The sequence below is a fragment of the Pseudomonas sp. MDT2-39-1 genome, from assembly GCF_054898085.1.
Genome location: NZ_CM142716.1, coordinates 5,128,924 through 5,184,601, shown reverse-complemented (window position 1 = coordinate 5,184,601; position 55,678 = coordinate 5,128,924). Strand labels below are relative to the sequence as shown.

Here is a 55,678-nt window from a genome sequence, read left to right as displayed (position 1 = left end):
CCGGGCGGATTCTGCTGGACTACTTGAAACTCAACACCGCGGTAGCCAAGCACTAAGTGGTTACAAGCAAGATGATGGCAATTTAATGCTGACGCTCTCCGGAGCGTCATCATACAGTCATCATTCTGTCGTGAAATACAGGACTGGGAGCCCTCTTGACCAAGAGTGTGCTCCCAGTCCTTTTTTTATCGCCAGAGATTGCCATGACCACGACAGAACAGCTGAGTGCCTTGAGTTCCATACTGGCTCAAAGCGGCTTGCACAGCCTGTTCCAGCCGATCATTTCCCTCTCCGAGCGACGTATTGTCGGCTACGAAGCGCTGACCCGCGGCCCCTCGAACAGTCCGCTGCACTCCCCCATCGCGCTGTTCGCGGTCGCCCGTCAGGCCGGTCGCTTGAGCGAGTTGGAAATCGCCTGTCGTGAAAGTGCTTGCCGGCGTTTCAACGAACAGCAGCTACCCGGCAAACTGTTCCTTAACGTCTCTCCGGAATCCCTGCTGGAAGCCGCCCACCAACCGGGGCGGACCCTGCAATTGCTGCAGGACTTCGGCATACCGCCGAGCCAGGTGGTGATCGAGCTCACCGAACAGACACCGACCGACGATTTCCAGTTACTGCAAAACGCCCTGCATCACTACCGGGCGATGGGGTTTTCCATTGCGCTGGATGATCTGGGCGCGGGTTATTCGAGTTTGCGGTTGTGGTCCGAACTGCGTCCGGACTACGTGAAAATCGACCGACATTTCATCGACGGCATTCACCAGGACGCGCTCAAGCGTGAGTTCGTCGGCTCGATCCTGCAAATCGCCAAGGCGTCGCGGGCGCAAGTGATCGCCGAAGGCATCGAGCTGCCGGAAGAGCTCGCGGTGCTGACGGAGATGGGCGTCGATCTGGTGCAAGGCTATTTGCTGTGCCGGCCTCAGGAGCATCCACCTCTCGAGGCACGATCCTTGATGCCCAAACACGACAGCACCGCCGTGGCGCTGAATGACGAAGGCAGCGACCTCAGCGCCTTGCTCAACGATCAACCGGCGGTGCACCGAGACACACCGACAGCCACGGTGCTGGAAGCCTTCCGCCGTCAAGCCAACCTGAACTCACTGGCGGTGCTCGACGAGCGAGGCCATCCTTGCGGCATCGTCCATCGGCATTCGCTCTCGGACGCACTGCTCAAGCCCTTCGCGACCGACCTGTTTGCCCGCAAGCCCATCAGCCGTTTGATGAACGACGATTTTCTTGCCGTGGAAATGAGCCAGTCACTGCAACAGGTCAGTCGCTTGATCACCAGTCGGGCGCGGCAGCGCATCGAGGAAGATTTCATCATCACCCTCAACGGCGGTTATCTGGGGTTGGGCCGGGTGATCGATGTGCTCAAGCTGATTACCGAACTGAAAATCCAGCAGGCCCGCTACGCCAACCCGCTGACCCTGTTACCGGGCAACGTGCCCATCCAGCAATGCCTGACGCGGCTGCTGCAACAGGAGCGGGAATCGGTGATCTGCTACGTCGACATCGACAGTTTCAAACCCTTCAACGACATCTACGGCTACGGCCGTGGGGATGAAGTCCTGCTGTGCCTGGCGCAATGTCTGAACGATCGCGTCGACCCGTCCCGCGACTTCGTCGGCCATATCGGCGGTGATGACTTTCTGCTGGTGCTCGGCCCGGAAGACTGGCGCAAACGTTTGAACCAGCTGCTGGACGACTTCCAGAGCCAGTGCCGACGCTTCTACCGCAGCGAACACCTGGAAGCCGGCTGCTTTATCGCGCCGAATCGCCAGGGTGTGCGCCAGGAGTTCCCGTTGCTGTCACTGTCGATCGGCGTGGTGCATTTGCATCCACAGGCCTGTGGACAACTCGATGCGAGCCAGTTGGCGGAGATGGCATCGCAGTCCAAACATCACGCGAAGAATGTGCCGGGGTATAGCGTGCATGTGATTGATAGCTTGACGGTGCCGGGGCGAGAGGATGAGTTGCTGTTGGGGCATCGCTGATTGTACTGACGCCTTCGCGGGCAAGCCTCGCTCCTACAGGGTTTTGTGTTGTTTGTGATGATTGTGAACGACACAGAACCCGTGTAGGAGCGAGGCTTGCCCGCGAAGAGGCCAGACCAGACAACCAAAATCTCTGGAATCAATCCGCCGCTGACCGCGCCCCCAACCGCCGCCCAACCACATCCAGCACATCACACCCATCGCGCAACGGAATCGCACAGAGCAACGCGAAGTCGCTGAGAATCATGGAATCGCACTCAATCGAACCGCGCATGGACAGGTTCTCCAGCACTTGGGTTACGGCTCGGATTCGATAGCGGGCGGCGTCGGTCAAAATATCGAGGGGCGCGTGGGTGTCGACGAACAAGGTGGGCATGTCGCTGCAGTTGCTGGTGAGCGCCATGAAGCGGTTTTTTGGGTGGGAACCGGTTTTTCGTAGGGTGGATCAGGATGAAGTGTTGGCATTTGAGACCTTCCGATGACAATGGGAGCTGCCAAAAGCCTTCCTACAGGCCTGGGTGGCAGCTATACGCGGGGTAGGAATACCGAGCATCGGAGACTCGACCACGCCGAAGCGTGCCCGCGCACAGCCGCCGCAACAGATCTTACGGACGCATATAGACGGCCGCAAATCAGGTTTCGACGCTAACGCAATACCGATGCTGAAAGGGTTCCTACACCCCACCACTGAGTTTTCAGTGACCATCAAAGGCTATCGGGTGAACTCAGTTCGCACCAGTTCATGAAAGCCGCCACAACTCGAAGGAAATCTCCGATGAATTTGCCAGGCTTTAAACGCGCTGCACTTTGCGGGTGATCAATCAGGAAAGAAGTCAGGAACGGACGATGTTGTCGTAGGGCAATTCTCTAATACGTCGCCACTAATAAACGAACCGTCAGAAACGCAAACGTGGCGGGAGGTTTCCCTCACGCCACGTTCATTTGTCGAACCGCTATGTCTTTATTTCGCCGAATCGCGAGACGCCATCTCTTTAAGCTTCATCTCAGCCAACGGATGCCCCGCCTTCGCCGCCATTCCCCAAAACCGCGCCGCTTCATCCGGATCCGGCGCCTTGCTCGGCGTCCCCGCCAAACTGATCACGCCCACTTGATACGCCGCTTTGCCATCCCCCGCCAACGCCGCCAGGCGCAGCAATCGCACGCCTTCCTCACGAGCCCCAAGGCCGACGCCGCGAAAGGTCAGGATGTGGCCATAGAAGCTTTGCGCGCCGACGTCACCCAGATTGGCCATGCGCGCAAACTGGCCTTCGAGCCAGCTCCAGCCACGGGGCTGTCGCACGAACCACGACCAGTGAAACAACCGGCGGGCCAGCCAGTAACCGGCCCGTGCCTTGAGCTTTAAAAACACTCAGGCCTCCGCCGATTCCGGGTACTCGTATTCGAACACACGCACCACTTCCGAGGCGTGCCACGAGGCGGCAGCAACGCCGTCGGACGGCCCGGAGAAACGCCCCAGACGTTCGACGCATTCGAAGAAACCGGTGCGTGGCAGGCGACTGGCGCCCTGGCTGATCACCAGCGAGCTGCGCAGCGGCTGCTCGGCCTTGGCGTCCAGCGCGGCCAGATGCTCCAACGCAGCGGTGAGGGTTTGCATGGCCGGCGTGGGCAACTGCAAGCGCTCCAGCAAGGCTCGATAAGTCAGCAGATGGCGCTGGCGGCGGGCCTGATCCAGCTCACCCAGCAACCCGTCCCAATGTTGACGACTGATGCGTACGCTCACGTTTCATCCCTCCACCCTGGCACCGTCAGCTCCCAGGCCAGGCTGCGGCGAATCGCAGCGTCGGGTAGACGCTCGCCACTTTCGATCAAGGCCAGATAAGACGGGCTGATGCCTACCGTGCGGGCGAGCGCCTCAATGGCGATGCCCTTCCCTTCGCGCAAACTGCGTAGTTGATCCAGACCTGGAAGAATCTGGTCTGGTGATGCTGCGTGACGCACCGGCGTGTCGGGTGCCGGTTGTTCGTTGATGCCTGCTGCTTTCAGTAGAGCCTGATACTGAGCCCACGGCAGAACCGCGTATTCGGGCTCGCCTTCGCGTGTGATTATCTGAATATCCATGACTTCCCCGTAGGACAACGACACTTAGCGAGTCGGCACTTTTCCCTAGAAGTGTAATCCTAACAGCGGCCACGGTCGCGGGGGGTATGAATATAAGGACGATCCTCAATCAAATCAGGTTTTTTTCGGTCCTTGAAGCTGAAGTTGCTCGGGGGTGTCGGGAAGGCGCTCGGCCACCGCGAGCTTCTCCGGCAACTGGCGATTGCGCCAGGCACGGAAGGCATTGAGTTCGTCATCGAGGACTTTCATCAACCAGGCCAGCACGGCGATGTCATCGAGCATGCCGAATACCGGGATGAAGTCGGGAATCGCATCCACCGGACTGAGAAAGTACATCAGGCCGGCAACCACCGAGAGCAACGCCTTCGGGCTGATAGCGCGGTACTCCCCGCGCCAGTAGGCCAGGCACAGTGCCTGCAACAGGCGCAAATCGTCCTTGAGTTTGCCCAATCGGTTGCCTTGGCTGGCACCTTTGCTGGCGACGGCGAACAGCAGAGTCGGTAATCGTCCACGGGCCAACAAGCGTCCGGCAAGTGGCAGGAAACGAGCGAAATTCCAGGGTGCTTTCATCATTCCTCCCTCTGAAATGTTATCCACACAAATTGTGGATAACCTTGTGAACAGAGCTATTTTTCACGGCTGAAAGCCCCGTTTCATAAGGGCTTAACTCAGATCGGGCGTTTTTTACTCACATAAAAAAACCCAAGATTTCATTGACTTGGCGCGCCAGCGCGGCTAGCACGGGCGTCTCAATGGCTATGACTGCAACGTACAGCATCCGTTCGCTTTGTTTACCCTCGCTGAACGCCAGATGCAACAACGCCCCGCATAAAGCGAGGCGTTGTTTTTAGAGCAGACGCTGATTACTTGGTGGCGTCTTCTTTTGCTGGATCCTTGATCGCCAGCAGTTCCAGGTCGAATACCAGCACCGAGTTGGCTGGAATCGCCGGGCTTGGGCTTTGGGCGCCGTAGGCCAGTTCGCTAGGGATGTACAGTTTGTACTTCTCGCCAACGTGCATCAGTTGCAGGCCTTCGACCCAACCCGGAATCACGCCGCTAACCGGCAGATCGATCGGGCTGCCACGATCGACGGAGCTGTCAAACGTAGTGCCGTTGGTCAGCTTGCCGGTGTAGTGAACAGTCACTACGTCGGTCGGCTTAGGCTGTGCGCCATCAGCTTTCTTGACCACTTCGTATTGCAGGCCCGAAGCAGTGGTGGTTACACCGGCTTTCTTGGCGTTTTCATCGAGGAATTTCTTGCCGGCGGATGCCGACTCTTCGCTCATTTTGGCCATACGCTCTTCAGCACGCTTCTGCAGTGCTGCGAAGGCTTCGACCAGTTCGTCATCCTTCAGCTTCTGTTCTTTCTTACCGACGGCATCTTCGATGCCTTGGGCTACGGCTTTGGAGTCCAGGTCATCCATGCCTTCCTGAGCCAGGCTCTTGCCCATGTTCAGGCCAATCCCGTAGGAAGCTTTTTGCGCCGGGGTTTTCAGCTCTACGCTGGTCTGCGAATCACAACCCGCAAGTACCAGGCTAACCAGGGCCACCGCCGCCGCCAACCGATGCTGTTTCATGCTATTTCCTTGTTCATGCGCCTAAAGGGCAATCGAGTAAAGCCGCGAGCTTATCAGGCGGCCACGACCAATGGCTACCGGCATGAGAGCAGGAAACTTCTGATAAGTTCAGGTGTTTTAACGCATTTCGGGATTGGAATGATGAAGCTTCTGACATCTTGTGCCCACAGAGACGGGTGCCGTATCCCACAGCTTCTGGCGTAATGGCCACTTGCCTCACCCCGAACACTGAGGCATAAGAGAGCTACAAATCGACAAGGACGTTTATCTTGCGCCTCTTATTACGCCTGCTGGTGCTGTTCGCTGTGCTGCTGGGGCTGGGCCTGGCCGTGGTTCTGTATTACGTCGCCAACCCGAAACTGCCGACCTGGTCACCCGCACAACAGGTGCATTACCTGGAGCAGTGGAGTGCTGCTGACCGCCAGGCTTACTACTTCACCCCTCAGGGCACTCAGGTCAAAGGCTTGCGCTATGACTGGTTCAAGGAACTCGAGCTGCCCTTCTCGGAACAACGATTCGCCGCCCCCGAGTATCTGGCACGCTTTGGATTTCTGATCGACTCCGAGCAGAAAACCACGCCGAACAGCAATCCCGACAACTTGCCTGTGGGTTTTGCCCGCCATCAAAATCCTGGCAGCCAGGACGAATACCTCGACATCACCTGTGCCGCCTGCCACACCGGTGAATTGCGTTTCAACGGCCAGGCAGTGCGCATCGACGGAGGTTCGGCGCAGCATGTCCTGCCTTCCAGTGTTCCTACACTGCGCGGCGGTAGTTTCGGACAGGCGCTGGTAGCCAGTCTGATCTCGACTTACTACAACCCGTGGAAATTCGAACGCTTCGCCCGCAACGTGCTCGGCGAGGACTACGACGCCCGGCGCCAACAACTGCGCGAAGACTTCAAAACCTCTCTGAACATCTTCGTGAAGGTGGCCTGGAACGATACCCATCGCGGGCTCTACCCGACCGAGGAAGGCCCCGGCCGTACCGATGCCTTCGGGCGTATCGCCAACGCCAGCTTCGGCGACGCGATTTCACCCGATAACTACCGCGTGGCGAATGCCCCGGTGGACTACCCGCAATTGTGGGACATGTGGACCTTTGACTGGGTGCAATGGAACGGTTCGGCGCAGCAACCGATGGCGCGCAACATCGGCGAGGCCCTTGGCGTCGGCGCGACCCTGAATTTCTTCGACGCCAACGGCCAACCGCTTAAAGGTGACGAGCGCTATCCGTCGAGTGTCCGATTGCGTGATTTGCACAAGATCGAACAAACCCTGCAGCGGCTCAAACCACCGGCCTGGCCGGAAGACGTGCTGGGCGCTGTCGACAAACCCCTGGCCGTCAAAGGTCGCGAATTGTTCAGCGAAAATTGCGCGGGTTGCCACGTGCCTCGATCGGTCCAAACCAACGGACGCTGGGTGCAACACCTGAAAATGCTGCCGGTGGAATACATCGGCACAGACCCGGGTGCGGCCAATAACATCGCCGACCATCGCTTCGACCTCAGCGCCTTGCAATGGGACCCGGCAGAACTGGCGAAACTGGATGTGCAATTGCAGCCACCGCCCGCCGAACCGCTGGACATGAGCAAGCTCTCGTCCGCCAAGGGCCTGGCCTACGTCACCGCGTTCGTAGGAAACCGCGCTTACCGCGAGGCGAAAATCCCCGAAGCCGAGCGCCCGGACATGGATGGCTTCGGCCTGCCGATTGGCGTGCGCGAACTGCGCGCCTACAAGGCCCGTCCGTTGGCCGGCGTCTGGGCGACGGCGCCGTTTCTGCACAACGGTTCGGTGCCGAGCATCTATCAACTGCTCTCGCCTCAGGATGAACGCGCAACGAACTTCTACAAAGGCACGTTCGAGTATGACCCCAGGCACCTGGGTTATCGCACCGAAGCCTTCACCAATGGCTTCAAGTTCGACACACGCATCACCGGCAATCACAACAGCGGCCACGAGTTCCGTGCCGGCAAGCGTGGCAACGGCGTCATCGGTCGCCTGCTGCAACCGGAGGAGCGCTGGGCGCTGCTGGAGTACCTGAAAGTGTTGGGCGGCCCGTTGGAGGCACAATTGCCATGAGCAGACTCTGGATCTTGTTTGGCGCGTTTCTCGGCAAAGTCCTGCTTTGCTTGTTTGGCTTGGGATTGCTGGGTTGGGCGCTGGCCACGGCATGGTTTGCCTGGCAACACCGGGGGCCGGTCTCGGCTGAAGAACTGATCCCGGACGGCGAAGCGGCGATGACTCAGGACATCATTCAGACCGCCGTGCGCATCGTCGATCAGCACCGTGAAAGTACCCGCTACCTGCGCGATGCGCATGCCAAGGCGCACGGTTGCGTGAAGGCCGAGGTTCAGGTGCTGGCGGATCTGGCGGATGAGCTGCGTCAGGGCGTGTTCAGCGAACCCGGCAAAACCTGGCAAGCGACGATGCGGCTGTCCAACGGCAATGCCTATCCACAGTTCGACAGTATCCGCGATGCCCGGGGCATGGCGATCAAGCTGCTCGACGTGCCCGGCAAACAACTGTTCGCCGATCAACAAAGCCGCGGCGAACAGGACTTCGTGATGTTCAGCCACCCGAATTTCTTCGTCAGCGATGTCGCCGAATACCGTCAGAATGTGGCCGCTCAGGCCGATGGCAAGAAGCTGACGGCGTTTTTCCCCGGCTGGGATCCGCGCACGTGGCAGATTCGTCATCTGTTTATTGCCTTGGCGACACTCTCCTCGGCCCCGGAAAGTCCGACAAAGACGACTTACTTTTCGGTTTCGCCCTACAAGTTTGGTGAAGCCAACGCCAAATTCCGGGTCATGCCGGACCCCGACAGCTGCCCGGCCTACACCTTGCCGGCGCAGAATCAGAAGCTGCCAAATTTTTTGCGCAACGCGCTAAATCAGCAATTGTCGACGGATCGGGTGCCCGCGTGCTTCGTGTTGCAGATCCAGCGCCAGTATCCGGGCAAGTACATGCCGATCGAGGACACGAGTATTGAGTGGAAGGAAAAGGATGCACCGTTCGAGACCGTGGCGCGGATCAAACTGCCTGCCCAGGATTTCGATACGCCAGCGCTGAACGTGCAATGCGACAACCAGTCGTTCAATCCGTGGTTCGGGCTAGAGGCCCATCGACCGATTGGCGGCATCAACCGCCTGCGCAAAGCAGTGTATGAAGCCGTGAGCGATTACCGCCACAGCCGCAACGCCGAGCAATAAAGCCAAATCCCGGACAGCAAAAAGCCCGCATTAAGCGGGCTTTCTGTGTGGTGACCTGGCGTTCAGCGTTCCAGGTTACCGAATATGGCGCAGCGGACGGGACTCGAACCCGCGACCCCCGGCGTGACAGGCCGGTATTCTAACCGACTGAACTACCGCTGCGCGTAGCGTTGAAAGTAAATGGTGGGTGATGACGGGATCGAACCGCCGACATTCTGCTTGTAAGGCAGACGCTCTCCCAGCTGAGCTAATCACCCTTTACCTTCGTTGCGGGGCGCATTGTGCCACAGATTTTCATAAAGTGTTGATTTTATTGAATAATTTTTCAAAAAAATCTGAAAATCGGTAGAACGACACGACCTGCAGGAACAACGTACAAACTTTGGACAGAAAAAAACCCGCGTGAGCGGGCTTTTCCGTGGTGACCTGGCGTTCAGCGCTCCAGGTTACCGAATATGGCGCAGCGGACGGGACTCGAACCCGCGACCCCCGGCGTGACAGGCCGGTATTCTAACCGACTGAACTACCGCTGCGCGTAACACTAAAGCGAATGGTGGGTGATGACGGGATCGAACCGCCGACATTCTGCTTGTAAGGCAGACGCTCTCCCAGCTGAGCTAATCACCCTTCACTTTCGGTGTGGCGCGCATTCTACGGAGCGACCCAACCTCTGGCAAGCACTTTTTACAATAATTTTTGCAGGCCTTCCAAAGGCTTAGAGAAGGGTTGGCCTATGGCTTCGCTAAGAGAATAATGCCCCCCTTTGTATAAAGGAGAGACTCGCCCCATGTGGTTCAAAAACCTGCTTATCTATCGCCTGACCCAAGATCTGCCTTTTGATGCCGAGGCGTTGGAAACTGCACTGGCCACCAAACTGGCGCGTCCATGTGCAAGCCAGGAGTTGACCACCTACGGTTTCGTCGCGCCCTTCGGCAAAGGCGAAGATGCACCCCTGGTGCACGTCAGCAGCGACTTCCTGCTGATCTCCGCCCGTAAAGAAGAGCGCATCTTGCCGGGCAGCGTCGTGCGTGACGCCGTGAAGGAAAAGGTCGAAGAGATCGAAGCCGAACAAATGCGCAAGGTCTACAAAAAGGAACGCGACCAGATCAAGGATGAAATCATCCAGGCGTTCCTGCCGCGTGCCTTTATTCGTCGTTCGTCGACCTTCGCTGCCATTGCGCCGAAACAGGGTCTGATCCTGGTCAACTCGGCCAGCCCGAAACGTGCCGAAGACCTGCTGTCCACCTTGCGTGAAGTGATCGGCACCCTGCCGGTACGTCCACTGACCGTTAAAATGTCGCCGACCGCAACCATGACTGAATGGGTCACCACCCAGAAAGCCGCGGACGACTTCTTTGTGCTGGACGAGTGCGAACTGCGCGACACCCACGAAGACGGCGGCATCGTGCGCTGCAAGCGTCAGGACCTGACCAGCGAAGAGATTCAGCTGCACTTGAGCACCGGCAAAGTGGTGACTCAGCTGTCGCTGGCCTGGCAAGACAAGCTGTCTTTCGTCCTCGACGACAAGATGGTAGTCAAGCGCCTGAAGTTCGAAGACCTGCTGCAAGACCAGGCGGAACAGGACGGTGGCGAAGAAGCCCTCGGCCAGCTGGACGCCAGCTTCACCCTGATGATGCTGACCTTCGGCGACTTCCTGCCAGCACTGGTTGAAGCGTTGGGGGGCGAAGAGCTTCCGCAGGGCATCTAAAGTCTTGTGATTACTACTGTGGGAGTGAGCCTTTGTGGTGAGGGAGTTTAGCGAAACGTCGCACCGCCCCGTTGGGTCGCGAAGCGGCCCCAAAAAATGGGACTGCTGCGCTGTCCAACGGGGGTAAACCCCCTCGCCACAAAGGCTCACTCCCACATTGGGTTTGTGGTGTTACTTAATAATAAGGATCAGGCCATGCGTGCTCTGGCTGCATTGAGTCGTTTTGTCGGCAACACCTTCGCTTACTGGGTCCTGATCTTCGCGGCCGTGGCGTTCCTTCAGCCGACGTGGTTCATCGGCCTGAAAGGCGCGATCGTGCCGCTGCTGGGCCTGGTGATGTTCGGCATGGGCCTGACCCTCAAACTCGAAGACTTCGCCGAAGTCGCTCGCCATCCGTGGCGCGTGGCGTTGGGCGTGGTTGCACATTTCGTGATCATGCCGGGCGTGGCGTGGTTGCTTTGCCAGGCGTTTCACCTGCCGCCGGAAATCGCCGTCGGCGTGATTCTGGTCGGTTGCTGCCCAAGCGGTACTTCGTCGAACGTGATGACCTGGCTGGCGCGCGGTGACCTAGCGCTGTCGGTGGCCATCGCCGCCGTCACTACCCTCCTCGCTCCGCTGCTGACACCCGCGCTGATCTGGCTACTGGCCTCGGCGTGGCTGCCGGTGTCGTTCATGGAGCTGTTCTGGTCGATCCTGCAAGTGGTGCTGTTGCCGATTGTATTGGGTGTGGTTGCCCAGCGGTTGCTCGGCAGCCGAGTGCGTCACGCGGTGGAAGTGTTGCCGCTGATTTCGGTAGTGAGCATCGTGATCATCGTCACCGCCGTGGTGGCCGCCAGCCAGGCGAAGATTGCCGAATCCGGCCTGCTGATCATGGCCGTGGTGATGCTGCACAACAGTTTCGGCTACTTGTTGGGCTACTTCACCGGACGCCTGTTCAAGTTGCCGCTGGCCCAGCGAAAATCCCTGGCACTGGAAGTCGGCATGCAGAACTCCGGCTTGGGTGCCGCGTTGGCCAGTGCGCACTTCTCGCCATTGGCGGCGGTGCCTAGCGCGTTGTTCAGTGTCTGGCACAACATTTCAGGAGCGTTGCTCTCGACGTATTTCCGCCGCATGAGCGAGAAACAAGACCGGAAAATCGCTGCTCAGCAAGCGACCGAGTAATCCGAAAACTTGATCCTCGGGTTAATGTTGGGCACTCTGTTGCGCAACGCGAGGACGACCTCGCGGCTCGATCGAGTCATTAATCTGGGGACGACCCCGTCAATCGATGGAGGTCTCTCATGTCCTGGATCATTCTGTTTTTCGCCGGCCTGTTCGAAGTGGGCTGGGCCGTCGGCCTGAAATACACCGACGGTTTCAGCCGCCCTCTCCCTACCGCATTGACCGTTGCCGCCATGGTCATCAGCCTTGGCTTGCTCGGCCTTGCCATGAAGGAATTGCCGCTGGGCACTGCCTATGCGATCTGGACGGGCGTGGGCGCCGTGGGCACGGTCATCGCCGGGATCATTCTGTTTGGTGAATCCATGGCGCTGTTCAGGCTGGCCAGTGTGGCGTTGATTATTGCCGGGTTGGTTGGCCTCAAGGTTAGCGCCTGACCTTACGATCGCCTTCGCGGGCAAGCCTCGCTCCTACAGGTGGTCGAGTACCTCTGTAGGAGCGAGGCTTGCCCGCGAAGAGGCCCTTACAGTCACCGACTACCTGACGACCCCACGCAAATCTCCTACCAACTGCTGCAACTTCAGGGGCTCCGCCACCTCAACCGCCACCGCCGGCCCCGCCACCAACGTCACCCGCGACCACAACCGACGAAACAACCCCTTGCCCGGATCGCGGCTGAAGAAACTCCCCCACAACCCTTGCAACGCCAGCGGAATCACCGGCACCGGTGTCTCTTCGAGAATCCGCACCAGCCCACCCTTGAACTCGCTCATCTCTCCGTCACCAGTCAACTTGCCTTCAGGGAAGATGCACACCAGCTCACCGTCCTTCAGATATTGAGCGATGCGCGTGAAGGCCTTTTCGTAGATTTGAATGTCTTCCTGGCGCCCCGCGATCGGAATCGTCCCGGCGGTACGGAAGATAAAGTTCAGCACCGGCAGGTTGTAGATTTTGTAGTACATGACAAAGCGAATCGGCCGACGCACTGCACCGCCAATCAGCAACGCGTCGACGAACGACACATGGTTGCAGACCAGCAATGCCGCGCCTTCATCCGGGATCAGATCGAGATTGCGATGCTCCACGCGGTACATGGAATGGCTGAGCAGCCAGATCATGAAGCGCATGGTGAACTCGGGGACGATGCTGAAGATGTAGGCGTTGACGCCAATGTTCAGCAGCGACACCACCAGAAACAGCTGCGGGATCGACAGCTCGACCATGCTCAGCAGAACGATCGAGACAATCGCCGACACCACCATAAACAGTGCGTTAAGAATGTTGTTGGCAGCAATCACCCGCGCCCGCTCGTTCTCGGGGGTGCGCGACTGAATCAGCGCGTACAGCGGCACGATATAGAAACCGCCGAAAATCCCCAGCCCCAGAATGTCGATCAGCACCAGCCAGGTGTGGCCAAAACCGAGGATTTCGATCCAGCCATGGCCGTCAACGCTGTCCGGAATACCGCCGGAATGCCACCACAGCAGCAAGCCAAACACCGTCAACCCGAACGAACCAAACGGCACCAGGCCGATCTCGACTTTGCGTCCGGAGAGTTTTTCGCAGAGCATCGAGCCCAGCGCGATACCCACCGAGAACACCGTCAGAATCAGCGTCACCACGGTTTCGTCGCCGTGCATCCATTCCTTGGCATAGGCCGGGATCTGCGTCAGATAAATCGCTCCGACAAACCAGAACCACGAATTGCCGACGATGGAACGCGACACCGCAGGCGTTTGCCCCAGGCCCAGTTTCAAGGTGGCCAAGGATTGGCTGAAGATGTTCCAGTTCAGGCGCATCTCCGGCGATGAGGCCGCCGCCCGGGGAATGCTGCGACTGGCCAGGTAACCGAGCACTGCGACACCGATGATCGCAGTGGAAACGATGGGCGCGTAATGACTGGACGACATCATGATCCCGGCGCCGATGGTCCCCGCGAGGATCGCCAGGAACGTGCCCATTTCCACCAGCCCGTTGCCACCCACCAGTTCTTCTTCACGCAGGGCTTGCGGCAGAATCGAGTACTTCACCGGCCCGAACAGCGCCGAGTGCGTGCCCATGGCGAACAGCGCCACCAACATCAGCAACAGGTGATCGAACAGGAAACCGACCGCGCCGACCGCCATGATGGCGATTTCCCCGAGCTTGATCAGCCGAATCAGCGCGTCCTTGGCGAACTTTTCCCCGAACTGGCCGGCCAGCGCCGAAAACAGAAAGAACGGCAGGATAAACAGCAGCGCGCACAGGTTGACCCAGATCGAACGGTCACCCTCGATGGTCAGCTTGTACAGAATGGCGAGAATCAACGACTGCTTGAAGATGTTGTCGTTGAACGCCCCGAGGGACTGCGTGACGAAGAACGGCAGGAAGCGCCGGGTGCGAAGCAAGGTGAACTGTGAGGGGTGGCTCATCTTCCATGTGTCCCTGATGTTGGGTAAAGAGTGGCGTGGCGATTGTTATTGGAATGTCGAGCGTCGATCCAGGCCACACATTACCTAATCTTTGCAGGTTATTTCTTTAATCCTGCAATGCACGGTGAGACAAACAACTCGCCCCGCCACGCGCCCTGCACCGTGCGTAGGGAGACGATCAGCCACATCACCGCCAGCATCGCCACCAGCACGCAGCCAAAGACACTGAAAAACGTCAGGTTCAAGGTGCTGCCCAGTTTCAACGTCGTCAGAGAATAGACGCCCAGCGGGAAGGTGAAGCCCCACCAGCCAAGGTTGAACGGGATACCGTCGCGCAGGTAACGCACGGTAATCAGCACCGCCATCAGCATCCACCAGAAGCCGAATCCCCACAGCGTGATCCCGGCCACCAGGCCCAACCCGGCGGCAATTTCACCTATGCCCGGCAGGCCGTTGGCCGCGAAGATCGCCGGCGCATCGGCGCCCAGCAGCAACATACCCAACGCTCCGGTGCCGATCGGCCCCAGCGCCAGCCAGCTGGAGGCGGCCATGTTTTCGTGAGGCAGTTTATGCAGCGCCATGCGCAACAACAGAATCGTCAGAATGCTGAACGCCACCGGCAGGGAAAAGGCCCAGAGTACGTAGCTGGTCGTCAGCACCACCAGTTGCGAATGGGCATCGGCCAGGTGCGGTGCCAGCAAACCACCGCTGGCGGCGGCCACTTCCGCCGCGACCACAGGCAACAGCCAGACCGCTGTCATCTGGTCGATGCTGTGTTCCTGGCGGGTGAACATCATGTAGGGAATCAGCACGCCGCAGGCCACAGACATGGCCACATCGAGCCACCACAGCACTTCGGCGACATGAATCACACCGTCGCCCCAGCGCGGCAAGCCGAACACCAGGAAACCGTTGATGATGGTCGCCAACCCCATGGGGATGGTGCCGAAAAACATCGAGACCGTGGAGTGGCCGAAAATCCGTCGCGCCTCATCAAAGAACAGCACCCAGCGTGCCGCGTACGCTGCGGTGAACAATACAAACAGGCAGATATTGAGCAGCCAGAGACCTTCGGCCACCGCGTGCAGGCCGGGTATGGATACGGGCAATTGCGCCAGCGCCAACGCCAGCACGCCCGTCCCCATGGTTGCGGCGAACCAGTTGGGGGTGAATTGGCGAATGGCCTCAAGCGGGTGCTGCAAATGGCTGAGCGGTTTTAAACCGAGGGTCGTGGTGTTGGGGCATGTCATGGTGAATTCCTCTTCCTCTTGTGAGGTGGAACTCATGGTAGATCTGAATCGAATATCTATATAACGGGTAATATCTCTAACTGTTATCTGTTTTGCAGATATAGCGTCAAACGCTGCCTTCCGTCTCGATCACCAGGATCCTCGCCGCGCCTAGCGGATGGGCGACGTGTTCGGTACCGATCGACGCATAGAAAATATCGCCCACGTCCAGCAGCGCTTCCTTTTCGACGCCTTCTTCGCGGTAGCGCATCTGCACCTGGCCATCGAGCACGACGAACACTTCCTGCCCATCGTTGACGTGCCATTTATACGGTTGGTCAGTCCAGTGCAAACGGGTGGTGATGCCGTTCATGTTGGCGATATCCAAGGCGCCCCAGGCACGGTCAGCGGTGAAGGATTTACTGCGGATAATCTTCATCGGGGCGGTCCGTCGAAATGAATGACGGGGCCAAGGCTAGCGGTCATCGAACATCGACGCCACAGACTTTGACAGGCTGCTGACACATCAGCGCGAGCAGAGCGCCGAGCGACAGGACAATCAGCACCGCGCCATAGCCATTGGTCGTGGTCACCAGACCAAAGGCTCGCGTCAGATTCCCCGCCAGCAACGACGGCAAGCAGAACGCCAGATAACTGAGTACATAAAACGCCGACATCAATCCTGCCCGTTCATGAGGCAGAGCCATTGGCACCACGCTGCGCAACGAGCCGAGGAAACTGGCGCCGAAACCGCAACCGGCGACCAGCGTCCCGATGAAAAACAGCGGCAGGCTGGCGCTGTGGACCGCCAGTAAAATCAGCGCCACCCCCACGGGCAGAATGCTCGCGCCGATCCGCAAGACTTTGTCCGCGGGGCGACTGCGCAAACTGTAGATCATCAACGCGCCGGTGACGGTCAGCACCGCCACTGTCGCCCCGCCAATCAGATTCGACGTCGATCCGGTAGCCGTCCGCACAAGCGACGGGGCGAGGGACGCGTAGAAACCACCGAGCGCCCACGCGGCGGAGTTGATCGGCAGCACCAGCCACAACGCACGCCGCGCCTGGATGGGCACATGCAGGGTCGGACGCAGCGATGCCAACGCACCACGTTGCGCACTGACGCTTTCCGGCAGACGCCAGACGTACAGCGCCTGCAACCCGAACAGCGCGAGCAGCACCCAAAAGGTCAATTGCAGCGGCAGCGGCGCGAACTCGGCCAACAAGCCGCAGCCCATGGCGCCAACCGCCATGCCGAGCAGCGGCGCGACACTATTGACCAGCGGACCTTGCTGGCGATCGGTGTCCAGCAACGCGGCACCCAGCGCAGCCGTGGCCATCCCGGTCGCAAAGCCCTGAAGCACCCGGGCGCTGATCAGCCACGCGACGCTGTCGGCATTGATAAACAGCAGCATGGCCAGCATGTTCAGCACCACCGCGGTGAAGATCACCGGTTTGCGTCCCAGGTAATCCGAGAGCGAACCGACCGTAAGCAGCGCCGCGAGCAGGCTGATGGCGTACACGCCGAAAATCAGGGTCAGGGTCGCTGCCGAGAATTGCAGGTGTTCCTGATAAAAGTGGTACAGAGGCGTCGGCGCAGTGGAAGCGGCGAGAAAACTCAGTAAAGTGATCGCCAGAAACCACAGGCTGGAACGGTTTGATATCGAGCTGGACATGCGCACACTCCGCAAAAGCTAATTTATTGCTTTTGCGGAGTGTGCTACCGGCCAGCGCTTAAAGCAAATTCTTTGTGTTAAGGTCCGCCGTATGGCTATTAAAGAAGGTTTACGCCCGGGCGGTCGAAGCGCCCGGGTGCAAGAGTCGATTCATTCTGCTGTCCGCGATCTGCTCGAAGAGCAGGAACGTTCGACCGTGACCGTGCCGCAAATCGCTACGCGCGCCGGGGTGACGCCGTCGACCATCTATCGACGCTGGGGCGATTTGTCGACGCTGCTGGCCGACGTCGCCCTCGCCCGCCTGCGCCCGGACAGCGAACCGGCCAACACCGGCAGCCTGAACAGTGATGTGCAGGCCTGGGCGGAGCAGTACCTGGACGAGATGAGCTCCGAACCCGGCCGCAACATGCTGCGCGACGTGCAATGCAGCACCACACCGGTCTATTGCGCGACAATCATCGGCGGGCAGTTGCAGACAATTCTGGATCGTTACCCGGATGAGCCGAAGCCGAGTGTCGACCGATTGATCAACCTGGTGGCGGCACCGACGGTGTTTCGTATCCTGTTTTCGGCGGCGCCGCTGGAGGTTGAGGAGTTGCATCGGTTGATCGAGATTGCGTTGCAGCAGTGAGACCGCTTTCGCGGGCAAGCCTTAATGCCAGTCAGTTAAGCCCTCCAGCCCTCTTTTTGGGGTATTTGACTGGTCTAGGCTTGACCACTCTTGGGTAACTTCGCTCTCGTCTGGCTGGCAGTATGAAGTGCTGAGCCTGGATTCTCAGTTCTGCCAGTCGTTTAGGGATCGTGCCTGGCGTTTCCAGCGGACAGAAGCGCAGCGCATTGCTGACCGCTTGAGACAACCAGAGAAAACTCAAGCGTTGCGGTACCACCTTTATTTCTTCAGCCATCAAGCGCATTTCCTGACGGATCAGGTTGTAGGCCAGCAGAGTTCCCCACAGTTCTTGACGCACCAGATCAGGTTGTTTACTGCGTAATTGCTCTCCTTTGAGCAGGTTTTGCTTGATCTCGCGGTAACCCAACTCGATTTCCCAGCGTTCGTTGTAGTGCCCCGCCACCTGATTGGCAGGGTAACGTTCGGCATCGATCAACGAGGTGAGATAGCGGCGGGGTTTGTCGTCTATCGAGTACTCAATCAGTCTTGCCTGCCAATGGCTAGGAAGGTCTGGACGTTGCTTGAGCGCATCTCTGGAAACCGTCAGTCGCACAAGCCAATCACCGGCGCCCAACTCTTCGATCACCTCGTACTTGAGCGGTTTGCGTGCCCGCATGAGCCAGTGCCGTTCGGTTCCACTGTGCTGCCAGTCGAGCAAGAGGGCCGCCGAGTAATAGGCGCGGTCAAAAATCGTCACCGAATGATCGCTTACCGCTTTCTCCAGACCTTTGGCATAGCGAAGTTCGCCGACAGCAAACTCGCCAAAACAGGCAGCCCGAATCAAGTGACTATAGGTATCCATCAGGCAAACACCGCGCACTTGTGGCCAGGCTCCGTCTCCCGAGTGAGTCCGCCCGCCACCAAAGGCTTGGCGGTTTTCTGGTGTGTCAGGGGTGGACCAAACCACGCCGTCTACCGCAAAGCTGCGTAACCCTAAAAAGCCAGCCGAAGCTGGCTGCTCAGCACCGCCCCATGACTCTGCCAATTGCTTAAACAGTGCGGCAAGGGGCTCTGCTCCCAGCCGTTGCCGGGCCTGGACTGCTGCGCTGGGCACAGGCACCTTTGCTTCGCCCAAAGCCAGTCCCAGCTGCTGCACGATGAGCCAAATCGGCTCGTTCTTGAACAAGGCCAACCCCACCACCAACCAGACAATACGCTCGGCCGGCAGGCGTCTACGGCGCAGAGAAACCGTTCCGGTCGAGGCCAGCGCTTGCTCGATCCACAGGGGATCGATCAGTTGCGCAAAGCGTTCGAAAGAGATCGGATTGAGTTTGGTAACTTCTTGAAGGGCGTTTTGTAGGGACATGAAGCGGGCTCATAAAAACATAAGCCCGTTTCTATTACTGCTGGGCGGGCAAGTCAATTTCTTAACTGACTGGCATTAGGGCAAGCCTCGCTCCTACAGGTTCTGTGTCGTACACATAATCGGTGAACAACACAAAACCTGTCGGAGCGAGGCTTGCCCGCGAAGAGGCCGGCCTGGACGCCATAGATCCAACAGACAAACACCCTGCGACACCCCACCACGCCACGACCTTGGTCGACACTGACTAACCCCTGCCATCGTGCGAGACTGTCTGACCGGGCGGGAGTCCCGGGTGTCTTTTGTCGGGAGTTCCCATGCCGTTGTCCAGCGGGCTGATCGCCGCCGTCGCCCTGGCCTATATGGCCATCATGTTCGCCATCGCCTTTTACGGCGACCGCCGCAGCACGCCGTTGCCGCCGCGAGTGCGCGCGTGGGTGTACAGCCTGTCGCTGGCGGTCTATTGCACCAGCTGGACCTTCTTTGGCGCAGTCGGCCAGGCCGCCGAACAACTCTGGTCTTTCCTGCCGATCTACCTCGGGCCGATCCTGCTGCTGATCTGCGCGCCGTGGGTCCTGCAAAAAATGGTGATGATCAGCAAACAGGAGAACATCACCTCCATCGCCGACTTCATCGCCGCCCGCTACGGCAAATCCCAGTCGCTGGCGGTGGTGGTGGCGCTGATCTGCCTGGTGGGCGTGTTGCCCTACATCGCGCTGCAACTCAAGGGCATCGTCCTCGGGGTGAACCTGCTGATCGGCGCCGGTGCCGACGCCATGGGCACCCGCGCTCAGGACACGGCGCTGATCGTGTCGCTGGTGTTGGCGCTGTTCACCATTGTTTTCGGTACCCGCAACCTAGACGCCACGGAACACCACCGCGGCATGGTGCTGGCGATTGCCTTCGAATCGCTGGTCAAGCTGTTCGCGTTTCTCGCGGTCGGCGCGTTCGTGACCTACGGCTTGTACGACGGATTCGAAGACCTGTTCGACCAGGCCATGCTCGCCCCGCGCCTGGAGGAGTACTGGAAGGAAACCATCAACTGGCCGTCGATGGTGGTGCAGACCGGCGTGGCGATGATGGCGATCATTTGCCTGCCCCGGCAGTACCACGTGACGGTGGTGGAAAATATCGACCCTCAGGATTTGCGCCTGGCGAAATGGGTGTTCCCTGCTTACCTGGCGTTGGCGGCGTTGTTTGTAGTACCGATCGCCCTCGCCGGTCAGATGCTGCTGCCCAGTTCAGTGCTGCCGGACTCTTTCGTCATCAGCCTGCCCCTGGCCCAAGCCCACCCGGCCCTGGCAATGCTGGCCTTTATCGGCGGTGCTTCGGCGGCGACCGGCATGGTGATCGTCGCCAGCGTCGCGCTGTCGACCATGGTCTCCAACGACATGTTGCTGCCGTGGTTGCTGCGCCGAAACAACGCTGAGCGGCCGTTCGAAGTGTTCCGCCAATGGATGCTGTCGGTGCGCCGGGTCAGCATCGTGGTGATTCTGTTGCTGGCTTACGTCAGTTATCGCCTGCTCGGCTCCACCGCGAGCCTGGCAACCATTGGCCAGATCGCCTTCGCCGCCGTGACCCAACTGGCCCCGGCCATGCTCGGCGCGCTGTACTGGAAACAGGCCAACCGCCGGGGCGTATTCGCGGGCCTCGCCGCCGGCACATTCCTCTGGTTCTACACCCTGATTCTGCCGATCGCGGCCCACAGCCTCGGGTTGTCCCTGAGCAGTTTTCCAGGGTTGGCGTGGCTGCACAGCAACCCGCTGAATCTGCCGCTTACCCCGCTGACACAAGGCGTGGTGTTGTCGCTGGCGGCCAACTTCACGCTGTTCGCCTGGGTGTCGGTGCTGTCACGCACGAGGGTTTCCGAGCACTGGCAGGCGGGTCGTTTCATCGGTCAGGAAATCAGTGCTCGCCCCAGCGCCCGCTCGATGCTGGCGGTGCAGATCGACGATTTGCTGCAACTGGCCGCCCGCTTCGTCGGTGAAGAACGGGCGCGGCAGAGCTTCATCCGATTTGCCTACCGCCAGGGCAAAGGCTTCAACCCGAACCAGAACGCCGACGGTGAATGGATCGCCCATACCGAACGCTTGCTGGCCGGTGTACTCGGCGCTTCGTCGACGCGCGCGGTGGTAAAAGCCGCCATCGAAGGTCGGGAAATGCAGCTGGAGGATGTAGTCCGTATCGCCGACGAAGCCTCGGAAGTGCTGCAGTTCAACCGCGCCCTGTTGCAAGGCGCTATCGAAAACATCACCCAGGGCATCAGCGTGGTCGACCAGTCGCTGAAACTGGTGGCCTGGAACCGGCGCTATCTGGAGCTGTTCAATTACCCGGATGGGCTGATCAGGCTTGGCCGACCGATTGCCGACATCATTCGCTACAACGCCGAGCGCGGTCTGTGCGGCCCCGGCGAAGCCGAAGTGCATGTCGCCCGCCGCTTGCACTGGATGCGTCAGGGGCGCGCCCATACCTCTGAAAGACTTTTCCCCAACGGACGTGTGATTGAGCTGATCGGCAACCCGATGCCCGGCGGCGGTTTCGTCATGAGTTTCACTGACATCACCGCGTTCCGCGAGGCCGAGCAGGCGCTGACCGAAGCGAACGAAGGCCTGGAGCAGCGGGTCACCGCACGGACCCACGAACTGTCACAACTCAACGTTGCCCTGACCGAAGCCAAGGGCACCGCCGAATCGGCCAACCAGTCGAAAACCCGCTTTCTGGCGGCGGTCAGCCATGACTTGATGCAACCACTGAATGCCGCACGCCTGTTCTCCGCTGCCCTCTCCCATCAAGACGATGGCCTGTCCAGCGAGGCGCAGAAACTGGTGCATCATCTGGACAGTTCACTGCGCTCGGCCGAGGACCTGATCAGCGACCTGCTGGACATTTCCCGCCTGGAAAACGGCAAGATCAACCCGGACCCCAAACCCTTTGTGCTTAACGAGCTGTTCAACGCGCTCGGTGCCGAATTCAAGGCACTGGCTCAGGAGCAAGGGCTGAAATTCCGAGTTCGGGGCAGCACGTTGCGGGTCGACAGTGACATCAAATTGCTGCGCCGGATCTTGCAGAATTTCCTGACCAACGCCTTCCGCTACGCCAAAGGGCCCGTGCTGCTCGGCGTCCGGCGGCGCAAGGGCGAGTTGTGCCTGGAGGTCTGGGACCGAGGACCGGGGATTCCTGAAGATAAACAGCAGGTGATTTTCGAAGAATTCAAACGCCTCGACAGCCACCAGACGCGCGCCGAGAAAGGCCTGGGCCTGGGGCTGGCGATTGCGGATGGGCTGTGTCGCGTGCTGGGTCACACCTTGCGCGTTCGGTCCTGGCCGGGGCGCGGTAGCGTGTTCAGTGTCAGCGTGCCGCTGGCGCGGGCACAGACTGTCGCGCCGGCCAAGGTCAGCGAGCTCAATGGCCATGTGTTGAGCGGCGCGCAGGTGCTGTGTATCGATAACGAAGACAGCATCCTGATCGGCATGAACAGCCTGCTGACACGCTGGGGTTGCCAGGTCTGGACCGCGCGCAACCGCGATGAATGTGCGGCGCTGTTGAACGACGGTGTACGTCCGCAGTTGGCGCTGGTGGATTACCACCTGGACCATGGCGAGACCGGGACCGAGTTGATGGCGTGGCTGCGCACCCAGCTTGGGGAGCCGGTGCCCGGGGTGGTGATCAGTGCCGATGGCCGGCCGGAAACGGTGGCCCAAGTGCATGCGGCGGGCCTGGAGTACCTGGCGAAACCGGTGAAACCGGCGGCGTTGCGGGCGTTGTTGAGTCGGCATTTGCCGTTGTGATGCGGCAGGTTTTAACACGGTAGTGTCTGGACTACCTATATCGCGAGCACGCTCGCTCCCACAGTGGGTCGGAGTGGTTGCACACATCGAGTGAACAACACAAAAACCCTGTGGGAGCAGGCTTGCTCCGGGCGGCGTCCCGACGAAGCTTTTGGCTTTTGACCTATTCAGGCAACTCAGCCAACCCATCGACATCGGTCATCGCCCGCTCCAGCAGATCAGCCGGCAAGCTCTTGCTGGCTCGGGCACCCAGCAACTTCAACTGTTCACTGCGGCTGACGAGGTTGCCGCGCCCTTCTGTCAGCTTGTTGCGCGCTGAGCTGTAGGCCTTGTCCAGTTGCTGCAAGCGATTGCCGACTTCGTCCAGATCCTGGATGAACAACACGAACTTGTCGTACAGCCATCCGGCGCGCTCGGCGATTTCCCGGGCGTTCTGGCTTTGGCGCTCTTGCTTCCACAAGCTGTCGATGACTCGCAGGGTCGCCAGCAGCGTGGTCGGGCTGACGATGACGATGTTGCGGTCGAACGCCTCTTGAAACAGTGTCGGTTCAGCCTGCAACGCCGCGGAAAAAGCCGCTTCGATCGGCACGAAGAGCAAGACGAAATCCAGGCTGTGCAAGCCGTCGAGTCGTTTGTAATCCTTGCCCGACAGGCCTTTGACGTGATTGCGCAGCGACAGCACGTGCTGCTTGATGGCGATCTGGCCGATGGCATCGTCCTCGGCCGCCACGTATTGCTGATAGGCTGTGAGACTGACTTTGGAGTCGACCACCACCTGCTTGTCACCCGGTAGATAAATGATCACGTCCGGCTGGAAACGCTCACCGTCCGGGCCCTTGAGGGTGACTTGGGTCTGGTATTCGCGGCCCTTCTCCAGCCCGGCGTGTTCAAGCACGCGCTCAAGAATCAGCTCGCCCCAGTTGCCTTGGGTTTTCTGCCCTTTCAACGCTCGAGTGAGGTTAGTGGCTTCGTCGCTCAAGCGCAGGTTCAGCTGCTGCAAACGCTCCAACTCTTTGGCCAGGGAAAACCGTTCGCGGGCTTCGGCCTGATAGCTTTCCTCGACGCGTTTTTCGAAAGACTGAATGCGTTCCTTCAAAGGATCGAGCAACTGGCCCAGACGCTGCTGGCTGGTTTCGGCGAAACGCTGCTCACGCTCGTCAAAGATCTTGCCCGCCAGTTCGGCGAACTGTGCTCGCAGCTCGTCTCGTGAGCCTTGCAGGTCGTTGAGGCGTTGCTGATGGCTGTCCTGCTGCTCGCGCAGTTCGGCGTTGAGCGAGGCCGCCTGGGCGTCGAGGCGCCGCAGCTCGACTTCTTTGCCGGCGCGTTCGATGTTCCAGGCGTGAGACGCGTCGCGGGCGTCGTCGCGCTCGATCTGCAGCAGTTCAATTTCACGGCGCATGGCCGCCATGTCTGCCTGCTTGGCGGCGTTGGCCTGGCCCAGATCACCGATTTCATCGCGGCAGGTTTCGAGCTGGGCGTTCAAGCCGTCCTGCGCCAGTTGCGACATGGCCAGACGCTCTTCCAGCATGGCCACCTCGGCTTGTCCCGCGCTCGCACGGCGCTGGATTTGCCAGGCCAGTACCAGCAATGGCAGTGCAGCGCCCGCCAGACCAAGCAAAATGCTGGTCAAGTCCATAGCCATAGCGACTCCTGCCGATGAGATAAAGCTTGAAGGTTAACCAAGGCGTCAAAACTTGGACAGCTCAGTCTTCGACTAAGCCCAGTTCCTGCAGGGCGCGCCGATCGCCCGCTCGCGCGGCCTGACGCAACAGGTCCTGGCCAATGCGGCGATCCCGGGCATTGCCGCATTCGCGGCACATCAGTTGGCCGAGACGACTTTGCGCGGCCACCACACCTTCACGAGCAGGCTGCTTGAGCAAGCGTCCGGCGAAGTGTTTAACGTTGGTGTTTTCACTCAGGCGCGGGCTGTCCAGCAACCACTCCGCCACGCGCATCGAAAAGCGCTTGGGAGGGGTAACACTGGGGGGGGTGGAGGTGGCAGAAACTGATACGGAGCGAAACTTCATAAAGCACTGTGGGGCAGATCGGAAGGCGCGCCACTCTACTCTTTTTTTCTTACAGGTAAAGCCTAAAAAACCCGGCACGCCCGTCCTAGAGCAAGCGCTCGGGACAATCCACAGAAGCTGTGGATAACTCAGTGGACAACCGTCCTTGAACTTACGCAAAGCCCTGTGGAATGGGGCTCGCAGTCAAACTGACGATTTTTTCACCAGTAAAAAAAAGCGATGTTTTTCATTGACTTAAATTTTCAATACAGGCACCCACTGTGGTCGGGGCGCAGATGACAGTCCGGTTACGGTCTGCGCAACTTATGTGCACAAGTACCTTCGTGGCAGTTATATCGATGCGCTTTTTCGGAGCGCTTTGGAGTGCGTTTCTGGGGATAACCTTGGCAAACCCTTGCCCCAGGCTTGTGCCGGACCGACGACCAGTGGTCGGAAATCGTCCCATTGCGGAGCAAGATTGCTCAGGTCTGAAATTATTTTGCTTTCGCGCTTCCCTTCACCCACTCGATCCGTTACTATCCGCGGCGTTAGTACCAAGCTGAAAGTCAATTCTGGTCGAACAAATCCTCCCGGTCAGCCTTCCCAAAGGAAGCCTCCACCGAACAAGCGGGATCGACCACCTCGATGGTTTCCAGGTAAACCTTGCGCCAACACAGCCTTTGAATCGAAAGCGAAGGGTGTTGCGAAGCTCACTTACTCTGACCGAACCAACCTGCAAATTGATCAGGATCTTCACCCCGGGCCCAGAACCTTTGCCCTTGATGTGTTGCCTGCCCTCCTAAGTACCTACCTGCCAGCCCAAGCGCGCCAATTATCAGCGCTTCAAACTGGCTGCTTTGTTCCAGTCGGGTTCTTCGTTCGACCAATGGTGGTCGTCGTCACTGGAACGTTTTAATTTTGCACGGTTCTTATCCGTGTCGCTTGTAGGAACACCCATTTAATGACTACTCAAATCCACACCCAAGATGCCATTCGCACCCTAACCAACGCTTTTGCACCAATGAATTGCCTGATCATGGCCGCTCGCAAAGGCTGCTTCAGCTTTACTCTGGTCAACGAACACGGCATCGCTCGTCACAGCGAACGCCTGTACCCCGATCAATACTCCAGCGCAGAACCGCTGCAGGCAGTGATCGAGCGTACCCGTCAGGCACTGGTTGCCTGATACGCCAGAACGACTGAAAACCTCAAAAGCCCTGCTCAAAAAGCGGGGCTTTTTATTGCCCGATATTTCTCATTGCGCAACATGCGGCTAAGCACTAACCGGTATAACGGTTATAACTCGAAGCCGGAAATATTTTAAAAACAGTCCTTTACAGCGCGAATATGACACTACACTTCAACTCAAGCGGATTGATCCGCTTCCGGCGAGCCTGATTCGATTCACCCGCTGCCAACGCTCCCTTCAGGTATCGCCGCCCACTTCATGTTTCGAGGGCTTTATGGGTATCGCTGCCAGCGAACTGTGCCGTTATGTGATCCGTCCGACATTGATTTACCTCGGACGCCATAGCGCGACTGCCGAAGCCCTGTTACTGGGCATCGCCGCCAGCCAGTCAGCCCTCGGCTCCGCCCTGCATGACCGCCGTGGACACGGCCTGTACCGAATCGCCGAACCCCGCCATCAGGCTCTCTGGGATCATTACCTGGCATTGGACCCGGAGCGCGCGAGCCTCGTGCGCGGCCTCGCCAGCCAGCATGCCTTTCTCAGCGGGCCGCATCTGGAATTGACCGTCAACCTGCGTTACGCCACTGCCATTGCCTGGCTGCTGGTAGAAGAACAGAACACTCCCCTCCCCGCCGCAGATGACTTGTTGGGTATGGCCCGAATCTGGCGCCAGACTTTTCAGCCTCAAGGACGCCTGCGCGACTTTACCTACGCCTGGCAAACCTGTGTTTCACCAATGAATCAGGTCGCCTGCTGACCCACCGGTTTCCAAAGATCCTGTAACGGGTCGCGAATTCGGTCGGATTGTCCTACAAAACCGCTCTAACTCAAGCCATACAGCCTATAGCGCTGGGACGAAAATGTTGGTAATTTTCGCCCCGGTGATCACCAGGAGTTCTAATAATGAAAAAAGTAATGCTCAAAACCACACTCAGCCTCGCTGTTACCTTGGCATCCACCCAGATTTTCGCAAGTGGCTTTGCCATCAACGAACAGAGCATCAGCGGGATGGGTACAGGTTTTGCCGGGCGATCTTCCTCTGCCGATGACGCAAGCACTATTTTTGGCAACCCTGCCGGCATGTCCCGCCTCAAGCGCGAACAAGTCACCGGTGGTGCTGCATTTCTCGACGCACACACTGACATCAGCCACGCCAGCTCCAGCCCGAACAGCGGCAGCAACGACGGCGACATGGTTCCGTTCATCGCCGTGCCGATGGGTTACTACGTCAAGCCAATCGACGACCACTGGGCATTCGGTATCGGCATGTACGCGCCGTTCGGCCTGGTGACCGATTACGAGAACAACTTTGCCGGCCGTTACTTCGGCAGCAAGAGCGAAGTTAAAATCGTCACCCTGCAACCGACAGTCAGCTACGCCTTCAACGACAAGGTGTCCATCGGCTTCGGTCCGACCATCAACCGTATTGACGGCACCCTGGAATCGAACCTCTCGATCACCCAGGCCGCGCCGGACGGCAAGGTCAAAATCAAGGGTGACGACACCGCACTGGGCTACAACATCGGTGTGCTGGTTCAAGCCACCGACAGCACTCGCGTCGGCCTGACCTACCACTCGAAAGTGAAGTACAAGCTCGAGGGTGACACCAAGGTCAACTACAACGTGCTTGGCCTGGTCGGTCAGAATCCAAGCCAGAAGTACGACGCCTCGCTGGACCTGACCACCCCTGAATCGGTGGACTTCTCGGTCACTCATCAGCTGGACGACCAGTGGACTCTGTACGCAGGCAGCACCTGGACTCGCTGGAGCCGCCTGAAAGAAATCACCGTCGATAACAAGGGTGTTCCTGCCATCCTGAACGGCCAGTTCGGTACCATCACCGAAGAACAGAACTGGCACGACACCTGGGCTCACGCCATCGGCGCGTCCTACCAGTTGAACAAGCAATGGGTACTGCGTACCGGCCTGTCCGTCGACCAGGCGCCGACCAATAACGTCGATCGCTCCCCACGCATCCCGACTGGCGATCGCAAGATTTTCAGCCTGGGCGCCGGCTGGAGCCCGACCGACGACCTGACCATCGACGTGGCGTACTCGTACCTGCGTGAAGAGTCAGTCAAGGTCAGCAACAGCAACAACCGTGGCCAGAGCTACGACGCCAAGTATGAAAACTCGGCGAACGGTTTCGGTGTTGGCGCGACCTACCGCTTCTGATGATTCACGGCGAGCCTGAAACGCTCGCCGACTGAATCTAAAAAGCCCTGCTCTCTTGTACAGAGGCGGGGCTTTTTAGTGGGCGTAAATCAGGGCTGGGAAGCCAGGGCTTTTTCCACCGCTGCAATGAACTCGGGATCATCGGGCTTGGTCAGGCTGGAGAAATTGGCAATCACCTTGCCCTTGCGGTCGACCACGTATTTGTAAAAATTCCACTTCGGCGCGCTGGTCTGTTTGGCGAGGACCTTGAACAAGTGAGTCGCGTCATCACCGCGGACTTTCTGCGGCTCAGTCATGGTGAACGTCACGCCGTAGTTCACGTAGCAGACCTTGGCAGTCTCTTCGCCATCCTTAGACTCTTGCTTGAAGTCATTGGACGGAACGCCGATCACCTCCAGCCCCTGATCCTTGTAGCGCTGGTTAAGCGCTTCAAGGCTTTTGAACTGCGGGGCAAAGCCACAGAAACTTGCGGTATTGACTACGACCAGCGGTTTACCCTCAAACCGTTGGCACAGGTCGATGGACTCCTTGGCGCGCAACTTGGGCAACGAGCCCTGCAACAGCTCCGGGCACTCAGCCGCTTGTGCCAATCCGGTAAACGCCACCAGCAACGCGGGGACTGCAATCCAGCGCATCAACATGTCGGTGCATCCTTGATCAATGGTCACAAACGAAGTTACTCGCCCACGCCTGTTCCTAGCAAGCACCCATACCCAACTGCATCAGCGCCAACCCGCCCTGATGCCAGCCCCACCAGGCCAACGCCAGCAGCAAGGCGCCGACAGCGACTACTGCAATCCGCGGCCAGAGACGGTTCATATCGCGCTCAACCGGGTTTGCAGGCGCGCTACCGGCTGCTCACGCACCGGCCAGTTCAGGGCTGCGGCCAACAGGCTCAAGAGAATCGCCACTTGCCAGATCAAGTCATAGCTCCCGGTTCGGTCATACACCACCCCACCCAACCAGCCACCGAGGAACGAACCGAGCTGGTGAAAGAGGAAAACAATCCCACCGAGCATGGACAGATTTCGCACACCGAACAAGGTCGCCACCGTGCCGTTGGTCAACGGCACCGTCGACAGCCACAGGAAACCCATGGCCATGCCGAACAGGTACGCGGTGGTCGTGGTGACCGGTGCCCACAGGAACAGCGTAATCACCACCGCCCGCAGCAGGTATAAACCGGTGAGCAAGCGCGGTTTGGACATGCGACCGCCGAGCCATCCTGCGGTGTACGTGCCGAAGATATTGAACAACCCGATCAACGCCAGCACCGTGGTGCCCACCGTGGCCGGAAGGTGCTGGTCCACTAGGTACGCCGGCAAATGCACGCCGATGAACACCACCTGGAAACCGCAGACAAAAAAGCCGAACGCCAACAGCCAGAACCCCGAATGGGAGCAGGCTTCGTGCAGCGCTTCGGAGAGGGTTTGTTCATGGCCGAGGACTGGCAGCGGTTTGTCCTTGAGCATGCTCACCAGCGGGATAATCAGCGCCACCAGCAGGCCCAGCACCAGCAGTGCCGCAGACCAGCCCAGCCAGCCGATCAACCCCAGCGTGCCGGGCAACATCGCGAACTGACCGAAAGAACCGGCGGCGCTGGCGATGCCCATGCCCATGCTGCGTTTCTCCGGCGGCACGGCACGGCCGACCACGCCGAGGATCACCGAGAACGAAGTGCCCGACAGACCGATGCCGATCAACAGGCCCGCACTCAGGGATAAGGTCACGGCAGAGTCGGACAGGCCCATGAACACCAGGCCCAATGCGTACAGAACACCACCGACCAACACCACTTTCGCCGCGCCGAAGCGATCAGCCAGCGCGCCGGTGAAGGGCTGCGCCAGGCCCCAGATCAGGTTCTGCAAGGCAATGGCAAACGCAAACGTCTCACGGCCCCAACCGAACTCGGCACTCATGGGTGCCAGAAACAAGCCGAAGCCGTGGCGCACGCCCAAAGACAATGCCAGGATCAGCGCACTCCCCACCAACACCCAACCGCACGTACGCCACATCGATGTCATTCTTATTCTCCGGTAGCGGGTATATACCCGCTTAAGATCGGAAAAACCGGCATCACGCCAGTTCGTCCAGCAATCGCAACAAGGTTTCGCGCTTCTCGGCGCCCAAACGATCGACCAACCGCTGCTGCGCCGCTTCCCACGCAGGCAAGGCCGCGGCCAGGCGATCGGCGCCCGCCTCGGTCAGCCGGACGATGCGATTACGCATGTCCTCGCCCTCGACCAGCGTGACCAGGCCCTCACCTTCCAGCACCCGAAGATTGCGCCCCAGGGTGCTGCGGTCCAGGCCCATGGCTTCGGCCAGGGTGGAAATACTCGGTTCATTCAGGCGCTGCAGATTGCACAGCAAAGAATACTGGGCAACGTTGATCCCGAAGCCGTCGAGAGCGCCGTCGTAATGCCTGCTGACGCCACGGGCGGCGCGACGCAGGTTGATGCATAAACATTGAGAGTCGAGCATGGTGCGTGTATATACCCGCGAGTGTGTTAAATCAAGTTACAGAAGGGTTTAATCAGCGATATAGAAATGTCTGGCAGACCGCTATCGCGAGCAGGCTCGCTCCCACAGTGGATCTTCAGTGGACGTTGAATTTATGTACGACGCCATCAATGTGGGAGCGAGCCCGCTCGCGATGAGGCCGGCACATCCAGCCCACAAACCATCAGACCAACGCCAATCCTACCAGCACCGCCATCTCCATCAACTCCAGCATCGCCCCAGCCGTATCGCCCGTCGTCCCGCCCAATCGCCGCAGCATCACCTGCCTCAACCAAACGAACATCACCCCCGCCAGCAAAAGCGCCCAGACACCGCTGACTCCAGCGATCAAAACACAAGCCAACGCACTGACCGCCAGCACCTGTTTACCCACAGAGCGCGGCAGATGATCGGCCAACGCCTGCCCCAACCCGCCGGCACGCACATACGGTGTGGTCAGGAACAATCCCAGCATCGCACTGCGACCAATCAGCGGAACGATGATCAGCACAACGCTGTGCTGCTGCTCGATCAACGCCAGCAACGCGGCGAATTTGAGCAGCAACACCAGCACCAGCGTCACCACCGCAATCGGCCCACTGCGCGGGTCTTTCATGATGGTCAGCGTGCGCTCACGGTCGCCAAAGCCACCGAGCCAGGCATCGGCGCTATCGGCCAGACCGTCCAGGTGCAACGCGCCGCTGAGCAATACCCAAACAGTCAGCAACAACGCGGCGTGAAGCAACAGAGGCGTGCCAAGCAACAGCCAGTTCAGCGCCCATAAAAGTGCGCCAAACAGCAGCCCGACCAGCGGATAAAACAGTAGCGACCGCCCCAGCTCCTGAGGTGCGGGCATGCCGGGCAGGCGAATCGGCAAACTGCTGAGAAATTGCAGGGCGATCCAAAAGGGCAACATGGTCAGATCGCTTCCTTGAGAATGACGCCTGACTCGACGCTCAACGAAAACAGCGAGCCATGGCCGACCTCGACATTCAGCAACTGCTCTCGCGGCAAACCCCGCGCCTGCGCCAGCAACAAGCGCATGACGCCACCATGGCTGATCAGCAAGATCCGTTCGCCCGCATACGCTGCGTGCAAGCGCTCCACCGCCGCCAGCACCCGCGTCGAAAATTCCTCGACCGGCTCACCCTCAGGCGGCGTAAAGGAATAAGGATCGGCCCAGAACAGACCCAACCCCTCGGCGTCAGTCTCCATCAATGCCGCCGCGCTCTGCCCTTCCCAGGCACCGAAGTGCAGTTCTTGCAGATCTTTGTCGAGGTGCACTGGCAGCCCCAGCTGCGCACCGAGCTCATGCGCAAACCGCGCACAACGTTGCAACGGTGAACTGATCAACCGATCCCACGGCCCTTGCTCGACCACCGCCGCGCGCATCTGCTCCCAGCCCTTGGCGGTCAGCGCATCGTCGAGGCTGCCGCGCAAACCGCCACCGAGTTCGGTTTCACCGTGGCGCAGAAGATCCAGACGCAACGTCATGCTGGACGATCCGCCACCGCTGCTTCGGCAAAGGTTGCCATCTGCCCGTGAAGATCGCAGGCCAGACGCAGCAACGGCACAGCCAACGCGGCGCCACTGCCCTCGCCCAGACGCAGGCCGAGGTCCAGCAGTGGCTCGGCATTGAGGGTTTCCAGCACATGACGATGGCCCGGCTCGGCACCGCGATGGCCGAATAACAACCACTCACGGCATTCAGGGTTCAAGCGCACCGCCACCAACGCGGCGACGCTGCAAATAAAGCCATCCACCAACACTGCAACGCCTTCCTGGGCGCACGCCAGATACGCACCGACCAACGCCGCAATCTCAAAACCGCCGAGGTTGAACAGCGTCTGCAACGCATCACCGCGCTGAGCGCCGTGCAATGCCAAGGCACGTTCGATGACCTGGGCTTTATGGCTGACCCCCGCCGCGTTCAAACCGGTGCCCGGCCCGGCCAGATGCACCACCGGGCAATCGAGCAAGGCACAGGCCAGCGCGCTGGCCGCGGTGGTGTTGCCGATGCCCATCTCGCCGCCGATAAACAACTGCGCACCGGCGGCGACCGCACGCTGCACGCTGTCGCGACCGGCCTGCAAGGCGAGTTCGCCCTGGGCCTGAGTCATGGCCGGACCTTCGACGAAATTGGCGGTACCCGCACCAATGTTGAGGTGACGCACGCCTGGCAGGCTCAACGATGGCGTCACCGTGCCGAGATCCACCACTTCCAGGGAAGCGCCGAGCTGGCGCGCCAACACGCTGATTGCCGCGCCACCGCTGACAAAGTTATGCAGCATCTGCCCGGTGACTTCCTGAGGAAATGCCGACACGCCCTCAGCCACAACGCCATGGTCACCGGCAAAAATGGCAATCCACAGTTGCTCAAGACTCGGTTTGACCTGCCCCTGCAGCCCCGCCAATTGCACGGCCACCGATTCAAGTTGGCCGAGAGAACCGGCGGGTTTGGTCAGTTGCTGTTGACGTGCCTGCGCCTGTTCGACGGCTTGAGCGTCGATCGGCTTGCATGGGTTCAGCCACCAGGATTGAGTCATAACGCGGTTCCTTTCAAAGTCAGGGGCAGACCGGCGACGGTCAGGACGACACGTTGGCAGCGCTCGGCCAGGGCTTGATGCAGCCAACCGGCTTCATCGACATAGCGGCGAGTCAATTCGCCCAGCGGCACGACACCCATTCCGGTCTCGTTGCTGACGAAAATGATTTCACCCGGCAAAGAAGCCAGGCAGTCCAGCAGGGCTTCGCGTTCTGCGTTGAGGCGTTCGTTGTCGTCGAGCATCAGCAGATTGGTCATCCACAGGGTCAGGCAATCCACCAGCAGGCAACGGTCGGCGCGGGCGCTTTCGCGCAAAACGCGGGCGAGTTCGACCGGTTCCTCGATCAACGCCCATTCGGCTGGACGACGGGCGCGGTGATGGGCAACCCGCTCGTTCATTTCACCGTCCAGCGGTTGGCTGGTGGCGATGTAGGTGACCTGAAGCTGGCTGTCTGTCGCGAGTTTTTCAGCGAGGCGACTTTTGCCGGAGCGGGCGCCGCCGATGATCAGTTGCAGCATGGTTACATCCTATAAATGTTCGGTGTAACTACTGGCCTCTTCGCGGGCAAGTCGGATCGCCGCACCGCTCGCTCCTACAGGTGGCAGCAGTGCTTTTGTAGGAGCGAGCGGTGCGGCGATCCGACTTGCCCGCGAAGGCGTCCTCTCATCCACCTCAAATCCCGCAGAGTTCACGCAGCAATCGGGTATCCAAATGCTTCTCCACCAGATCCGCCAGCCGCTCGATATCGCGCTCGCGCAACCCGTGGTAGTCCACTTCTTGCACATCCTGCAAACCCGCCCAGCGCAGCAGCGCACTGCACGCTGCCGGGGATTCAAACAGGCCATGCAGGTAGGTGCCGAAAATCTGCCCGTCAGCACTTTGCGCACCCTCGCAGCGACCATCGTCCAGCTGCACGGCAGGGTTTTCCAGCGCCGGCCCGGTGGTCACGCCGGCATGAATTTCGTAGCCGCTGACTTCAGCATTTTCCAGCGCCAGATGACCGCGCACATTGCGCAATTGCTTCTCTTCTTCGAGCCGGGTTTCGAACGCCAGCAAGCCCAGACCGGCACTGGACCCCGACGCGCCTTCGAGGCCCAGCGGGTCATGCACCTGCTCACCGAGCATTTGCAGACCGCCGCAAATCCCCAGCACTTTGCCGCCGTAGCGCAGATGACTACTGATGGCCGTGTCCCAGCCATTGGCGCGCAAATACGCGAGGTCGCTGCGCACGCTCTTTGAGCCGGGGAGAATGATCAGATCCGCCGGCGGGATCGCCTGACCGGGGCCGATGAATTGCAGGTCCACTTGCGGATGCAGGCGCAGCGGATCGAAATCGGTGTGGTTGCTGATGCGCGGCAACACCGGCACTACCACTTTCAGCACGCGCTCGACCTTGTCGGTCTGGCGCTGATCGATACCGTCCTCGGCTTCGAGGTGCAGATCCATCACATACGGCAGAACGCCGATCACCGGTTTGCCGGTGCGCGCTTCCAGCCAATCGAGGCCGGGCTGCAGCAAGGCGATGTCGCCGCGAAAACGGTTGATGATGAAGCCTTTGACCCGCGCCTGTTCGGTGGGCGACAGCAGTTCCAGCGTGCCCACCAAATGCGCAAACACCCCGCCGCGGTTGATGTCGGCGATCAGCACCACCGGGCAATCCACCGCTTCGGCAAAGCCCATGTTGGCGATGTCGCCGGCACGCAGATTGATCTCGGCCGGCGAGCCCGCGCCTTCGACCATCACCACTGGATAGGCCGCGCTCAATCGTTCATGAGAGGCCAGCACCGCCTGCATGGCGATGGCTTTGTAGTCGTGATAGGCAACCGCATTCATCGTCGTCACCGCGCGACCATGAATGATCACTTGGGCGCCGGTATCGCTGTTGGGTTTGAGCAGCACCGGATTCATGTCGGTTTGCGGCTCAAGGTTGGCGGCCTGGGCCTGCACGGCCTGGGCGCGGCCGATTTCGCCACCGTCGGCGGTCACGGCACTGTTGAGCGCCATGTTCTGCGGCTTGAACGGCACGACACGCACGCCATGACGCGTGACCCAGCGACACAACGCCGTCACCAGCGTGCTTTTACCGGCGTCGGACGTGGTGCCCTGCACCATTAACGTGGTCATTGGAATTCCTTGGCGAAGGCCTGAAGTGCTTGTTCTAGACGCAGCCAGTCCGCCTCATCCGCAGGCAAGCCGAAACGCACGCTGCTGTTGTGGGCGAACAAGCGCAGCAAGATGCCACGATGTGCCATGAACTCGTGAAGCGCTTCGGCACGCTCGGTGATCAGCCATTGAAACAAGGCGCAGCCACCCTGCGGCTGCAAACCATACTGCCCGAGCAAAAGCGCCAGGCGTTCGCTGGCCGCTTCGCTGCGCACGCGCTGCCTGGCGTGGCCTTCGGTGTCGAGCAAACAAGCTTGGCCCAACACCCGTGTCGGGCCACTGACCGCCCACGGCCCCACCTGCTCGGCGAGCATTTTGAGCAGCTTGCGCTCAGCCAGCACAAAGCCCAGCCGCACACCGGCCAGGCCAAAAAACTTGCCGAAGGAGCGCAGCACGATCAAGCCGACCTGATGGGCAAACGGCGCCACGCTCAACTGCGGCGTGTTGTCCATGAACGCCTCGTCGACCACCAGCCAGCCACCGCGCGAGGCCAACCGGGCATGCCAGTCGAGCAGACGGCTCGGGGGCAGGCTCAGGCCCGTCGGGTTGTTCGGATTGACCACCACCAGCACGTCGAGGCTGTCGATATAGAAGTCGACTTCCTGCTCCAGCACTTCGCGCACGATGTAGCCATTGCGCCGCCACGCTTGCGCGTGTTCGGCGTAGCACGGCGACAGCACGCCGACCTTGCCGGCCCGACGCAAACGCGGCAGCAACTGGATGGCCATTTGCGAACCGGCGACCGGCAGCACCTGGGCAGCGCCGTAATAGTCGCAAGCTGCCTGCTCCAGACCGTCATCGGTTTCCGGCAAGCGCGCCCAGGCCCGCAGCGGAATGTCCGGGATCGGGAATGGCCACGGCGCGAGGCCGCTGGACAGGTCCAGCCAATCGGCTTCGGCAATGCCGTATTCGAGCGCCGCCTTGCGCAACCGGCCACCGTGCTCAAGCATAGAATTCAGCTCCCACGCAGAGAATCAGCAGCCATAACCATACCCCGCGCTGGACCAATTGCCAGCCACGGTCGATGGAGTCGGCATCCGCTGGCACACCTTCGCCCAGTTGCGGGCGCTGATGCAGTTCACCGTGATAAATCGCTGCCCCGCCTAACTCGACGCCGAGTGCACCGGCACCGGCCGCCATCACAGGGCCAGCGTTCGGGCTGTCCCAGGTCGGGCCCTGGGTGCGCCAGCATTTCAACGCCAGTCGGGTTTTGCCCAGCAACGCGTAGGTCAACGCCACCAGGCGCGCAGGAATGTAGTTGAGGACATCGTCGATCTTCGCCGCGGCCCAGCCGAATCGTTCGAAGCGTTCGTTGCGATAACCCCACATCGCATCAAGGGTGTTGCTCAAGCGATAGAGCACCACGCCGGGCGCGCCGGCCACGGCAAACCAGAACAACGCGGCAAACACCGCGTCGCTGCCGTTCTCCAATACAGATTCAGTGGCGGCGCGGGCGACTTCGGTTTTATCCAGCTCGCTGGTCTGACGGCTGACCAGATAGCCGACACGTGTGCGCGCCTCGTCCAGATCACCACTGCGCAGGGCCTTGGCCACCGGCTCGACGTGTTCACCAAGGCTGCGCATGCCGAGGGCGCAATAGAGCGCAAGAATCTCGACTATCCAGCCGACATAGGGCGCCCAGGAAAACGCCGTGGCCAGTAACGTCAGCGGCAATACTGCAATCACCCAAGCGGTGACACCATGGCTGCGCCAGCCACGCCCCTCACCATTGAAACGTTGCTCGATGCGGTCGGCAAAACGGCCGAACGCCACCAGCGGATGCCAGCGTCTGGGTTCACCCAGCAGCGCGTCCAGCGCCACCGCGGCGACACTCAATAACGCCACACTCATTGACTCACTCCCCAATAATTTTCATACAGCAACTCACTGAGCGGACGCGCCTGCGCCCACCCTTCGAGTACCAGCATCGGCGCCGGATAGAATTCCTTGACCGGGCCGAGGCAAAGAACCGCCAATGGCTTGGCCCCGGGCGGCAAACCCAGCAGATCCGCCAGCGCTTGCGGCTCGAACAGCGACACCCACCCCATGCCCAGACCTTCGGCGCGAGAGGCCAGCCAGAGGTTCTGGATAGCGCAGGACAACGAGGCCGTGTCCATTTCCGGCAAGGTGCGACGCCCGAAGATGTGGCGCTGGCGATCGTCCATCAACGCGGCGACCAGCACCTCGGCGCAGTCGTTGATGCCTTCGACCTTGAGCTTCATGAATTCGTCGGTGCGCTCGCCGAGGGCTTCGGCGGTGCGGATGCGTTCTTCTTCCACCAGTTGCTGGATCTTGCTGCGCAGTGTGCGGTCGCTGATGCGGATGAAACGCCAGGGCTGCATCAAGCCGACGCTGGGGGCCTGATGGGCGGCTTCGAGCAGGCGCCGTAGCAACTCGGGCTCGACCGTGCCGCCGCTGAAGTGGCGCATGTCGCGGCGTTCGGCAATTGTCCGATAAACCGCTTCGCGTTCGGCTTGGCTGAATGCGTTGTCAGTCATGGCCTCTTCGCGAGCAAGCCCGCTCCCACAGTGGACCGCATTTCTTCAGGCAACACATTTTCAACTGTGGGAGCGGCGGTGCGACGATTCGACTTGCTCGCGATGGCGGCCTCACGGTCAGGCGCAAACAATGCAGCTACAGCGGAAGGATTGGACGGAAAATAAAAATGCACATAAGAGGCGGTCATCCGCCCCTCACGATAAACCGCCTCCGCCCCTCGCCCGCCGTTCGGGCTCAAGCCACGAGCAATCGGCTCAAGCTCGGTGCTGGTCAGCGAGTGGTGATACGTATGCCCGCGCAACGAACCTTCCGGCAACTCAACCGCTTGCAACGCCAGCGCCGCCAGACGCTTTTGCATCACCGCATCACCGGCCAGCAAACCGACCAATTCAGCGCGAGTGCCTTCGACGTCGGTCAACGAATCAAGCAGGTACAACATCCCGCCACACTCGGCCAACAACGGTTTGCCGGCGGCATGATGGGCGCGGATCGCATCCAGCATCGAGGCGTTCTGTGACAGCACCACATGGTGCAGCTCCGGATAACCGCCCGGCAGATAAAGACTGTCAGCCTCCGGCAAATCAGCATCGCGGATCGGCGAGAAAAACAATAATTCGGCGCCCATGGCCCGCAGCAAATCCAGGCTCGCGCCGTAGGTGAAGGCGAACGCTTCATCACGGGCCACAGCGACTCGCACGCCGGCCAGCAAAGGCTCGGCGACGATTATTTCAGGAGCCGCAAATTCCACGGGCGGCGGCAGCGCTACATCGCAACTGCTGGCCAATGATTCAGCCGCCGCATCGAGGCGCAGGTCGAGATCGTTCAACTCGCTGGCCTGGACCAGACCGAGATGACGACTCGGCAATTCGATTCCGGTCTCGCGCGACAACGCGCCGTACCAGCGCAAGCCCTCAGTCAGGCTGCCTTCGAGCAATTGTGCGTGGCGCAACGTGCCCACACGGTTAGCCAACACACCGGCAAACGGCAAATCCGGCTGATACTTCGCCAACCCCAACGCCAGCGCACCAAAAGTCTGCGCCATCGCCGTTCCGTCGATCACACCGAGCACCGGCACACCGAAGTGCCGCGCCAAGTCCGCGCTGGACGGCGTGCCGTCGAACAATCCCATAACGCCTTCGATCAGGATCAGGTCGGCTTCACCGGCGGCTTCCCACAACAGTCGGCGACTTTCCTGCTCGCCGACCATCCACATGTCCAGTTGATACACCGGCGCACCGCTGGCGCGCTCGAGAATCATCGGGTCGAGAAAGTCTGGGCCGCACTTGAACACGCGAACCTTGCGCCCCTGATTGCGATGCAAACGGGCCAGCGCGGCCGTGACGGTGGTCTTGCCCTGACCGGAGGCCGGCGCGGCGATCAGCACCGCCGGGCAATGACGTATGCTTTTCATAAAATTGTATTCACAGCTCGACGCCTTTTTGCGCTTTGATCCCGGCCTGGAACGCGTGCTTGATCACGCCCATTTCGGTGACCGTATCGGCCAGCTCGATCATCTCCGGCTTGGCGCCGCGACCGGTGACTACCACGTGTTGCATCGGCGGACGCGCCTGCAAGTCAGTGAGCACTTGATCCAGGTCGAGGTAACCGTGCTTGAGGGCAATGTTCAGCTCATCGAGCACCACCAGGCCGATCGATGGATCACGCAGCAGTTCGCGGGACACTTCCCAAGCAGCTTCGGCGGCGGCGATGTCACGCTGGCGATCCTGGGTTTCCCAGGTGAAGCCCTCGCCCATCACATGAAAACGCACTTGCTCCGGGAAGCGGCGGAAGAACAATTCTTCGCCAGTGCTGTTGCGCCCCTTGATGAACTGCACCACGCCGCACTGCATGCCGTGCCCCATGGACCGGGCGAGCATGCCGAAGGCCGAGCTGCTCTTGCCTTTGCCGTTGCCGGTCAGCACCAGCAGCAGGCCGCACTCATTCGGCGAGTTGGCAATGCGCTCGTCGATCACGGCTTTTTTGCGCTGCATGCGCGCCAGATGGCGTTCGTCACGATCAGGGGAATCAGTCATGGGGGAGCTCTCCGTTGAGACTGGATAACGGCGGGCAGGCACAAGAATAGACGGCAAGAAGCCTGGCATCGCCCACCGTGATGCCGTTGGATGAATCAGGCCGGTCTCCGGGCTCATGAGCGGCTTGCGCCGGACTGCGCGCCTTCCCATGTCGACAGTCGACACAGTGGCTAGGGCCTGTCATCAGCTTTTTCCTATACCGCGCCGGGGCTGCTGTGGCGCAGGCAAGGCGCGAGGAGCGTGGTTTGGTCGTTCCAAACAAGCTCCGAGCAACGCAGCCCTGCGCCACAGCAGGCCCGGCCCTTCGAGTTGTGTCTGAAAGCGGTATAGGAAAAAGCTGATGACAGGCCCTCGCGCAGCCTTTACTCATTTACCGTTGCGGGGGCAGCGCCGGGTTCATGACGTTTCGCCGCGCGAAGGTAGTCACTCACCGGCTTCCCTGTTTCACTCTGTCGACCTTCGCCACAGAGCACCTGAAACAAGCCGCGAAGGTTAGAGGGTTGGGGGTGGAGCGTCAATTGAAGACAAAGCCCGGGCGCTCGATATACTGCCGCCCATCAATTACCTGACACCAATCTTGCACCACACTGCCAGCAGTGATATCAAAGCGCCACATAACCCACTAACACAATTACAAGGGTGAGCAACATGCAAGGCATGATCATCAGCAACCCGAAGCTGGAATTCCTGCGACCGGTGCTGGAACGCTGGTTTGACTGTATCGACCGCTTCAATGCCGTTCGCGGCGACAATGACACGCCTTACTGGTACGACGAAAAAGCCAACCTTGGCTTGCTCTCCGCCGCGGCCTGGATGGCGGAAATGGTCACACTGCAACAAACCACCACGCGCAAGCAAAACGAAGAAGGCGAACGCAACGGCCGCGCCGATCTGTTTATCGCCTCCCCCGAAGAACGCGCCTACCTTCAGACCACTCAACGCTGGCCGCGGGTCAATAGCCTGAACCTGACTCAGGCGCTGCAAGACATCACCAGCGACGCCAAACGCATCAGCTACGCCAGCGACCTGAAACTCGGCTGCCTGTTCGTTGCGCCACAAAAGGCTCAGCAGAGCGCAACGCCGGAAGAACTTCAGGACATGGTCGACGACCTGCAAAAGGAACACAGCTGCGCCGTGGCCTGGTATTTCCCGTACGCCTATCGCAAGTTGCGCAACGAAGCCGGCAACTACCACCCTGGCATCGCCGTGCTGTTCAAGGAAACCCGCGGCTGACCGGTTGAACCATCGCGCCTCAAATCTTCTCTATGATTAAGTCAATGCATTCATAGGGAAGACCCGCATGCGCAAGCCCCAGCTCGTTCTCGTCATCGCGCTCGCCGGAGGGCTCGCCGCCTGCGGTGAAACCTCCAGCTTGCAAGTCTCCGACGGCACCGGCCCGTCACCCAAGCTGCCAGAACCGAACAAGACCCTGATCCCGACGGTGAATATCGCCCCGGCGATCGGCTGGCCTGCGGGTGCGAAACCCACCGCAGCGGCGGGCACTCAGGTGGCGGCATTTGCCGAAGGGCTCGATCACCCGCGCTGGCTGTATGTGCTGCCCAACGGCGATGTATTGGTGGCCGAAACCAACGCGCCCCCCAAACCCGATGACGGTAAAGGCATTCGCGGCTGGGTCATGGGCAAGGTCATGGGGCGTGCCGGCGCTGGCGTCCCCAGCCCGAACCGCATCACGCTGCTGCGGGACAAGGATCACGACGGCATCGCCGAAACCCGCACGGTGTTCCTGGAAAACCTCAACTCGCCTTTCGGCATGACCCTGGTCGGCAATGACCTGTACGTCGCCGACACCGACCGTTTGCTGCGTTTTCACTATGAAAACGGCGACACGGCGATCAAGTCGCCGCCGATCAAGGTGATCGATCTGCCGGGTGGCACGCTGAATCACCACTGGACCAAAAACGTCATCGCCAGCAAGGACGGCAGCAAGCTGTACGTCACGGTCGGCTCCAACAGCAACGTCGGCGAAAACGGCATGGATCAGGAAGAAGGTCGCGCGGCGATCTGGGAAGTGGATCGCGCCACCGGCAATCACCGTATCTTCGCCTCGGGGATTCGCAATCCAAACGGCCTGGCCTGGGAACCTCAGACCGGTGCCCTGTGGACGGCGGTCAATGAGCGGGACGAAATCGGTAGCGACCTGGTGCCGGACTACATCACCTCAGTGAAGGACGGCGGGTTTTACGGCTGGCCCTTCAGCTATTACGGCCAGCATGTCGATATTCGCGTCGAACCGCAAAACCCGGACCTGGTGGCCAAGGCCATTGCGCCGGACTACGCGGTCGGCCCGCATACCGCGTCGCTGGGCCTGTCGTTTGCCGAGGGCAACACGCTTCCAGCGCAGTTCAAGGAAGGTGCCTTCATCGGCCAGCACGGCTCGTGGAACCGCAAGCCGCACAGTGGTTACAAAGTGATTTTCGTCCCGTTCGCGGGCGGCAAGCCGACCGGGCAACCGATTGATGTGCTCACAGGCTTCCTCAACGCGGATGAGAAAGCCATGGGCCGACCTGTGGGCGTGGTGATTGATCAGCAGGGAGATTTGCTGGTGGCTGATGATGTGGGGAACAAGGTGTGGCGGGTGTCGACCGCGAAGTAACTGCAACAGCCCCCCTTGTAGGATCGCCGCACCGCTCGCTCCTACAAGGGGGGCGTTTAGCGTTTGCGGCACAGCGTCAATCCATCGCCCAACGGCAACAACGACAAATCCACCCGCGAGTCATCCTTCAAGGCGCGATTGAGCGCCTGGATGGCTCGGGTGTCTGCACTCTCGGGATCCTTTTCGAGCACCCGCCCACTCCACAGCGTGTTATCGAACACCGCCAGTCCACCGACGCGCAGCAGACGCAGTGCATGCTCCAGATAACCTGGGTAATTGGCTTTGTCGGCATCAATGAAGATCAGGTCGAACTGCCCAGGCTGATCCAGTGTGGCGAGGGTTTCCAGCGCAGGCGCCAGACGCAGATCTATGCGATGGGCGAGGCCCGCCTCCTGCCAGTATCGACGCGCGATAGCGTTGTAGTCGCCGGGGATATCACAGCAGATCAGCGAACCGTCCTCCGGCAACGCAGCGGCCATGCACAACGCGCTGTAACCGGTGAACGTGCCGACTTCCAGCAGGCGCTTTGCACCGATGAGTTTGACCAATAACGCGAGGAACTGCCCCTGCTCCGGCGCCACCTGCCAGCGAGCCATGGGCAGCGCCTGGGTTTCGTCGCGCAAACGCTTGAGCAGCGGCGTTTCCCTCAGGGAAACGTCGAGCAGGTATTGGTACAGGGAATCATCGAGATTGAGTGTGCGAGCGGTCATGACAACCTCTTCGGACAGGACGCTATGGATTGCGCGCCAAGTGCTCAGGCTGCAGAACGCGCTTGGCACTCAGGTAAGCCTTCTGCCAGTAAGCCTTGGACAAGCTGTCCAGCTTCACCGTGCCGCCAGTGGCTGGCGCGTGGACGAAGCGACCTTCGCCGACGTAGATACCGGCATGACTGACCTGGGAGCCGCCATTGGTGGCGAAGAAGATCAAGTCACCGGTTTGCAGGCCTTCCTTGCCGACGTTGGCCGCCTGCATGCTGATCATTTCGCGGGTGGTACGCGGCAGGGAAATACCGGTGACGTCACGGTAGACGTAACCGATCAGGCCGCTGCAATCAAAACCCGAATCCGGCGTGTTACCGCCCCAACGATACGGCGTGCCCACAAGACCAAGCGCGCGGAACAGCACGTCCTCTGCCTCGGGGGAAAAGGGTTGCGGGTTACCAAAAACAATGGGCGCGCGAACCACCGGCGCAGGAGGCGGTGTGCGACTGGCGCAAGCGCTGAGCAGGGCTGCGAAGAGCATGATGGTGAGGCGGGCCGACATCGTCATTAGCAGAACATCCTGATCTGGCTGCGGCTTTTTCTGCCGGAAAGACAGAAAAGAAAACCGCCTGCGCAGGACGCAGGCGGTTTGCCATCAATAATAGATCTGGATTCTAGCGGCTATGGGCCAAACTTCAAGTAAGACTTTAAGTTCGCCTTACAAACTGTCCGCCTACTTCCTTGCGAAGAGGCTTTTTGTCGCCACTGACGTGGCGACAGGCTGACGATTTACTTGCGGGCGGTGATCACGGTCGGGGCCATCGCGAGTGCGCGCTTGGCTTCGATGAAGGTCTTGCTCCAGTAGCTGTCGCCCAGGCTATCGACCCGGACACCACCGCTTTTGCGGCTGCTGGAATGGATGAACTGGTTGTCACCCAGGTAGATCCCGGCGTGACTGACACGACCGCGACGACCGTTGGTGGCGAAGAACAGCAGGTCACCCGGCTTCAGCGCGCTGCGAGCCACCAGCGGAGCGTTCACGTTGATCATTTCGCGAGTAGAGCGCGGCAGGTTCATGCCGGCTTCTTCACGAAACAGATAACCGATGAAACCGCTGCAATCGAAACCGGCCTCGGAGGTGCCACCGAAACGGTAACGGGTACCGATCAGGGACATGCCACGTTCGAGGATGCTGTCGGCCAGAACCGGAAGCTGGTACGACTTGCCATCGGCGAAGTTTGCCAGTTCTTTATCGGTGGCCACGCCGTCCTGGTAAAGATCTTCCTGGAAAAGAACGGAAGAGGACTGGGCGGCAACTGAACTTTTAACCTGTTGTTGTTGCTCTTGCTGAGGCACTGGAGAGTGGGCAGCGCAACCGAACAACAGGGTGACGAGTGCGAGAGGCACGAGGGGTGCGAAGCGCTTTAGCATGGGCACGACCGTGGCTGATAGTTGTAAAGAAGCCGAGACTATGCCCGCTATCATCCTCATTTGCAAATTCTATCGAACTTTATGTGACTTCCTGGTTCCGCGTTTACATCTAAGCGCTTAAGCCCGTTCTAAACGCCTGCGCTGCCTGCGACCTGCAGGAAAGCGGATTTTCTGACGCCTGAAATATGCCAAAGCCCGCGCCACGCTTGGGTTTTATCGGACTTTTTTACCAGCCCAGCGTTTCTTTAAGGAAGGGAATCGTCAGCTTGCGCTGAGCTTGAAGGGAGGCCTGATCGAGACGTTCAAGCAGCTCGAAAAGCGCGCTCATGCTGCGGGTGCCACGAGTCAAAATAAAATGCCCGACTTCATCGGTCAGGTGCAGGCCGCGACGGGAAGCCCGCAGTTGCAAGGCGCGCAATTTGTCTTCGTCGGAGAGCGGACGCATCTGGAAAATCAGTGCCAGGGTCAGGCGCGATTTCAGGTCAGCCAGCTTCACCGGCAATTCGCGCGGCGAGGTCGATGCCGCAATCAGCAGACGCCGACCGCTGTCGCGCAGACGATTGAACAGATGGAACAGCGCCTCTTCCCAATCCGCCCGGCCGGCGACCGCCTGCAAATCATCGAGGCAGACCAGTTCGTATTGTTCAAGGTTGTCGAGAATGGAGATGCCGCGATCCAGCAGCTCGGCCAACGGCAAATACACCGCAGGCTCCCCCAGTTGCTCGAAGCGCAAGCAGGCTGCCTGCAACAAATGCGTACGCCCTACCCCGTCCTTGCCCCAAAGATAAATCAGGCTTTCGGTCCAGCCGGCGTCGGCTTCGCATAGCCGCTCGACATAGCCGAGTGCAGCGGCATTGGCGCCTGGGTAGTAATTGATAAAGGTAGCGTCATCACGCAGACGCACACCTAGGGGCAGCTGAATCGGTTTCATGCTGACTGAACAGTTCCAAAGGAACCGTTAGTGGCCTCTGTGTAAAGTTTGCGAAGTTTATACCCGTGAGGCGGGTCGCACAATGCGACAGACCACAAGCAAAATCAAAGGTTTGCGTTAACGCCCTGGTTTTATGACAGTTTCTTTGGCGGCGCATGTGACAGTAGAGCGAGGGATACGGGCCAACCTGGCAAGAAACCAGGCCGCCCGCCGTGAGGCTTCAACGCCCCTTATAGCCCAGGTTCGTCGACACCACTGTAGATATCCGAATCTTTATACAAATCATGCACATGGCGCACCAGCACCATGATCACCGCCGCCACCGGCAACGCCAGCAATACGCCGGTAAAGCCGAACAGCTCGCCCCCCGCCAGAATGGCGAAGATCACCGCCACCGGGTGCAGACCGATACGATCGCCCACCAGCAAGGGCGTCAGCACCATGCCTTCCAGCGCCTGCCCGACCATGAACACCGCGACTATGCCGATCATGGGATACAGATCGCCACCAAACTGGAACAGGCCGGCAACCAAAGCCGCACCGATCCCGATCACAAAGCCCATGTACGGCACGATCGCCGCCAAACCGGCAATCATGCCGATCAGCAACCCTAACTCCAGCCCTATCAACATCAGGCCCGCCGAGTAGATCACCCCCAGCGCCACCATCACCAGCAACTGCCCGCGCACGAATGCACCCAGCACTTCATGGCATTCACCAGCCAAGGTCACGACGCGCTCTTCGTTTTCACGCGGCAGCAGGCTGCGGACCTTGGCCATCATCACGTCCCAGTCCCGCAACAGGTAGAAACTCACCACAGGGATCAGCACCAGGTTCGCCAGCCAGCCAATCAACGCCAGCCCGGAAGCCGTCGCCTGGCTCAGCACCACCCCGACAATGTCGGTGGTCTGGCCCATGTGCTCGCTGATCGCTGCCTTGAGCTTGTCGAACTTCCAGAAATTATCCGACAGCCCAAATTTCGATTGCGCCCACGGCAGTGCGGTGTGCTGCAGCCAGTCGAGCATCTGCGGCGCCAGCTCATACAAACGAAACAGCTGCTTGGCGAGCATCGGCACCAACACCAACAGCAACGTCGTGAAGATCAAGGTGAACAACGCGAACACCGCCACCACGCCCCAGGTGCGTGACAGGCCAGCCCTTTCCAGCCGATCTACCAGCGGGTCGAATAGATAGGCCAGCAGCAACGCCACCAGAAAGGGCGTCAGGATCGGATGCAACAACCAGACAAACACGCAGAGCAGAACCACTCCACCCAACCAGAACCAACGCCGCGTATCGGCCATGTACCACTCCATATGCTTCTATATAAAGAAAGAAAACCTTACCAACGGAATCGCAACTGCGGCACCCGTGCCGGAGTTGGTGCGACCACAGGCGCCGAACCATCGGCCACCGGTTGCACAGGGGCTACCGGAGCTGGCGCCTCACCGGCCGGCACCTCTTGCAACTTCGCCAGGGACAGTTGCGAGCGCAACTGCTCGGCGCTGCCATTGACCCGATAGAGAATGCGCTCACCGTCGACACTTTGCAGGCGCGCACCAAAAGGCTCCAGCAAGCGCCCAAGGGCGGCGTAGCGTTCCAGGTTCATGCCCTGCACTTCCAGCAATTGTTCGCCCGAAGCTCCCGGCTTGACGACAAACCGAGGCGCCAGACGCTCACTGACGGCCAGCATCACCGCATCGGCTACAGCGGCCTGGTCCGCGCCCTGCACGCTGCCCGCCTCTTTCTTGTCGCCCAGCCACAAATTCCACTTGGCCTGCCACTGCCCGCCCTCTTCACGGGCATGCACCGCGAGCAGGCCGTCAGCGTTGTAACGGTCCGATGCACCGCGCAGTGGCGTTGCATCCGTCCCTTCAAGATTCGGCGCCGTAGCGACCAGTTGCTCACTCAGGTCGGCCAACGGCAGACGCAACGGCAGACCACGATGTTGAGCCGCGCGACGCAACGGTGCGGCGCTGGCCTGGCCATCTCCCACCAGGCTCGAACCCTCTGCGGAGTCGTTCAACCACCAACTCAGGATCGAAGGCCGATTCGCCCCCCACAAAGACAGCCCGGCGCGGCGCAAGGTTTGTTCCGTGGTGGCCGGGTCGAAATTGACTTTCAGCACTTCCGGCGGGCCGGCGTCGAAACCGTATTGGCTAATGATCTGTTGCGGGTCTTTGCGCAGCGCCGCCAACCCCGGACTTTGCGCAGCCTTGGGATCACCGGTCAGGCGCAGCACCAGCGTATCGAGCGCGCGCTGGGTGGCCTGATCGCGCTCCTCGGCCGACTGACTGCTGACAGGCTCGCGCACTTGAAACAGGCCTTTGACGTTTTCGGCCTGACTCGCCAGGCTGACCAGGGACAAACAGCCTGCAAACAAACATTTAGAAAAAAAACGCATGGAAGATTCCTGACGACAAGAGCGGCTGGAACAGACCGCATGAAGATGATCGAGCAAGGCTGTGACCACGTCCCTGCGCAAAACATTCACCACGGTCTGACTAAGTTTTCGCACTGTCATAACGATAGACGGTTAATCGCGATACCTTATACAGCCATCGGGGAGGCGACCAACACGGGCAATAACGGTTTTTTTCGGCCGATATGCCCCTGCCGTCGGCGTGAGGATGGCCGCTGCCCCTCAAGCCTGATAAAATCGCGCGCCTTCGCAGACCGGCAACAGCCGGGCAGTGTCGGAATAGCGCGCAAGGCTCTCGCCTACGCCGTTTCGGCGGCCCCACTGGACTCGGTCGTTACCCCTGAATCCCCCCTAAAGGCCTGGATCATGAGCAAGCAACCCTCCCTGAGCTACAAGGACGCCGGTGTAGACATCGACGCCGGTGAAGCATTGGTCGAACGCATCAAGAGCGTCGCCAAGCGCACTGCGCGCCCGGAAGTCATGGGCGGCCTGGGCGGTTTCGGCGCCCTCTGCGAAATCCCGGCCGGCTACAAGCAGCCCGTACTGGTTTCCGGCACCGACGGCGTGGGCACCAAGCTGCGCCTGGCACTGAACCTGAACAAGCACGACAGCATCGGCATCGACCTGGTGGCCATGTGCGTGAACGACCTGGTGGTCTGCGGCGCCGAGCCGCTGTTTTTCCTCGACTACTATGCCACTGGCAAACTCAACGTCGAAACCGCGACCCAGGTCGTGACCGGCATCGGCGCTGGCTGTGAATTGTCCGGCTGCTCCCTGGTCGGCGGCGAAACCGCTGAAATGCCTGGCATGTACGAAGGCGAAGACTACGACTTGGCCGGCTTCTGCGTCGGCGTCGTGGAAAAATCCGAAATCATCGACGGTTCGAAAGTCGCTGCCGGCGATGCCCTGCTCGCCCTGCCGTCTTCCGGCCCGCACTCCAACGGCTACTCGCTGATCCGCAAGATCATCGAAGTGTCCGGTGCCGACATCGAAAACATCCAGCTCGACGGCAAACCGCTGACCGACCTGCTGATGGCCCCGACCCGCATCTATGTGAAGCCGTTGCTCAAGCTGATCAAGGACACCGGCGCCGTCAAAGCCATGGCCCACATCACCGGTGGCGGCCTGCTGGACAACATCCCGCGCGTTCTGCCAAAAGGCGCCCAAGCGGTGGTTGACGTTGCGAGCTGGACCCGTCCTGCCGTATTCGACTGGCTGCAAGAGAAAGGCAACGTCGACGAAAACGAAATGCACCGCGTGCTGAACTGCGGCGTCGGCATGGTTATCTGCGTGGCTCAAGAGCACGTTGAAACCGCCCTGAACGTCCTGCGTGAAGCCGGCGAGCAGCCTTGGGTCATCGGTCAGATCGCCACCGCTGCCGAAGGCGCGGCCTCGGTTGAACTGAAGAACCTCAAGGCACACTGATGCAAGAGCGGATGTCCCAGACCTGTGATGTGGTGGTGCTGTTGTCCGGCACCGGCAGTAACTTGCAGGCCTTGATCGACAGCACGCGGACCGGCGACAGCCCGGTCCGCATCGCCGCGGTGATTTCCAATCGCGCCGATGCTTACGGCCTGCAACGCGCCAGGGACGCGGGTATCGACACCCGCTCCCTGGATCACAAGGCTTTCGAAGGCCGCGAAGCCTTCGATGCCGCGCTGATCGAACTGATCGACGCCTTCAACCCCAAACTCGTGGTACTGGCCGGTTTCATGCGCATTCTCAGCGCTGACTTCGTGCGCCACTACGCGGGTCGCCTGCTCAACATCCATCCCTCGTTGCTGCCCAAATACAAAGGGTTACACACTCATCAGCGCGCGTTGGAGGCCGGCGACACGGAACACGGCTGCTCCGTGCACTTCGTCACCGAGGAACTCGATGGCGGACCACTGGTCGTACAGGCAGTAATACCGGTAGAGTTGCACGATTCGCCGCAGAGTCTGGCGCAGCGAGTTCACGTTCAGGAACACCTGATTTACCCGATGGCTGTACGCTGGTTTGCCGAAGGTCGTTTATCGCTCGGTGAACAAGGTGCTTTACTGGATGGAAAGCTACTCGCGGCCAGCGGCCACTTGATTCGAAACTAGGAGATTTTATGCGTCGCGCCCTGCTCTTCGCTTGCGCTCTGCTTGCACTGCCATTTGCGCAGGCTGCAGAACTTCAACCTTTCTCCGCCAGCTACACCGCTGACTGGAAGCAGCTGCCCATGAGTGGCACGGCTGAACGCAGCCTGACCAAGGAAGCCAACGGCGTCTGGAAGCTCAGCTTCAAGGCATCGATGATGATCGCCAGCCTGACCGAAGAAAGCACCCTGACTGTGGACAAGGATACGCTGCTGCCACAGTCCTACCACTTCGAACGTGGCGGTCTGGGCAAAGCCAAGAAAGCCGACCTGGACTTTGACTGGACCAACAAAATGGTCACCGGCACCGATCGTGGTGACGCGGTCAAGATCCCGCTCAACCGTGGCATGGTCGACAAATCCACGTATCAGCTGGCCTTGCAACACGATGTGGCTGCCGGCAAGAAAAGCATGAGCTATCAGGTTGTCGATGATGGTGAAGTCGATACCTATGACTTCCGCGTGCTGGGTTCGGAAAAAGTCGACACCAAGGCTGGCCAGATCGAAGCGATCAAGGTCGAACGCGTGCGCGACCCGACACAAAGCAAACGCATCACCGTCCTGTGGTTCGCCAAGGACTGGGATTACCTGCTGGTTCGTCTGCAACAGGTCGAAACCGACGGCAAGGAGTACAACATCATGCTCCTCGACGGTACGGTCAACGGCAAGGCTGTCAAAGGCAGCTGATCCCGACTGACACGAAAATCCGGAATCCGCCAAGGATTCCGGATTTTTTATGCCTGTAGAAAGTTAAATCCGCGCCAACGCCTGGGCCAGGTCGGTGCGCAGGTCTTCGACATCCTCGACACCCACGGACAAACGCACCAGCGCATCGCCGATCCCGAGTTGTGCGCGGGTGTCGGCGGGGATGGTAGCGTGGGTCATGATCGCAGGGTGCTCGATCAGGCTTTCCACCCCGCCCAGGCTCTCGGCCAAGGCGAAGATCTGCACACTTTCGAGGAAGCGTCTGGCGCCGGCCAGGTCGCTGTTCAGGTCGAGGGAAATCATCCCGCCGAATCCATGCATCTGCTGCCGTGCCAGTTCGTGCTGCGGGTGCGACGGCAGGCCCGGATAGTAGACCCGCGCCACCTGCGGCTGACGCTCCAGCCATTGCGCCAGCTCCAACGCGTTGCTGCAGTGGCGTTCCATGCGCAGCGCCAGGGTCTTCACGCCGCGCAGGGTGAGGAATGCGTCGAACGGCCCGGCGATAGCGCCCACCGCGTTCTGCAAAAAGCCCAGCCGCTCGGCCAGTTCGGCGTTCTGCCCGACCACCGCGATACCGCCGATGACGTCTGAGTGGCCGTTCAGGTACTTGGTCGTCGAGTGCACCACGATATCGAAACCCAGTTCCAGCGGGCGCTGTATCCACGGGCTGGCAAAGGTGTTATCGGCCACACAGAGGATGCCTCGCTCGCGACAGATGCGCGCAATGGCGGTGAGATCAGAGAGCCGCAGCAAGGGATTGCTCGGCGTCTCGACACAGACCATCCGCGTGTCGTCCTGCAACGCCGCTTCGAAGGCCGCCAGGTCGGTCAGGTCGACGTAACTGAAGCGATGCCCGGCACTGCGCTGACGCACCTTGTCGAACAGTCGGAACGTGCCGCCGTACAGATCGTTGCCGGAGACGATGTGCGCGTTAGCGTCGAGCAGCTCCAGTACGGTGGAAATCGCCGCCAGCCCGGAGGCGAAGGCAAACGCCCGGGTCCCGCCCTCAAGGTCAGCCACGCAACGCTCCAGCGCAAAGCGCGTCGGGTTGTGCGAACGCCCGTAGTCGAAGCCCTTGTGTACACCGGGGCTCTGCTGCAAGTACGTAGAGTTGGCATAAATCGGTGGCATCAGCGCCCCGGTGGAAGGATCCGGTGTCTGTCCGGCATGGATCACACGGGTGCCGAAGCCGCGTGGCGAGCCGGTTTCATCGTGCTGACTCATGTAAGGGATCTCCGTAAGTGATTGAGCATGTCGACTCGCGTAATCAAGCCGTGGAAGCCCGAGGCGTCGGCGATGATCGCCACCAGCCCACGATCGAGCTCCGCCTGCAGTTCGGCCAGACTGGCGCCAGCCGGCAGGGTTTGCAACTTGTCAGTCATTGCGCTGGCCACGGGCCTGCGCAAGTGCGAAGCGTCTTCGTGCACGCCCAGCAGAATATCGGACTCGTCGATCACGCCGACCAGCCGCTTTCCGTCTACCAGCACCGGCAGTTGTGACACATCCGCCAGGCGCATGCGCTGGAAGGCAGTGAGCAGCGTGTCGTCGGGGCCGACGCTGATCACTCGGCCATCCTCGAAGCGCCGCGCGATCAAGTCGCGCAAATCGCCGTAACGTTTGTATTGCAGCAGGCCCTGATCGTTCATCCATTGGTCGTTGTAGACCTTCGACAGGTAACGGGTGCCAGTGTCGCAGACGAAGCTGACCACCCGCTTCGGCTCGGTTTGCTCGCGACAGTAGCGCAACGCAGCCGCCAGCAAAGTGCCGGTCGAGGAGCCGCCGAGAATGCCTTCAGCGCGCAGCAATTGCCGGGCATGATCGAAGCTTTCCTCGTCGCTGATCGAATAGGCGTGGCGCACGCTGGAAAGGTCGGCAATCGACGGAATGAAGTCTTCACCGATGCCTTCCACCGCCCATGAGCCGGCTTTCCCGAGGGTGCCACTGCGGCTGTACTCGGCCATCACCGAGCCGACCGGGTCGGCCAACACCATTTCCAGGTTCGGCTGCACACGCTGGAAGAAACGGGTCAGCCCGGTCAGCGTGCCGGCCGAACCGACGCCGACGACGATGGCGTCCAGATCATGCTGGGTCTGCGCCCAGATCTCCGGCGCGGTGCTGCACTCATGGGCCAGCGGGTTGGCCGGGTTGTTGAACTGGTCGGCGAAGAAGGCGTCGGGAATTTCCTGCGCCAACCGCGCTGCGACGTCCTGATAGTAGTCGGGATGGCCCTTGCCGACGTCGGACCGGGTGATGTGCACCTCGGCGCCCATCGCCTTCAAGTGCAAGACCTTCTCGGTGGACATTTTGTCCGGCACCACCAGCACCACTCGATAGCCTTTGGCACGGCCGACCAGCGCCAGGCCCAGGCCAGTGTTGCCGGCTGTGGCCTCGACGATGGTGCCGCCGGGCTGCAGACGGCCATCGCGTTCGGCGGCGTCGATCATCGCCAGACCTATGCGATCCTTGATCGAGCCGCCGGGGTTCTGCGATTCGAGTTTGAGAAAAAGTGTGCACGGGCCGGTATCGAAGCGGCTGACGCGCACCAGCGGCGTATTGCCGATGAGTTCAAGCACGGCAGGGCGGGAGTCGTTTGGCATGTCGTAACCTCGCTGCGAGAATCCGCACTGGATGGACAGCAACTTGCGGCAAGTCTTCGCGCCAGTCGCCGGTAATGCCTTGCATGGAACATAGGCAGGGATTGCGCCATTCGCAACCGTGCGCAGCCAATCGGTCGCCTGGTCGTCTTAACGGTTGCGCGGCAGGATCGCCAGGAAATTGTCCCGCGCGACTTTCCTTGCAACCTGCTCAGGCAAGGCGTCGAGAAACGGATCGAAGCTGCGCATTTCCTTACCGAGCTTGTTGAAACGTCCCACCACATCAGAGCCAAGCATGAAGCGATCCGGGAAGCGCTCCACCAGCTTCAACCACGCTTCTGAGGGTTTGCCCTGCGCATCCAGCAGGTACGGCGTCAGCATGCTCCAGGACAGGTCGATGAACAGATTGGGGTAAGCCTCGAGCATCCGGGTCAGGGTCGGCAACAGAAAATCCAGCTGGGTCTGATGGCGATGGACCTCGGCGCTGGTCCCCGCGTGCGCCCAGATAAAGCGCGTGTGCGGATGATTACGCAGCGGCTCCTCGATCTCCGACAGGTACAGCGGATTTTTCTCGCGCTTGGAGGTGATGTTGGAGTGCAGCATCACCGGCAAGTCGTTCTCGGCCGCGAGGTGATAAATCCGTGTCATGGCTTCGTTGTTGGCGCGTGGCGTATCTCCGGAAGTCAGCGCTGTCAGGTCGTCATGCCGGGTAAACACTTCGCCGATCCCCTGCCACAGCCCCGGATTGAGGTCGAGCATGCGCTGGATGTGCGTCGCTGAATTTTTGTCGTTGGGATTGAAGCCCGACAGGAACGGGTGAAAGCGCTGACGCTGTGCAGGCGTCAGTTTGTTCACCGCCGCAGCGACGATCACATCCGTCGCGCTGTACCAATAGGCATCGGCGTCATCACCGGCGTAGTAGCGCGGGCGCTTGGGTTCGTCTTCGTGCCATTTCTTCGCCACCGGGATGCCGGAAATCATCACATGCTCAATGACATTGTCGTCCATGGCCTTGAGCAGTTTCGGCATGCCCGCCGTTTCCTGGAAAAAGTCCACGTAATGCAGGTGCGCATCGCTGTAGGCGTATTCGCGTGCATTGACGTAAGCACTCGACAGCGCCAACAAACAGGCAAAGCTCAAACGGAACAAGGGCACGGGCATTCTCCGGGGCAGGAAAAACGTAGACCTCCGCACACGCGAGACGGTTCAGCCTGTAAGAAAGTGGAACGCGCATCAGTAGGAATGCTCTATACCTTCAAGGTCTTTTTTGATCGAATGACTTTTTAGCCTGGGAGGCTTCTCATGACCGTTACCGTCAATACCGTTTCCGCCGAAGGTTTTCGCCACAGCGTCCAGATCGATGACCACGAACTCTTTGCCGATGTGCCGACCGCGTCTGGCGGCGAAGGCACGGCCCCAGAGCCACACGATTATTTCGACGCAGCCCTGGGCGCCTGCAAGGCCCTGACGCTGAAGATGTACGCGAAGAAGAAAGACATCCCGCTGACCGGCGTTACGGTTGAGGTCAAACGTGACAACAGCGAGGAGCAGCAAGGCAAATATGCCCTGCACGTCAAACTGACCCTCAAGGGTGTGCTCACCGACGCCCAGCGCGACGAGCTGCACCGTGTGGCCGATCGTTGCCCGGTGCACAAGCTGATGACAAGCACGGAAGTCAGCATCGAAACCCATCTGTCCGAAGGTGCCTTCAGCCAATAGCGGCAAGGGCTGCACAAGCGGGTTATGCTCCACGCGTCACCCGCTCAGCCTGGAATGCACCATGAACACTCCGCTCGTGATCCGCCCTCGCGCCGAAGATGTCGAGGGCCAGCCGATTCTTCGCCCGCTGCCGTCAGCCAAATGCCGTAGCGTCGGGCCTTTCGTATTTTTTGACCACATGCTCGAAACCCGTTATCCGGCAGGTAAAGGCATGAACATTCGTCAGCATCCGCACATTGGCCTGTCCACCCTCACCTATTTGTTTGAAGGAAAAATCCAGCACAAGGACAGTCTCGGCTCCGACCAGGTGGTGGGCGCCGGTGATGTCAGCTGGATGACGGCGGGCGGTGCAATCGCCCATGTCGAGCGCACGCCTGAGGCGTTGAAGGACACCGGTTTCACCCTGCACGGTTTGCAGGTTTGGCTTGCTTCCCCCAAGGAGCATGAACAGGGACCGGGCCACTACAGCCATCACCCGGCAGCGACGTTGCCGGTCAGCGATAACCTTGGTGTGAAGATCCGGAT

The 55,678-nt window shown here is 60.1% G+C and carries 54 protein-coding genes, 4 tRNA genes, 1 pseudogene and 1 riboswitch (2 of these 60 running past the window's edge); of the genes and pseudogenes, 19 read left to right on the top strand and 40 right to left on the bottom strand.

Annotated elements, in window-relative coordinates:
• Together ACYZTM_RS24305 and ACYZTM_RS24300 are read left to right on the top strand one after the other, a co-directional pair.
• Positions 1-56, top strand: the 3' portion of a protein-coding gene (locus ACYZTM_RS24305) for a carboxy terminal-processing peptidase (RefSeq protein WP_461985054.1). Its footprint begins 2,026 nt before the window's first position; the window shows 56 of its 2,082 coding nt (coding positions 2,027-2,082); its start codon lies beyond the left edge, outside the window; it ends in the stop codon at positions 54-56.
• Positions 57-203: 147 nt separating this feature from the next.
• A complete protein-coding gene (locus ACYZTM_RS24300) occupies positions 204-1,994 on the top strand; it encodes a bifunctional diguanylate cyclase/phosphodiesterase (protein ID WP_461985052.1) in 1,791 nt (596 codons plus the stop codon).
• Positions 1,995-2,133: 139 nt separating this feature from the next.
• Here ACYZTM_RS24300 and ACYZTM_RS24295 read toward each other — a convergent pair.
• The 6 genes and pseudogenes from ACYZTM_RS24295 to ACYZTM_RS24270 form a co-directional block, all read right to left on the bottom strand.
• A pseudogene (locus tag ACYZTM_RS24295) lies at positions 2,134-2,459 on the bottom strand (hypothetical protein).
• Positions 2,460-2,955: 496 nt separating this feature from the next.
• On the bottom strand, positions 2,956-3,363 hold the full coding sequence (locus ACYZTM_RS24290; protein ID WP_461957894.1) for an SEL1-like repeat protein: 408 nt from the start codon (positions 3,361-3,363) through the stop codon (positions 2,956-2,958).
• Complete coding sequence (locus ACYZTM_RS24285) at positions 3,364-3,735, bottom strand: hypothetical protein (RefSeq protein ID WP_003223109.1); 372 nt, start codon at positions 3,733-3,735, stop codon at positions 3,364-3,366.
• Entirely contained in the window at positions 3,732-4,073 is a 342-nt protein-coding gene (locus ACYZTM_RS24280) for a helix-turn-helix domain-containing protein (RefSeq protein WP_461980349.1), read from the bottom strand. The genes ACYZTM_RS24285 and ACYZTM_RS24280 overlap by 4 nt, the downstream gene beginning before the upstream one ends.
• A 114-nt stretch (positions 4,074-4,187) precedes the next feature.
• Positions 4,188-4,643: a YkvA family protein gene (locus ACYZTM_RS24275; RefSeq protein WP_131062171.1), complete on the bottom strand. Its 456-nt coding sequence runs from the start codon at positions 4,641-4,643 to the stop codon at positions 4,188-4,190.
• A 293-nt stretch (positions 4,644-4,936) separates the two neighbouring features.
• The gene (locus ACYZTM_RS24270) at positions 4,937-5,650 is read right to left on the bottom strand and encodes an FKBP-type peptidyl-prolyl cis-trans isomerase (RefSeq protein ID WP_131062172.1); all 714 of its coding nucleotides are present in this window, start codon (positions 5,648-5,650) and stop codon (positions 4,937-4,939) included.
• 269 nt (positions 5,651-5,919) lie between these two features.
• Between ACYZTM_RS24270 and ACYZTM_RS24265 the strand changes: the two genes are divergently transcribed.
• Together ACYZTM_RS24265 and ACYZTM_RS24260 are read left to right on the top strand one after the other, a co-directional pair.
• Positions 5,920-7,731 (top strand): di-heme-cytochrome C peroxidase, encoded by a 1,812-nt coding sequence (locus tag ACYZTM_RS24265; RefSeq protein ID WP_461985049.1) that lies wholly within the window; start codon positions 5,920-5,922, stop codon positions 7,729-7,731.
• Complete coding sequence (locus ACYZTM_RS24260) at positions 7,728-8,861, top strand: catalase family protein (protein WP_461985047.1); 1,134 nt, start codon at positions 7,728-7,730, stop codon at positions 8,859-8,861. The genes ACYZTM_RS24265 and ACYZTM_RS24260 overlap by 4 nt, the downstream gene beginning before the upstream one ends.
• An 85-nt stretch (positions 8,862-8,946) precedes the next feature.
• Here the strand turns inward: ACYZTM_RS24260 and ACYZTM_RS24255 are convergent.
• The 4 genes from ACYZTM_RS24255 to ACYZTM_RS24240 all read right to left on the bottom strand — a co-directional run bounded on the left by ACYZTM_RS24255 (position 8,947) and on the right by ACYZTM_RS24240 (position 9,488).
• Positions 8,947-9,023: transfer RNA gene (locus tag ACYZTM_RS24255), tRNA-Asp, on the bottom strand.
• Positions 9,024-9,042: 19 nt separating this feature from the next.
• Positions 9,043-9,118, bottom strand: a tRNA-Val gene (locus ACYZTM_RS24250).
• 199 nt (positions 9,119-9,317) lie between these two features.
• A tRNA-Asp gene (locus ACYZTM_RS24245) sits at positions 9,318-9,394 on the bottom strand.
• 18 nt (positions 9,395-9,412) lie between these two features.
• Positions 9,413-9,488 (bottom strand) — tRNA-Val (locus ACYZTM_RS24240).
• A gap of 160 nt (positions 9,489-9,648) precedes the next feature.
• Here ACYZTM_RS24240 and rdgC point away from each other — a divergent pair.
• From rdgC to sugE, 3 genes are all read left to right on the top strand, one after another.
• Entirely contained in the window at positions 9,649-10,569 is a 921-nt protein-coding gene (gene rdgC, locus ACYZTM_RS24235; protein WP_461985045.1) for a recombination-associated protein RdgC, read from the top strand.
• Positions 10,570-10,764: 195 nt separating this feature from the next.
• Positions 10,765-11,730: a bile acid:sodium symporter family protein gene (locus ACYZTM_RS24230; protein ID WP_461985043.1), complete on the top strand. Its 966-nt coding sequence runs from the start codon at positions 10,765-10,767 to the stop codon at positions 11,728-11,730.
• 119 nt (positions 11,731-11,849) lie between these two features.
• Positions 11,850-12,164, top strand: coding sequence for a quaternary ammonium compound efflux SMR transporter SugE (gene sugE / locus ACYZTM_RS24225; RefSeq protein ID WP_131062177.1), 315 nt, complete (start codon positions 11,850-11,852; stop codon positions 12,162-12,164).
• Positions 12,165-12,263: 99 nt separating this feature from the next.
• Here sugE and ACYZTM_RS24220 read toward each other — a convergent pair whose 3' ends face one another.
• The 4 genes from ACYZTM_RS24220 to ACYZTM_RS24205 form a co-directional block, all read right to left on the bottom strand.
• On the bottom strand, positions 12,264-14,138 hold the full coding sequence (locus ACYZTM_RS24220) for an MFS transporter (protein WP_461985041.1): 1,875 nt from the start codon (positions 14,136-14,138) through the stop codon (positions 12,264-12,266).
• Between the two features lie 98 nt (positions 14,139-14,236).
• On the bottom strand, positions 14,237-15,388 hold the full coding sequence (locus ACYZTM_RS24215) for a TDT family transporter (protein ID WP_461985039.1): 1,152 nt from the start codon (positions 15,386-15,388) through the stop codon (positions 14,237-14,239).
• Between the two features lie 106 nt (positions 15,389-15,494).
• Positions 15,495-15,806 carry a cupin domain-containing protein gene (locus ACYZTM_RS24210; protein WP_131062180.1) on the bottom strand — a complete coding sequence of 104 codons (312 nt, stop codon included), beginning with the start codon at positions 15,804-15,806 and terminating at the stop codon, positions 15,495-15,497.
• 43 nt (positions 15,807-15,849) lie between these two features.
• Entirely contained in the window at positions 15,850-17,043 is a 1,194-nt protein-coding gene (locus ACYZTM_RS24205) for an MFS transporter (protein ID WP_461985036.1), read from the bottom strand.
• Between the two features lie 91 nt (positions 17,044-17,134).
• Between ACYZTM_RS24205 and ACYZTM_RS24200 the strand changes: the two genes are divergently transcribed.
• Entirely contained in the window at positions 17,135-17,674 is a 540-nt protein-coding gene (locus ACYZTM_RS24200; RefSeq protein ID WP_461985034.1) for a TetR/AcrR family transcriptional regulator, read from the top strand.
• A 31-nt stretch (positions 17,675-17,705) separates the two neighbouring features.
• On the opposite strand, the gene ACYZTM_RS24195 is transcribed toward ACYZTM_RS24200, so the two are convergent.
• Entirely contained in the window at positions 17,706-19,019 is a 1,314-nt protein-coding gene (locus ACYZTM_RS24195) for an IS4 family transposase (protein ID WP_131063535.1), read from the bottom strand.
• Between the two features lie 314 nt (positions 19,020-19,333).
• Between ACYZTM_RS24195 and ACYZTM_RS24190 the strand changes: the two genes are divergently transcribed.
• Complete coding sequence (locus tag ACYZTM_RS24190) at positions 19,334-22,804, top strand: hybrid sensor histidine kinase/response regulator (RefSeq protein ID WP_461985032.1); 3,471 nt, start codon at positions 19,334-19,336, stop codon at positions 22,802-22,804.
• Positions 22,805-22,967: 163 nt separating this feature from the next.
• Here the strand turns inward: ACYZTM_RS24190 and ACYZTM_RS24185 are convergent, their stop codons facing one another.
• Together ACYZTM_RS24185 and ACYZTM_RS24180 are read right to left on the bottom strand one after the other, a co-directional pair.
• A complete protein-coding gene (locus tag ACYZTM_RS24185; protein WP_461989198.1) occupies positions 22,968-24,332 on the bottom strand; it encodes a DNA recombination protein RmuC in 1,365 nt (454 codons plus the stop codon).
• Between the two features lie 175 nt (positions 24,333-24,507).
• Positions 24,508-24,831 (bottom strand): SEL1-like repeat protein, encoded by a 324-nt coding sequence (locus ACYZTM_RS24180; protein ID WP_131062185.1) that lies wholly within the window; start codon positions 24,829-24,831, stop codon positions 24,508-24,510.
• Between the two features lie 940 nt (positions 24,832-25,771).
• On the opposite strand from ACYZTM_RS24180, the gene ACYZTM_RS24175 reads away from it, so the two are divergent.
• The 3 genes from ACYZTM_RS24175 to ACYZTM_RS24165 all read left to right on the top strand — a co-directional run bounded on the left by ACYZTM_RS24175 (position 25,772) and on the right by ACYZTM_RS24165 (position 28,174).
• Entirely contained in the window at positions 25,772-25,996 is a 225-nt protein-coding gene (locus ACYZTM_RS24175; protein ID WP_008031832.1) for a hypothetical protein, read from the top strand.
• A gap of 277 nt (positions 25,997-26,273) precedes the next feature.
• The gene (locus ACYZTM_RS24170) at positions 26,274-26,756 is read left to right on the top strand and encodes a hypothetical protein (RefSeq protein ID WP_461985029.1); all 483 of its coding nucleotides are present in this window, start codon (positions 26,274-26,276) and stop codon (positions 26,754-26,756) included.
• Between the two features lie 146 nt (positions 26,757-26,902).
• Positions 26,903-28,174 (top strand): OmpP1/FadL family transporter, encoded by a 1,272-nt coding sequence (locus tag ACYZTM_RS24165; RefSeq protein ID WP_131062187.1) that lies wholly within the window; start codon positions 26,903-26,905, stop codon positions 28,172-28,174.
• A gap of 89 nt (positions 28,175-28,263) precedes the next feature.
• On the opposite strand, the gene ACYZTM_RS24160 is transcribed toward ACYZTM_RS24165, so the two are convergent.
• The 14 genes from ACYZTM_RS24160 to cobO all read right to left on the bottom strand — a co-directional run bounded on the left by ACYZTM_RS24160 (position 28,264) and on the right by cobO (position 39,914).
• Positions 28,264-28,815 carry a glutathione peroxidase gene (locus tag ACYZTM_RS24160; RefSeq protein WP_461985027.1) on the bottom strand — a complete coding sequence of 184 codons (552 nt, stop codon included), beginning with the start codon at positions 28,813-28,815 and terminating at the stop codon, positions 28,264-28,266.
• 55 nt (positions 28,816-28,870) lie between these two features.
• Positions 28,871-28,993, bottom strand: a complete 123-nt coding sequence (locus ACYZTM_RS24155) for a hypothetical protein (protein WP_255142658.1) — start codon at positions 28,991-28,993, stop codon at positions 28,871-28,873.
• Positions 28,990-30,198 (bottom strand): MFS transporter, encoded by a 1,209-nt coding sequence (locus ACYZTM_RS24150; protein ID WP_109628668.1) that lies wholly within the window; start codon positions 30,196-30,198, stop codon positions 28,990-28,992. Before ACYZTM_RS24150 ends, ACYZTM_RS24155 begins: the two co-directional genes overlap by 4 nt.
• A gap of 52 nt (positions 30,199-30,250) precedes the next feature.
• Positions 30,251-30,655 (bottom strand): MarR family winged helix-turn-helix transcriptional regulator, encoded by a 405-nt coding sequence (locus tag ACYZTM_RS24145; RefSeq protein ID WP_131062190.1) that lies wholly within the window; start codon positions 30,653-30,655, stop codon positions 30,251-30,253.
• A gap of 202 nt (positions 30,656-30,857) precedes the next feature.
• Positions 30,858-31,589 (bottom strand): adenosylcobinamide-GDP ribazoletransferase, encoded by a 732-nt coding sequence (locus tag ACYZTM_RS24140; protein ID WP_131062191.1) that lies wholly within the window; start codon positions 31,587-31,589, stop codon positions 30,858-30,860.
• A gap of 2 nt (positions 31,590-31,591) precedes the next feature.
• Entirely contained in the window at positions 31,592-32,167 is a 576-nt protein-coding gene (gene cobC / locus ACYZTM_RS24135) for an alpha-ribazole phosphatase family protein (RefSeq protein ID WP_131062192.1), read from the bottom strand.
• Positions 32,164-33,219 (bottom strand): nicotinate-nucleotide--dimethylbenzimidazole phosphoribosyltransferase, encoded by a 1,056-nt coding sequence (cobT, locus tag ACYZTM_RS24130; protein WP_131062193.1) that lies wholly within the window; start codon positions 33,217-33,219, stop codon positions 32,164-32,166. The genes cobC and cobT overlap by 4 nt, the downstream gene beginning before the upstream one ends.
• Positions 33,216-33,737 (bottom strand): bifunctional adenosylcobinamide kinase/adenosylcobinamide-phosphate guanylyltransferase, encoded by a 522-nt coding sequence (gene cobU, locus ACYZTM_RS24125; protein ID WP_131062194.1) that lies wholly within the window; start codon positions 33,735-33,737, stop codon positions 33,216-33,218. The genes cobT and cobU overlap by 4 nt, the downstream gene beginning before the upstream one ends.
• A 154-nt stretch (positions 33,738-33,891) precedes the next feature.
• Positions 33,892-35,343: a cobyric acid synthase gene (locus ACYZTM_RS24120; RefSeq protein WP_461985023.1), complete on the bottom strand. Its 1,452-nt coding sequence runs from the start codon at positions 35,341-35,343 to the stop codon at positions 33,892-33,894.
• A complete protein-coding gene (gene cobD / locus ACYZTM_RS24115) occupies positions 35,340-36,332 on the bottom strand; it encodes a threonine-phosphate decarboxylase CobD (RefSeq protein WP_461985021.1) in 993 nt (330 codons plus the stop codon). The genes ACYZTM_RS24120 and cobD overlap by 4 nt, the downstream gene beginning before the upstream one ends.
• Entirely contained in the window at positions 36,325-37,233 is a 909-nt protein-coding gene (cbiB, locus tag ACYZTM_RS24110; RefSeq protein ID WP_131062197.1) for an adenosylcobinamide-phosphate synthase CbiB, read from the bottom strand. The genes cobD and cbiB overlap by 8 nt, the downstream gene beginning before the upstream one ends.
• Positions 37,230-37,880 (bottom strand): 5,6-dimethylbenzimidazole synthase, encoded by a 651-nt coding sequence (gene bluB, locus ACYZTM_RS24105; RefSeq protein WP_131062198.1) that lies wholly within the window; start codon positions 37,878-37,880, stop codon positions 37,230-37,232. The genes cbiB and bluB overlap by 4 nt, the downstream gene beginning before the upstream one ends.
• A complete protein-coding gene (locus ACYZTM_RS24100) occupies positions 37,877-39,292 on the bottom strand; it encodes a cobyrinate a,c-diamide synthase (protein ID WP_461985018.1) in 1,416 nt (471 codons plus the stop codon). The genes bluB and ACYZTM_RS24100 overlap by 4 nt, the downstream gene beginning before the upstream one ends.
• A 10-nt stretch (positions 39,293-39,302) precedes the next feature.
• The gene (gene cobO / locus ACYZTM_RS24095) at positions 39,303-39,914 is read right to left on the bottom strand and encodes a cob(I)yrinic acid a,c-diamide adenosyltransferase (protein ID WP_131062200.1); all 612 of its coding nucleotides are present in this window, start codon (positions 39,912-39,914) and stop codon (positions 39,303-39,305) included.
• Positions 39,915-40,186: 272 nt separating this feature from the next.
• Positions 40,187-40,406, bottom strand: a riboswitch (cobalamin riboswitch).
• A 156-nt stretch (positions 40,407-40,562) separates the two neighbouring features.
• Here cobO and ACYZTM_RS24090 point away from each other — a divergent pair.
• Together ACYZTM_RS24090 and ACYZTM_RS24085 are read left to right on the top strand one after the other, a co-directional pair.
• Positions 40,563-41,147, top strand: coding sequence for a hypothetical protein (locus tag ACYZTM_RS24090; protein ID WP_131062201.1), 585 nt, complete (start codon positions 40,563-40,565; stop codon positions 41,145-41,147).
• 67 nt (positions 41,148-41,214) lie between these two features.
• Positions 41,215-42,528, top strand: coding sequence for a PQQ-dependent sugar dehydrogenase (locus tag ACYZTM_RS24085; protein ID WP_131062202.1), 1,314 nt, complete (start codon positions 41,215-41,217; stop codon positions 42,526-42,528).
• 56 nt (positions 42,529-42,584) lie between these two features.
• Here the strand turns inward: ACYZTM_RS24085 and ACYZTM_RS24080 are convergent, their stop codons facing one another.
• The 6 genes from ACYZTM_RS24080 to ACYZTM_RS24055 form a co-directional block, all read right to left on the bottom strand.
• The gene (locus tag ACYZTM_RS24080) at positions 42,585-43,238 is read right to left on the bottom strand and encodes an O-methyltransferase (RefSeq protein ID WP_131062203.1); all 654 of its coding nucleotides are present in this window, start codon (positions 43,236-43,238) and stop codon (positions 42,585-42,587) included.
• Positions 43,239-43,260: 22 nt separating this feature from the next.
• On the bottom strand, positions 43,261-43,797 hold the full coding sequence (locus ACYZTM_RS24075; protein WP_131062204.1) for a C40 family peptidase: 537 nt from the start codon (positions 43,795-43,797) through the stop codon (positions 43,261-43,263).
• Positions 43,798-44,018: 221 nt separating this feature from the next.
• Positions 44,019-44,660: a C40 family peptidase gene (locus ACYZTM_RS24070; protein WP_131062205.1), complete on the bottom strand. Its 642-nt coding sequence runs from the start codon at positions 44,658-44,660 to the stop codon at positions 44,019-44,021.
• 226 nt (positions 44,661-44,886) lie between these two features.
• On the bottom strand, positions 44,887-45,591 hold the full coding sequence (hda, locus tag ACYZTM_RS24065) for a DnaA regulatory inactivator Hda (RefSeq protein ID WP_010456804.1): 705 nt from the start codon (positions 45,589-45,591) through the stop codon (positions 44,887-44,889).
• A 230-nt stretch (positions 45,592-45,821) separates the two neighbouring features.
• Positions 45,822-46,895 (bottom strand): AI-2E family transporter, encoded by a 1,074-nt coding sequence (locus ACYZTM_RS24060; RefSeq protein WP_131062206.1) that lies wholly within the window; start codon positions 46,893-46,895, stop codon positions 45,822-45,824.
• A 38-nt stretch (positions 46,896-46,933) separates the two neighbouring features.
• Entirely contained in the window at positions 46,934-47,995 is a 1,062-nt protein-coding gene (locus tag ACYZTM_RS24055; RefSeq protein WP_131062207.1) for a DUF2066 domain-containing protein, read from the bottom strand.
• 384 nt (positions 47,996-48,379) lie between these two features.
• Between ACYZTM_RS24055 and purM the strand changes: the two genes are divergently transcribed.
• Genes purM through ACYZTM_RS24040 form a run of 3 tightly spaced genes read left to right on the top strand, consistent with a single transcriptional unit; the run spans position 48,380 to position 50,822 of the window.
• Entirely contained in the window at positions 48,380-49,438 is a 1,059-nt protein-coding gene (purM, locus tag ACYZTM_RS24050) for a phosphoribosylformylglycinamidine cyclo-ligase (protein ID WP_131062208.1), read from the top strand.
• A gap of 11 nt (positions 49,439-49,449) precedes the next feature.
• A complete protein-coding gene (gene purN / locus ACYZTM_RS24045; protein WP_077749781.1) occupies positions 49,450-50,100 on the top strand; it encodes a phosphoribosylglycinamide formyltransferase in 651 nt (216 codons plus the stop codon).
• 8 nt (positions 50,101-50,108) lie between these two features.
• Positions 50,109-50,822, top strand: a complete 714-nt coding sequence (locus ACYZTM_RS24040) for a DUF3108 domain-containing protein (RefSeq protein WP_131062209.1) — start codon at positions 50,109-50,111, stop codon at positions 50,820-50,822.
• A 63-nt stretch (positions 50,823-50,885) separates the two neighbouring features.
• Here ACYZTM_RS24040 and ACYZTM_RS24035 read toward each other — a convergent pair whose 3' ends face one another.
• From ACYZTM_RS24035 to ACYZTM_RS24025, 3 genes are all read right to left on the bottom strand, one after another.
• The gene (locus tag ACYZTM_RS24035) at positions 50,886-52,064 is read right to left on the bottom strand and encodes a trans-sulfuration enzyme family protein (protein ID WP_461985012.1); all 1,179 of its coding nucleotides are present in this window, start codon (positions 52,062-52,064) and stop codon (positions 50,886-50,888) included.
• Complete coding sequence (locus ACYZTM_RS24030) at positions 52,061-53,437, bottom strand: pyridoxal-phosphate dependent enzyme (protein ID WP_131062211.1); 1,377 nt, start codon at positions 53,435-53,437, stop codon at positions 52,061-52,063. Before ACYZTM_RS24030 ends, ACYZTM_RS24035 begins: the two co-directional genes overlap by 4 nt.
• A 147-nt stretch (positions 53,438-53,584) precedes the next feature.
• Complete coding sequence (locus ACYZTM_RS24025) at positions 53,585-54,595, bottom strand: amidohydrolase family protein (RefSeq protein WP_461985009.1); 1,011 nt, start codon at positions 54,593-54,595, stop codon at positions 53,585-53,587.
• A 141-nt stretch (positions 54,596-54,736) separates the two neighbouring features.
• Between ACYZTM_RS24025 and ACYZTM_RS24020 the strand changes: the two genes are divergently transcribed.
• Both ACYZTM_RS24020 and ACYZTM_RS24015 read left to right on the top strand, forming a co-directional pair.
• Positions 54,737-55,153, top strand: coding sequence for an OsmC family protein (locus ACYZTM_RS24020; protein WP_461985007.1), 417 nt, complete (start codon positions 54,737-54,739; stop codon positions 55,151-55,153).
• Between the two features lie 61 nt (positions 55,154-55,214).
• On the top strand, positions 55,215-55,678 hold the 5' portion of the coding sequence (locus tag ACYZTM_RS24015) for a pirin family protein (RefSeq protein ID WP_461985004.1). Its footprint extends 397 nt past the window's final position; 464 of the gene's 861 nt are visible here — the first part of the coding sequence; the start codon lies at positions 55,215-55,217; its stop codon lies off the right edge, out of view.

What these genes read in the sequence shown, in the direction of transcription:
- ACYZTM_RS24300 (WP_461985052.1), top strand. Translation starts at nt 204, where the DNA reads ATGACCACGACAGAACAGCTGAGTGCCTTGAGTTCCATACTGGCTCAA.
- ACYZTM_RS24280 (WP_461980349.1), bottom strand. Translation starts at nt 4,073, where the DNA reads ATGGATATTCAGATAATCACACGCGAAGGCGAGCCCGAATACGCGGTT.
- ACYZTM_RS24275 (WP_131062171.1), bottom strand. Translation starts at nt 4,643, where the DNA reads ATGAAAGCACCCTGGAATTTCGCTCGTTTCCTGCCACTTGCCGGACGC.
- ACYZTM_RS24270 (WP_131062172.1), bottom strand. Translation starts at nt 5,650, where the DNA reads ATGAAACAGCATCGGTTGGCGGCGGCGGTGGCCCTGGTTAGCCTGGTA.
- ACYZTM_RS24260 (WP_461985047.1), top strand. Translation starts at nt 7,728, where the DNA reads ATGAGCAGACTCTGGATCTTGTTTGGCGCGTTTCTCGGCAAAGTCCTG.
- rdgC (WP_461985045.1), top strand. Translation starts at nt 9,649, where the DNA reads ATGTGGTTCAAAAACCTGCTTATCTATCGCCTGACCCAAGATCTGCCT.
- ACYZTM_RS24230 (WP_461985043.1), top strand. Translation starts at nt 10,765, where the DNA reads ATGCGTGCTCTGGCTGCATTGAGTCGTTTTGTCGGCAACACCTTCGCT.
- sugE (WP_131062177.1), top strand. Translation starts at nt 11,850, where the DNA reads ATGTCCTGGATCATTCTGTTTTTCGCCGGCCTGTTCGAAGTGGGCTGG.
- ACYZTM_RS24220 (WP_461985041.1), bottom strand. Translation starts at nt 14,138, where the DNA reads ATGAGCCACCCCTCACAGTTCACCTTGCTTCGCACCCGGCGCTTCCTG.
- ACYZTM_RS24215 (WP_461985039.1), bottom strand. Translation starts at nt 15,388, where the DNA reads ATGACATGCCCCAACACCACGACCCTCGGTTTAAAACCGCTCAGCCAT.
- ACYZTM_RS24210 (WP_131062180.1), bottom strand. Translation starts at nt 15,806, where the DNA reads ATGAAGATTATCCGCAGTAAATCCTTCACCGCTGACCGTGCCTGGGGC.
- ACYZTM_RS24205 (WP_461985036.1), bottom strand. Translation starts at nt 17,043, where the DNA reads ATGTCCAGCTCGATATCAAACCGTTCCAGCCTGTGGTTTCTGGCGATC.
- ACYZTM_RS24200 (WP_461985034.1), top strand. Translation starts at nt 17,135, where the DNA reads ATGGCTATTAAAGAAGGTTTACGCCCGGGCGGTCGAAGCGCCCGGGTG.
- ACYZTM_RS24195 (WP_131063535.1), bottom strand. Translation starts at nt 19,019, where the DNA reads ATGTCCCTACAAAACGCCCTTCAAGAAGTTACCAAACTCAATCCGATC.
- ACYZTM_RS24190 (WP_461985032.1), top strand. Translation starts at nt 19,334, where the DNA reads ATGCCGTTGTCCAGCGGGCTGATCGCCGCCGTCGCCCTGGCCTATATG.
- ACYZTM_RS24185 (WP_461989198.1), bottom strand. Translation starts at nt 24,332, where the DNA reads ATGCTGGAAGAGCGTCTGGCCATGTCGCAACTGGCGCAGGACGGCTTG.
- ACYZTM_RS24180 (WP_131062185.1), bottom strand. Translation starts at nt 24,831, where the DNA reads ATGAAGTTTCGCTCCGTATCAGTTTCTGCCACCTCCACCCCCCCCAGT.
- ACYZTM_RS24175 (WP_008031832.1), top strand. Translation starts at nt 25,772, where the DNA reads ATGACTACTCAAATCCACACCCAAGATGCCATTCGCACCCTAACCAAC.
- ACYZTM_RS24170 (WP_461985029.1), top strand. Translation starts at nt 26,274, where the DNA reads ATGGGTATCGCTGCCAGCGAACTGTGCCGTTATGTGATCCGTCCGACA.
- ACYZTM_RS24165 (WP_131062187.1), top strand. Translation starts at nt 26,903, where the DNA reads ATGAAAAAAGTAATGCTCAAAACCACACTCAGCCTCGCTGTTACCTTG.
- ACYZTM_RS24160 (WP_461985027.1), bottom strand. Translation starts at nt 28,815, where the DNA reads ATGTTGATGCGCTGGATTGCAGTCCCCGCGTTGCTGGTGGCGTTTACC.
- ACYZTM_RS24155 (WP_255142658.1), bottom strand. Translation starts at nt 28,993, where the DNA reads ATGAACCGTCTCTGGCCGCGGATTGCAGTAGTCGCTGTCGGCGCCTTG.
- ACYZTM_RS24150 (WP_109628668.1), bottom strand. Translation starts at nt 30,198, where the DNA reads ATGACATCGATGTGGCGTACGTGCGGTTGGGTGTTGGTGGGGAGTGCG.
- ACYZTM_RS24145 (WP_131062190.1), bottom strand. Translation starts at nt 30,655, where the DNA reads ATGCTCGACTCTCAATGTTTATGCATCAACCTGCGTCGCGCCGCCCGT.
- ACYZTM_RS24140 (WP_131062191.1), bottom strand. Translation starts at nt 31,589, where the DNA reads ATGTTGCCCTTTTGGATCGCCCTGCAATTTCTCAGCAGTTTGCCGATT.
- cobC (WP_131062192.1), bottom strand. Translation starts at nt 32,167, where the DNA reads ATGACGTTGCGTCTGGATCTTCTGCGCCACGGTGAAACCGAACTCGGT.
- cobT (WP_131062193.1), bottom strand. Translation starts at nt 33,219, where the DNA reads ATGACTCAATCCTGGTGGCTGAACCCATGCAAGCCGATCGACGCTCAA.
- cobU (WP_131062194.1), bottom strand. Translation starts at nt 33,737, where the DNA reads ATGCTGCAACTGATCATCGGCGGCGCCCGCTCCGGCAAAAGTCGCCTC.
- ACYZTM_RS24120 (WP_461985023.1), bottom strand. Translation starts at nt 35,343, where the DNA reads ATGACCACGTTAATGGTGCAGGGCACCACGTCCGACGCCGGTAAAAGC.
- cobD (WP_461985021.1), bottom strand. Translation starts at nt 36,332, where the DNA reads ATGCTTGAGCACGGTGGCCGGTTGCGCAAGGCGGCGCTCGAATACGGC.
- cbiB (WP_131062197.1), bottom strand. Translation starts at nt 37,233, where the DNA reads ATGAGTGTGGCGTTATTGAGTGTCGCCGCGGTGGCGCTGGACGCGCTG.
- bluB (WP_131062198.1), bottom strand. Translation starts at nt 37,880, where the DNA reads ATGACTGACAACGCATTCAGCCAAGCCGAACGCGAAGCGGTTTATCGG.
- ACYZTM_RS24100 (WP_461985018.1), bottom strand. Translation starts at nt 39,292, where the DNA reads ATGAAAAGCATACGTCATTGCCCGGCGGTGCTGATCGCCGCGCCGGCC.
- cobO (WP_131062200.1), bottom strand. Translation starts at nt 39,914, where the DNA reads ATGACTGATTCCCCTGATCGTGACGAACGCCATCTGGCGCGCATGCAG.
- ACYZTM_RS24090 (WP_131062201.1), top strand. Translation starts at nt 40,563, where the DNA reads ATGCAAGGCATGATCATCAGCAACCCGAAGCTGGAATTCCTGCGACCG.
- ACYZTM_RS24085 (WP_131062202.1), top strand. Translation starts at nt 41,215, where the DNA reads ATGCGCAAGCCCCAGCTCGTTCTCGTCATCGCGCTCGCCGGAGGGCTC.
- ACYZTM_RS24080 (WP_131062203.1), bottom strand. Translation starts at nt 43,238, where the DNA reads ATGACCGCTCGCACACTCAATCTCGATGATTCCCTGTACCAATACCTG.
- ACYZTM_RS24075 (WP_131062204.1), bottom strand. Translation starts at nt 43,797, where the DNA reads ATGACGATGTCGGCCCGCCTCACCATCATGCTCTTCGCAGCCCTGCTC.
- ACYZTM_RS24070 (WP_131062205.1), bottom strand. Translation starts at nt 44,660, where the DNA reads ATGCTAAAGCGCTTCGCACCCCTCGTGCCTCTCGCACTCGTCACCCTG.
- hda (WP_010456804.1), bottom strand. Translation starts at nt 45,591, where the DNA reads ATGAAACCGATTCAGCTGCCCCTAGGTGTGCGTCTGCGTGATGACGCT.
- ACYZTM_RS24060 (WP_131062206.1), bottom strand. Translation starts at nt 46,895, where the DNA reads ATGGCCGATACGCGGCGTTGGTTCTGGTTGGGTGGAGTGGTTCTGCTC.
- ACYZTM_RS24055 (WP_131062207.1), bottom strand. Translation starts at nt 47,995, where the DNA reads ATGCGTTTTTTTTCTAAATGTTTGTTTGCAGGCTGTTTGTCCCTGGTC.
- purM (WP_131062208.1), top strand. Translation starts at nt 48,380, where the DNA reads ATGAGCAAGCAACCCTCCCTGAGCTACAAGGACGCCGGTGTAGACATC.
- purN (WP_077749781.1), top strand. Translation starts at nt 49,450, where the DNA reads ATGTCCCAGACCTGTGATGTGGTGGTGCTGTTGTCCGGCACCGGCAGT.
- ACYZTM_RS24040 (WP_131062209.1), top strand. Translation starts at nt 50,109, where the DNA reads ATGCGTCGCGCCCTGCTCTTCGCTTGCGCTCTGCTTGCACTGCCATTT.
- ACYZTM_RS24035 (WP_461985012.1), bottom strand. Translation starts at nt 52,064, where the DNA reads ATGAGTCAGCACGATGAAACCGGCTCGCCACGCGGCTTCGGCACCCGT.
- ACYZTM_RS24030 (WP_131062211.1), bottom strand. Translation starts at nt 53,437, where the DNA reads ATGCCAAACGACTCCCGCCCTGCCGTGCTTGAACTCATCGGCAATACG.
- ACYZTM_RS24025 (WP_461985009.1), bottom strand. Translation starts at nt 54,595, where the DNA reads ATGCCCGTGCCCTTGTTCCGTTTGAGCTTTGCCTGTTTGTTGGCGCTG.
- ACYZTM_RS24020 (WP_461985007.1), top strand. Translation starts at nt 54,737, where the DNA reads ATGACCGTTACCGTCAATACCGTTTCCGCCGAAGGTTTTCGCCACAGC.